Consider the following 56,058-nt stretch of genomic DNA (forward strand, 5'->3'; position numbering starts at 1 on the left):
GATTGACCGGGTTGTCTTCAACCAGCAACACAGTGCGTCCAGCGCCCTGGCCGTCACCGTTCAATGCGCGCGGTGCGACCTGCTTTGGCAATGCCTGCTTATAAAGAGCCAACGGGATTTCCAGGGTGAACACCGACCCAAGACCTTCCTCACTCTGCGCTCTTAATGTGCCGCCCATGCGTTCGGCGAGTGTGCGGGCGATCGGCAGGCCCAGGCCGGTGCCGCCGTAGCGTCGCGAAATCGAGCTGTCGGCCTGCTGGAACGCGTTGAACATCAGCTCCAGGCTCTCGGAGGAAATGCCGATGCCACTGTCGCGCACCGAGCAGGTGAACCACAGCAACTCGTGATCCAGCGACTGCCACTGCGCCTCGATACTGACCCGGCCCTGTTCAGTGAACTTCAAGGCATTGCCGACCAGGTTGACCAGAATCTGCCGGATCCGCGTCGGATCGCCCTGCACCTGCAAGCCGCGCATGTCTTCGGGAATCCTCAGGTTGAGCGCCAGACCACGTTGCACTGCGCTGTGCTGGAACGACTGGGCGCACGCGCCGATCAGTTCGGAGAGGTTGGACGGGATGTGTTCCAGTTCAAGCTCCGAACGCTCGATGCGCGAAAAGTCGAGGATGTCGTTGATGACCTTGAGCAAGTGTTCAGTGGACTCCGAGGCGAGCGCGGCGTACTCGATCTGCTCCTCGGTCATGTCGGTGGTTTCGAGCAATTGCAGCATGCCGAGCACGCCATTCATGGGCGTGCGCAGTTCATGGCTCATCATCGCCAGGAAGTCGGATTTGGCGTTGTTGGCCTTTTCCGCTTCCTCGCGTGTCTGGATCAACTGTGCCATCGCCTGATGCTGTTCACGACTCGCTTGCTCCAGCGCCTGAGCGAGATTGTTGATGTGCTGCGACAGCGCGCCCAGTTCGGTGTCATCGACGATCGGCAGCGGGGTTTTAAAATCGCCATCCTGGATCGCCTTCACCGCGTTGCCGATATCGCGAATCGGCTGCGACAGGCTGCCGGCCAGACGCCGTGCCAGGACAAACGTAAAGAGCAGGGCGAACAGCGCCAGAATCCCGGCCTTGAGCAGAATTTCCTGTTGGCGCTGACTGAAGGCATCGTTGGACAGACCGACGATCACCCGCCCCAGATAATCCTCGCTGGCCGCGCCGCTGCTGACTTTGGCGTCCTGGAAAAAATCATTGTTCAGGGCGATCCGTTGCAGGCGTACCGGCGCCTGGAACACTTCGACCTGATGCGGACGACTGTGGGAATCCGCCGGTTGTTCGACATACACCAGAATCCGGTTGGCGCTGTCCTGTACTTCAAGGAAGCGCACGTTGGGCGTTGCCAGCGTCGCCTTGAGCAGACTTTCCAACACGTCGTTGTTGCCGGAAATCACCCCGTATTCGGTGGCGGGCGCCAGTTGGTTGGCGATCAGTTGACCGGTGTGGTTCAGCTCCTGGCGCAAATCCTGAATGCGCACGAACGTGAAGAAACTGATCAACAACAACGTCAGCAACAGCGCCGGGCCGAGGCTGATCAATTGGGTACGGGTGTTGATGTCCCAACGACGAAAATTCATGGGCGGCTTTCTCCTTCAGCCAACGCGCTGGCGACAGACGCTTCATTCAGCGGTTCGATACCCAAGGAACGAGCGACCTGGGCATTACTTGAGACCTTGAAGCGTTCGGGATAGAGCGATCGCGGCCAATGGAGCGGCGGCTGGTCGAGCAACCGGTCGAGAACGCTCAGCCAATCGCTCTGGTCGCTGTAAGTGCTGGCCAGGCTGCCGGCGCGCACGAACGCGGCATTTGGCCCGACCAGCGCCATTTGTCGGGAGTAGCTGCTGAGCAGCAGATTTTTCGCGGTCTTCGGGTTGTACAGATCCGGATCATCCAGGCCCAGCAGCACGTCACTGTTTTTCAGCACGGCTTGCAGGGGGCGGCTGTCGTGAGTGTTGTCCCAGCGCTGGCTGACCACTTGCAGATTCAGCGGCTCGGCAGCCAGAAGCAGCTCTTTGAGGAGGAACTCGCTGTGTTCATCGAACAACACGCCAATCCTGCTCGCCTGAGGCAGGATGCGTCGGATCAATTGCAGCTGTCGGCTTAGTGGCGGATCACTCCAGAGCAAACTCAGGTGCGCCGGTTGCGCCGCGCCGAGGCGTTGTCGGGCTTGCAGACGACTGATGCGCAGCACCAGCGTCGCCGGGCCTTGAGGTTCTTGCAGGCGCCAGTCGAGGCTTGGCAGGTCGAGCAGAATCAGGCGCAGGCTGGACGGCAATTTGCCTGGCGCGGGCAGACTGGCCAAGGGCTGGAAACGCACGTTGTCGGTGGGACGCAATTCGCTCAGCGCCTGCACGAACGCCTGCACGCCGGGGCTTTCTTCGGCGCCGGTCAACAGAATGTCGGCGGCCTGCACCGCCATGCCGTGCAGCCACACGGTCAGAAACAGGCCAAGTCCGGCCAGCCAATGGCCGAGGGTCGGCGTCTTCCTTGACAGACCGTGGCGCATCCTAGAACTCCAGCTCGGCGCTGACATACATCACGCGGCGTTCGTCGTAATTGTTGTCGACGAACGTGGTCGGCTCGTGATCGAGGCGCTGCTGCAGCACGCCAGCCAGTTCCAGTTGGGCCTTGCCCAGCTTGATGCGTTTGGCGATTCGGGTGTCGACGCGCTCGAAGCGATAGCCGTTGAGCGCGTTGTCGCCGTAATAGAAGAGGGCGCTGTTCCAGCCGTGACCCCAATCGCGCAGCCATCCGGCAGAACCGCTGTGACTGGCGGTAAATTGCTGATCCAGCGGATTACTCGCTTCGGCTTCGACGTAGGCGTAAGTGAAGCGCAAGCGGTCGACCGTGTTCACGCGCCAGTCGAGTTGGGTTTCGGTGCCGCGAAAACGTGAGCTGTTGGCGTTGCTGGCGATGTACTGATTGTTGCGCAGAGGTTCGCTGATCATCCCGGTGATCTCGTCGTAGAACAGTTTGACGTCGACCGCCAGACCCCACTCGGCGAAGTAGCCGTTGTAGCCCAGCTCTCGCGAGCGCATGTGTTCCTGATCGAGATCGCCGGGGCCGCGCGTCTTGACGAAATAGCGCGCCGAAGACTTGCCGTACGCCGAAGGTCGCAATTTGCTGACCTGATAGCTCCAGTTGACGTTGTTCTCGAACATGTCCGGCGAGCGGATCGCCTCCGAGTACACCGCGCGCAGGCCGTGACGCGGGTTGATCAGGTAATTGATCGCGAAGCGTGGGGTCAGCGAACTGCCGATCAGTTGCGTGTCTTCGAACATCGCACCGCCCTGCAACAGCCAGTGTTCAGTGGCGCGCCACTCCAATTGGCCGAACGCACGCCACGTGGTGTCGTCCAGCGTGCCGTTGAAGTAGGTCTCGGAACTGGCGCGGTCATAACGATAGTTCATGCCGCTGACCAGGCGCAGGCTGTCGGACAGGCTGAGGGTGTCTTGCAGTTCGAGGTCGTAGCGTGACTCGCGAGCGCTTTGGTCGATGTCGCCGCACAGGGTCTGACTGGCGCCGTTGCGCCACTGATCGAGCACTTGGTTGGCCAGCGCCATTTCCTGCGGCGTGCCGGGCGCAGCGCCTGGGCCGGTGAAGCGTGTGATGTTGCGCGCTAAACGTTCGGTGTAATTCGGGTTGAGCTGCCACAGCTGTGTCAGCTCTGGGCTAAAGGACACCTCGGCATCACAGGCGCGCCACACCTGCTGACGATCCCAGTGCTGCGCCGAACCTTGTACGTAGAGACTGTGCTCGGGATTGATGTCGAGATTCCAGCGCACCGAGCCGGCATAGTCCTTGGCTACGACGTCGGAATTGTTGCCGCTGTCAGTAATCCCCGAGAACACCGGGCGGTAGGTATAAGGGCGTTGATTGCTGCCGTCCTTCGCGTTGACCTGCCAGTCGAGGCTCTGGTTGTCATTCAGCGTGTGGCTGACCGCGAGGCTGAAGCGGTTCAAACGGCGGCTGTCACGGTAATCGGCGCCCGTGCGATCGCTGTCGAAACCGTCATCCTCCTGGCCGGACAGCGACAGACGCAGATCACCGCCATTCCATCCGGTGCCCTGGCTGGCATAGAAGTCATTGATGCCGCGCTGGCCCCGGGTGATTTTCAGCCGCGTGCCGTGGCTTTCCGCCGGGTGGCGCGTGATGATATTGACCACCGCCATCAGCGCGTTGGCGCCGTAGCTGACGGTGTTCGGGCCGCGAAAGACTTCGATGCGGTCGATGTCCTCCATGGCCACCGGCATATCGCTCCAGTCCACCGTGGCCAGACCAGCGCGGTACACCGAGCGGCCGTCGATCAATACCTGCATGCGCCGCGCTTCGGTGGCATTGGTGCCGTGGTAATTGACCGCCGCCTGATTGCCGCTGATGTTGCCGACCATCATGCCCGGCACCAGCCGCAGCAGTTCGCTGATGTCGCGGGCGCCGCTGGCGCTGATCAATTCGCTGTCGAGTACGGTCATGCTCCCCGGCACTTCCGCCGGCGTCTGTTTTAGCCGGGTGGCCGTCAGTACCTGCGGCAGCGCCTGGCCGTCCATGAACAGGTCGTCCGCCAGCAGCACCGGGCTGAACAACAGCGCCAGCAGCAGGGAAGAACGCGGTGGGGGAGGAGCGAAAAACACGACGCGGCCTATCGAACGAAGAATTGGCGCGCATGTTAACCGAGGACAGCGACTTTTCCAGTTACGTTGCGGGCATTTTCCCAGGTTTTATTGGTCTTCTTCCTATAACTGCCGGTTATTGACGCAGGGGCTGGCCGCGACCGGGTCGCCCCGTATAATGCCGGCATCGCCACTGGTATGGATTAACGGATTGCATATGACTGAGCAGCGCCCGATTGCGGTCCTGGGAGGCGGAAGTTTTGGTACCGCCGTGGCCAATTTATTGGCCGAGAACGGCCATCAAGTCCTGCAGTGGATGCGTGACCCCGAGCAGGCCGAGGCCATCCGGGTCAATCGCGAAAATCCGCGTTACCTCAAAGGCATCAAGATTCTGCCGGGAGTGACGGCGGTCACCGACTTGCAGCAGACCCTCGACGCCTGCGATCTGTGCTTTGTCGCGCTGCCGTCCAGCGCACTGCGCACAGTGCTCGCCGCGCACGCCGAGCGTTTGAGCGGCAAGATGCTGGTCAGCCTGACCAAAGGCATCGAAGCCCAGACCTTCAAGCTGATGAGCCAGATCCTCGAAGAGATCGCCCCGCAGGCGCGCATCGGCGTGTTGTCCGGGCCGAATCTGGCGCGGGAAATCGCCGAGCACGCGCTGACGGCCACGGTGGTCGCCAGTGAAGACGAAGAACTGTGCAAACAGGTGCAAGCCGCGCTGCATGGCCGCACCTTTCGTGTTTATGCCAGCGCCGACCGTTTTGGTGTCGAACTGGGCGGGGCGTTGAAAAACGTTTACGCGATCATTGCCGGCATGGCGGTGGCGCTGGAAATGGGCGAGAACACCAAGAGCATGCTGATCACCCGCGCCTTGGCCGAGATGACCCGGTTTGCGGTGAATCAGGGCGCCAACCCGATGACCTTCCTCGGTCTGGCGGGTGTTGGCGATCTGATCGTCACGTGCTCGTCGCCGAAAAGCCGCAACTATCAGGTCGGATTCGCCCTCGGCCAGGGCCTGAGCCTCGAAGAAGCGGTATCGCGCCTCGGCGAAGTCGCCGAAGGGGTCAATACCCTGAAAGTGCTGAAAGCCAAGTCCCAGGAAGTCGGCGTCTACATGCCGCTGGTCGCAGGCTTGCACGCGATCCTGTTCGAGGGGCGCACGCTGGAACAGGTCATCGAACTGTTGATGCGGGCCGAGCCGAAAACCGATGTCGACTTTATTTCCACCAGTGGTTTCAACTGACTGCTGTTATTCACGGGTAGGGGAGCTGAACATGAACGAATCAAAATCTGAAGCCAGGTATGAATCCATCCTCCTGCGGGTGTTGTGGATGATCGTCTACCTGCTGGTCTGGCAAGTGGCGCAGTTTATTCTCGGCGCAGTGGTGCTGGTGCAACTGATCTATCGTTTGATCTATGGCGCACCGAGCGCCAGCCTGATGAACTTCGGTGACAGCCTGAGCCAGTTTCTGGCGCAGATCGGCCGCTTCGGCAGTTTTCACAGCGACCAGAAGCCTTGGCCGTTTGCCGACTGGCCAGCGCCGCGTACGCCCGAAGGTGAGGCGCCACATGCCGTGCCGCCAGCACCGCATCCGGTTCGCGATGAGGAACCCAAGCTATGAAACTCTGGGTATTGCGTCACGGTGAGGCCGTGCCTTATGGCTCTTGCCCCGACTCCGAACGGGAGCTGACCGAGCATGGCCGTGAAGAAGCATTGCGCAGCGCTGCGCAGTTGATCGGGCAACCGATCACCGCGATCTACGCCAGCCCGTACCTGCGCGCGCAACAGACCGCGCAGATTGTCCGCGAGGCGCTGGGCTTCGAGCCCGAGATCCGCACGGTCGAGTGGCTGACGCCGGAGGTCGATCCGGACAAAGTCGCCGATCAGCTGGTTTCGGTGAGCAATGCGCTGCTGGTCAGTCACAACCCGCTGGTGGGCAATTTGCTCAGCTATTTGCAGCACGGCGCTGGGTATCCGCCGGAGAAGGTCGGCACGGCGGGGTTGGCTGAACTTGAGAGTGCTGAACTGCTGATTGGCTCGATGACTCTCAACAGCCTCAAGCACCCTTAAAGCAAAAGATCGCAGCCTTCGGCAGCTCCTACATGGGATCGCATTCTCATGTAGGAGCTGCCGAAGGCTGCGATCTTTTGATCTTGTTTCTTTTAGTGAAAATTCCAACCAAGCACTTGCTTGGTTGACTACGCTTGCTCCAGACCTAAAAAAACAGGAGCGAGTCGCATGTCTGCCGCATTCCGTTTGCCGCTGGACGTGTTTTACGAACGTGAAGCCCGGCATCCACGCCAGCGCTTTCTCGTGCAGCCCATCGGGGGGGGCGAGGTCGAGACGCTGACCTGGGCCGACGTTGGCCATCAGGCTCGCTGCGCTGCACACTGGCTGCGTGCACGGGAGTTGCCGCAAGGCAGCCATATCGCCCTGATCTCGAAAAACTGCGCGCACTGGATCATTGCCGATCTGGCCATCTGGATGGCGGGGCACGTTTCCGTGCCGCTGTATCCCAACCTGACGGCCGACTCCGTCGCTCAAGTGCTCAATCACTCGGAGAGCGTGCTCGCATTTATCGGCAAACTTGACGATTGGCCGAGCATGTCGACCGGCGTGCCGGCGGGCTTGCCGACCATCAGCCTGCCGCTGCATCCGCCCGGCGATTTCGATTTCAGCTGGGCTGAGTTGCAACGCAGTTCGCCGATCCAGGACGACCCACGTCCCGCCGCCGAGCAACTGGCGACCATCATTTACACCTCCGGCACCACTGGCCTGCCCAAAGGCGTGATGCACAGTTTCGCCAATCTGGGGTTCGCCACCAGCCGTGGCACGCAGCTGTTCGGGCTCAACGAGAACGATCGGCTGCTGTCGTACCTGCCGTTGTGCCACGTCGCGGAACGCATGTTCGTTGAAATGGCTTCGATTTATACCGGGCAGACAGTGTTCTTTGCTGAAAGCCTCGACACCTTCATCACCGATCTGAAGCGGGCGCGGCCGACGGCAATGTTCGGGGTGCCGCGGATCTGGACCAAATTCCAGATGGGCGTTTACAGCAAGATCCCGGCGAAACGTCTGGACTTGCTGCTCGGTCTGCCCTTCATCGGTAAGCGGGTCGGGCACAAAGTGTTGGCGGGCCTGGGGCTGGACGCCTTGCGCGTGGCCCTTTCCGGTGCAGCACCTGTGCCGCAGACATTGCTCGCCTGGTATCAGAAACTCGGCCTCGATGTGCTGGAGGTCTACGGCATGACCGAGGGTTGCGGTTACTCGCACATCTGTTTGCCCGGCGAATACAAACAGGGCTGGATCGGCAAACCGTGCCCGGATGTCGAGGTGCGCATCGATGCATCCGGCGAGGTCCAGGTGCGCAGTCAGGCGAACATGCTTGGCTATTTCAAGGAGCCGCAGAAAACTGCCGAGACCCTCACCGCAGAAGGCTTTCTGCGCACCGGCGACAAGGGCGAACAGGATGCCGAAGGGCGCTTGCGCCTGACCGGGCGACTGAAGGAAATCTTCAAGACCAGCAAAGGCAAATACGTCGCTCCGGCGCCGATCGAAAACCGTTTGGCCGTGCACTCGCGCATCGAGCAGGTGTGTGTGGTCGGTGATGGTTTGAGTGCGCCGCTGGGCCTGTGCGTGCTCTCGAGCGTCAATCAGGAAGAGCCACGAGCGAGCCTGCATTCGAGCCTGGAAAAGCTGCTGGAGGAGGTCAACGCCGTGCTCGACAAGCACGAGCAACTGCGCCGGCTGGTGGTGGTCAAGGACAGCTGGGCGGTGGAAAACGGTTTTCTCACGCCGACCCTGAAGATCAAACGCAACGTCATCGAAGACACCTACGGCGCCCGATTCGAAGAATGGAGCGCGCGCAGCGAGGCGGTGCTGTGGCAGGATTGAGCGACGACTAAAACAACAAAGGAAGTCTGCGATGAGCTTGTGGCGCACCACTCCCAACATCGAGCAGTTGAACGCGATTCAGAAAAACACCATCGGCGAAGTGCTCGACATCCGTTTCGAAGCGTTCGACGAAGAATCGCTGACCGCGAGCATGGTCATCGATCACCGCACGCATCAGCCTTATGGCTTGCTGCACGGCGGCGCGTCGGTGGTGCTGGCGGAAACCGTCGGTTCAATGGCCAGCTATTTGTGCATCGATGCCAGCAAGTTTTATTGCGTGGGGCTTGAGATCAACGCCAACCATTTGCGCGGCCTGCGCAGTGGCCGGGTGACAGCGGTGGCCAAGCCGATTCACATCGGTCGCACCACGCATGTCTGGGATATCCGCCTGACCAGCGATGAGGGCAAGGCCAGTTGTGTGTCGCGGTTGACCATGGCGGTAGTGCCGCTGGGTGAGCAGCCGCCAGCACGGTGACATCGAAAAAGCCCCTCACCCCAGACCTCTGGCTCTCCCGACAAGTCGGACCGTCCAGAGGTCTGGGGTGAGGGGGAGGGATTTCCTTGGCACACCATAACCCTGACCAGACTGTCACCATTCCTGGCAGTTACAGTCATTGCCGCCGGGCGCGGTCTTACGGACAATCAACGCCACGTTTCCCGCTCATGGATTTGCCCGCATGTCGCAACCTATCTTTTTCGCCCACGCCAACGGGTTTCCCTCGGGCACCTACGGCAAGTTGTTCGCGGCGCTGGCGCCCGAGTATCGGGTCGCGCATCTGGAGCAGCACGCTCATGACCCGCGTTTTCCGGCGGATGACAACTGGTACAACCTTGTCGACGAATTGATCCACCATTTGCAGCAGCAAGATCAGCCCGTGTGGGGCGTCGGTCACTCCTTTGGCGGTGTGCTGCACCTGCATGCGGCGTTGCGTTGCCCTGAGTTGTATCGCGGTGTAGTGATGCTCGATTCGCCGGTGCTGACTCGCACCGACCAATGGGTGATCCGCGCGGCCAAGCGCTTCGGTTTCATTGACAGGCTGACCCCGGCCGGCCGCACCCTTGGCCGACGTGAAGAATTTACCGACCTCGCCAGTGCGCGCAGCTATTTCGCCGGCAAGAGCCTGTTTCGTGGTTTTGACCCGGAATGTTTCGATGCTTACCTGCAACATGGCCTGCACAAGGTGGGCGACAAACTGCGCCTGCGCTTCGACCCAGCCACCGAAATCAGCATTTATCGCGGCGTGCCGCACACCAGCCCCGGCCGCACCCGCCAGTTGCAGGTGCCGCTGGCGGTTGTGCGTGGGCACACGAGCCGGGTGGTCATGCGCCATCACACGCGCTTCGTTTCGCGGCTTGCCCAAGGTGAAGCACTGAGCATGCCCGGTGGGCACATGTTTCCCCTTGAACGTCCACAGGACACGGCACGCTTGCTGAAAAACCTGTTTAGCCGCTGGGAAAATCGCCAGGAAAAGGATTGCGCATGAGCCCGACCTTCGAAGAAGTGCGCCTGAGCCTGCCGCATATCGAACTGGCCGCGCATTTGTTCGGACCCGAGGATGGTGTGCCGGTCATTGCCTTGCATGGCTGGCTCGACAACGCCAACAGCTTTGCCCGTCTCGCGCCGAAGCTCAAAGGTCTGCGCATTATCGCGCTGGATATGGCTGGGCACGGGCATTCCGGGCATCGGCCGCACGGCGCCGGATATGCGCTGTGGGACTACGCCCATGACGTACTGCAAGTTGCCGAGCAATTGGGCTGGAAGCGTTTCGGCCTGCTCGGGCATTCCATGGGCGCGATTGTTTCCATGGTGCTGGCGGGATCGTTGCCGGATCGGATCACTCATCTGGCGTTGATCGATGGGGTGATTCCTCCTACAGACAAGGGCGAAAACGCTGCCGAGCGCATGGGCATGGCCCTGCAAGCGCAACTGGATCTGCGCGAGAAGCGCAAACCGGTCTACACCACCCTCGACCGTGCCATCGAGGCGCGGATGAAAGGCCTGGTCGCGGTCAGTCGGGAGGCTGCAGAGTTGCTGGCCCAGCGCGGCTTGATGCCGGTGCCCGGCGGTTACACCTGGCGCACCGACAATCGCCTGACCCTGCCATCGCCGCTGCGCCTGACGCAGGAGCAGGCGATGGCCTTCGTCCAGCGCATCGGTTGCCCAGCACAATTGGTGGTCGCGGCGGACGGCATGCTGGCCAAACATCCTGAGCTGCTGGAGCGTCTACCCTTTTGCCGGGAACAGCTGCCCGGTGGGCACCATTTGCACCTGAACGACGAGCCCGGTGCGGATCTTGTCGCAGACTGTTTCAATCGGTTCTTCGCCATTCCTTGACTTGCACCGGGCAACTGTCGAGGCTGGGCGGGTTGAAATGGGAGACAACCACGATGGATTTCTATACCGCTACGACCCCGATCCGCCAAGCCATGCCGATCCGATGAGCCTGACTATGCGATCACTCAGTCTGTTGGCGCTGTGCTGCTTCAGTTCCATTTCGTTCGCCGCCGATGTGCCGGGCAGTCAGGACATGCAGATCGTGCCGCGACTGGCCGACGCGCAAATCGTCGACTATCGCCCTCCGGCAGAGCAGGAGCGGATTTACCCATTGGGCTCGATCCGCAAGATCAGCGGCCAGTTGCGCTTTGACGGCCAGGTCACGGCCCGTGGCCAGACCACCTCGGTCACTTATGAGTTGCCACCCGAACACGCCGCCACCGAAGCCTTCACCGCCGCCCGCGAGGCCCTGCAAAAGCAGGACGCCGAGTTGCTGTTCTGGTGCCAGGCCCGCGACTGCGGCGAAAGCAGCCTGTGGGCCAACGAGGTGTTCGGCAATGCCAAACTGTACGGTTCCGACGAGCAACAGGCGTACTTGTTGCTGAGGCTGGCCGCGCCGCGGGACAACACGCTGGTGGCGCTCTACAGCATCACGCGCGGCAATCGCAAAGCCTATCTGCATGTCGAACAGTTCGAAGCGGCTGCGCCGCTGGGTGAACTGCTGCCGACCTCGGCGACCCTGTTGCGCCAGCTCAAGAGCACCGGCGAGCTGGATTTCCCCAAACTCGTCAATGACCCGGATGACACGTGGTTACGCCTGATTTCCCGTGGACTGAATCTCGATACCACGCAGCGAGTGACAGTGTCCGGACCGAAAGCCGAGGCCTGGCGCCAGGCATTGATCAATCAGGGCGTGCGTGCGGCACGGATGGAAACCGGCAAAGTCGATGGCGTAGGTTTGCGCATTGATTTGTTGCGATAAGCTGCATCGGGCGAGCGCGCGCCGCGTGTTCGCCTACTCTTTGCCTGACTGACTTTTTCGAGACCTTACATGCTCAATAACGATCGACTGCTGGTGCAGATCCTGCTGCTGGTGTTGTTTGGCGCCAGCCTGTGGGTGATGGCGCCGTTCTGGTCGGCGCTGTTCTGGGGCGCAGTACTGGCGTTTGCCAGTTGGCCGCTGATGCGTCTTTTGACCCGGCTGCTCAATGGCCGTGAATCGCTGGCGGCGGCGGTTCTGACCCTGGGCTGGATGTTGTTGGTGGCGGTACCGTTGGTCTGGCTGGGCTTCAACCTGGCCGATCACGTGCGTGACGCGACGGCGTTCATCAAGGACGTGCAGGTCGATGGTTTGCCGGAGGCGCCGACCTGGCTCGGCAGTGTCCCGCTTGTGGGCGAACGGCTGGTCGGCATTTGGGACAGCATCGATCAGCAGGGCGCCGCGTTGATGGTGTCGATCAAGCCTTATCTGGGGCAGGTCGGTAACTGGTTGCTGGCGCGCAGTGCGCAGATCGGCGGCGGGATTCTCGAGCTGTCACTGAGCATTGTCTTTGTGTTCTTTTTCTATCGCGACGGGCCGCGTCTGGCGGCGTTCGTGCACGGTTTGCTGGAACGTTTGATTGGCGATCGCGCCGGGTACTACATCGAACTGGTTGCCGGGACGGTGCAGCGAGTGGTCAACGGGGTGATCGGCACGGCAGCGGCGCAGGCGGTTCTGGCGTTGATCGGGTTCCTGATTGCCGGGGTGCCCGGGGCGTTGGTGCTGGGTATCGTCACGTTTCTGCTGAGTCTGATTCCGATGGGGCCACCGTTGGTGTGGGTGCCGGCCACCGCCTGGCTGGCCTGGAAGGGCGAGTATGGGATGGCGGTATTTTTGGGTATCTGGGGGACGTTTATCATCAGTGGCGTGGATAACGTGCTCAAGCCGTATCTGATCAGCCGAGGCGGGAATTTGCCGTTGGTGATTGTGTTGCTTGGGGTGTTTGGCGGGTTGATTGCGTTCGGGTTTATCGGGTTGTTTATCGGGCCTACGCTTTTGGCGGTGGCTTATAGTTTGTTGACGGATTGGAGTAAGAGTCAGGCTCGGGTTTAAGGACGCTTCAAGGTTTTTGGCTTGGGGTATATCCGTCGATCTTGATGTCGACTGACACGCCCCCATCCCGGCAGGCTCACGCCTACCGGGATGGGGCTTTTCAGGTGCGCGGCAGGCGAATGATGGCGGTGAGACCACCGCCCGGTGTTTCCTCCAGATTCAATTGCCCGCCCAGTCGCTGCGCGGCTTCCCGGGCGATGGTCATGCCCAGCCCGACGCCACCGGAATTGCGGTTGCGCGATCCTTCCAGACGAAAGAATGGCTCGAACACCGCTTCACGTTTGTCCTCGGCAATCCCCGGCCCATGGTCGATCACGCAGATCAGCAGTTGCTCGCGCTGATCGTGCAATTCGATGCGCGCCTGCCCGGCGTAACGCAGGGCGTTATCCATCAGGTTGTTGAGGCAGGAACGCAGTGCCATCGGTTGCACCGGCAGCGGTGCGCAATGTCCGCTGACGTATACGTCCGCACCTTGATCCTGAGCGTTTTCGCACAATGATTCGACCAGCGCCTGCACGTCCATCAGCTGCAGGGCTTCGCTGGTGCGTTGCTCATGCAGGTAGGTGAGGGTGGCGTCGAGCATGGCGATCATGTCGTTCAAATCCTGCCGCATCTGGCTTTGCAGTTTGTCGTCGCTGATGTTCTCCAGGCGCAATTTCAGTCGTGACAAGGGGGTGCGCAGGTCATGGGACACTGCGCCGAGCATGCGCGCACGTTGCTGGACTTGTTCTCGAATGCGCCGCTGCATCAGGTTGAAGGTATGCGCCGCTTGCCGCGCCTCGCGTGGGCCTGACTCGTCCAGCGGGGGGCTGTCGAGGTCTTCGCTGAGACGTTCGGCGGCGTCGCTCAGGCGTTGGATCGGCCGACTGAGCAACTTGGCGCCGTACCAGGCGGCGACCATCAAGGTGATGAACTGAAAAGTCAGCGGCACGATCGGGCCACCGAACCAGGGGCGCGGTGGGCGTGGCGGGTAGCGAGAATCGTGCGACGACGGTTGGCCTTCGATGGTTTGGGAGAATTCCGGTGGCGGCGGAGGCGGGGGCGGGCCGTAGAGGCGGAACCAGGTAAAAGCGAGCAAGTGCGCCAGGACGATCGCCACGAACAGCACGCCAAACAGCCGGCCGAACAGCGTGTCGAAGCGCGCCCGCATCAGCCGATGTCTCGGGCGTCGAACAGGTAACCTTCACCGCGTACGGTTTTGATCAACTGCGGGGCTTTCGGATCATCGCCGAGTTTCTGTCGCAGGCGCGAGACCAGCAAATCGATGCTGCGGTCGAACGCTTCGATTGAGCGACCGCGCGCAGCGTCGAGCAATTGTTCGCGGCTGAGCACCCGACGCGGACGTTCGATAAACACCCAGAGCAGGCGAAATTCGGCGTTGGACAGCGGCACCACCAGGCCGTCGTCGGCGACCAGTTGGCGCAGGACGCTGTTCAGGCGCCAGTTGTCGAAGCGGATGTTCGCCCGCTGCTCGGTGCGATCATCGCGCACGCGGCGCAGGATGGTCTGGATCCGCGCGACGAGTTCGCGCGGTTCGAACGGTTTGGCCATGTAGTCGTCGGCGCCGAGTTCCAGGCCGATGATGCGGTCGGTGGGTTCGCAGCGTGCGGTGAGCATCAGGATCGGGATGTCCGATTCGGCGCGCAGCCAGCGGCACAGCGACAAACCGTCTTCGCCGGGCAGCATCAGGTCCAGCACCACCACATCGAAATGCTCGGCTTGCATGGCCTGGCGCATCGCTGTGCCATCGGTGACGCCGCTCGCATGGATGTTGAAACGCGCGAGGTAGTCGATCATCAACTCGCGGATCGGCACGTCGTCGTCGACGATCAGTGCACGAATGCTCCAGCGCTTGTCGTCTTTTTGCTCATCCGTCACGGTGGTTTGGGTGTTGTGCATGGGGCTGTTCATCTGCCAGTAGGCCGCCAACCACAAAGATGGGCTGCGAGGTGGTGGTTTCAGCATAGGCGTCCGGCGGTGAGGCGGGAAGTGCTGATGTAAGGACGTATTGCGGCTGGCGAGGCTAGCGCGGGCGCGTGTTGGCGACATGTCGGTTGTGTATCGGAGTCGACACAATAGCAGCGAGCGCTATGCTGATCTCGGCTGGTGCGACGATTTTACCGATCATCGGGTGCCGCGCCGCCGCCGGTTCCGCTACAATGCGCGCCGATTTCGACCTGCCTGAGAGCCCTCCCAATGTCCGTCTGCCAGACTCCTATCATCGTCGCCCTGGATTTCCCCACCCGTGACGCCGCACTGAAGCTGGCCGACCAGTTGGACCCGAAACTGTGCCGGGTCAAAGTGGGCAAGGAGCTGTTCACCAGTTGCGCCGCTGAAATCGTCGGCACCCTGCGTGACAAGGGTTTTGAAGTATTCCTTGATCTGAAATTCCACGATATTCCCAACACCACTGCGATGGCCGTAAAAGCGGCTGCCGAGATGGGCGTGTGGATGGTCAACGTTCACTGCTCCGGCGGTATGCGCATGATGGCGGCCTGCCGTGAAGTATTGGACAAGCGTAGCGGCCCACAGCCGCTGCTGATCGGCGTCACTGTGCTGACCAGCATGGAGCGCGAAGACCTGGCAGGTATTGGTCTGGATATTGAGCCGCAAGAGCAGGTCCTGCGTCTGGCAGCACTGGCCGAGAAAGCCGGGATGGATGGTCTGGTGTGCTCGGCACTGGAAGCCCAGGCGCTGAAAACTGCGCATCCGTCGCTGCAACTGGTGACCCCGGGGATTCGCCCGGCGGGCAGCGCGCAGGACGATCAACGACGCATTCTGACCCCGCGTCAGGCGCTGGATGCAGGCTCCGATTACCTGGTGATCGGCCGTCCGATCAGCCAGGCGGCTGATCCGGCGCAGGCGTTGGCCTCCGTCGTCGCCGAAATCGCCTGATCAGACCCTGCACAAAACCCTGTAGGAGCTGGCGCAGCCTGCGATCTTTTGATCTTTCCCTCAGCTGATATAAATGGCTGCAAGCGGTAAAAAGATCGCAGCCTTCGGCAGCTCCTGCATGGGCTGCCTACAGGCTGAGATCCTTTTGACTTTGCTTTAGATCTTCAACACCAACTTGCCGAAATTCTCGCCGCTGAACAATTTCATCAGCGTCTCCGGGAACGTCTCCAGCCCCTCGACAATATCTTCCTTGCTCTTGAGTTCGCCCTTGGCCATCCAGCCGGCCATTTCCTGTCCGGCGGCAGCGAATTGTGCGGCATGGTCCATCACCACAAAACCTTCCATCCGCGCACGGTTGACCAGCAGCGACAGGTAGTTGGCCGGGCCTTTGACCGCCTCCTTGTTGTTGTACTGGCTGATCGCACCGCAGATCACCACTCGCGCCTTCATGTTCAAACGGCTCAGCACCGCGTCGAGAATATCGCCGCCGACGTTATCGAAATAGACGTCGACGCCTTTCGGACATTCACGTTTAAGCCCCGCAACCACGTCTTCGCTCTTGTAGTCGATGGCGCCGTCGAAGCCCAATTCATCAATAAGGAATTTGCACTTGTCGGCACCGCCGGCAATGCCGACCACGCGGCAACCTTTGATCTTGGCGATCTGGCCGGCAATGCTGCCCACCGCACCGGCCGCGCCGGAAAGCACCACGGTGTCGCCGGCCTTTGGTGCGCCGACATCGAGCAGGGCGAAGTAGGCGGTCATGCCGGTCATGCCGAGCGCAGAGAGATAAACCGGCAACGGCGCCAGTTTCGGATCGACTTTGTAGAAACCTCTGGGCTCGCCGAGGAAGTAATCCTGCACGCCAAGGGCGCCGTTGACGTAGTCCCCGACTGCAAAGCCCGGATTGTTCGATGCGACGACTTTACCTACGCCCAAGGCGCGCATGACTTCGCCGATACCGACCGGCGGAATGTAGGACTTGCCTTCATTCATCCAGCCGCGCATGGCCGGGTCGAGGGACAGGTATTCGTTCTTGACCAGAATCTGTCCTGCCGCAGGTTCTCCGACCGGCACTTCCTGATAGGTGAAGGTCTCGCGGGTGGCGGCACCCACCGGGCGTTTGGCGAGCAGGAACTGGCGATTGGTCTGGGAAGTCATGACAGGCACTCAAGTTGAATGAAGCCTTGTTGATAGACCTTCATGGGCGATGCCGCAAGGTTGGCTGATGCGGCGAATGCACGTCGATCCAATGCAGTGATAGTCATAGGCATGGATTTATCACTGCGACGCATGGGGGCATAAACAGCCCTCTGATAGTGCTGATGTCCGGCAAACCCTTGTCGCTATGCTGCAATTGCGCTGCATGTCTACACAGCCCCTGCATCTATCCGTTCGAGGACATAACAATGAGCATGACGTTTTCCGGTCAGGTCGCCGTAGTCACGGGAGCCGCCAATGGCATCGGCCGCGCCACGGCCCAGGCATTCGCCGCCGAAGGTCTGAAAGTGGTGGTGGCCGATCTGGATACTGCCGGAGGGGAGGGCACTGTCGCGCTTATTCGTACAGCCGGCGGAGAAGCTACCTTCGTGCGCTGTAACGTTACCGTCGAAAGTGAAGTAAAAAATCTGATGGACGAGGTGATCAATACCTACGGCCGTCTCGACTATGCCTTCAACAATGCCGGGATCGAAATCGAGAAGGGCAAACTGGCCGACGGTTCCATGGACGAGTTCGACGCGATCATGGGCGTCAATGTCAAAGGCGTCTGGCTGTGCATGAAATATCAGTTGCCGCTGTTGCTGGCTCAGGGGGGCGGAGCGATCGTCAACACCGCCTCGGTGGCAGGCCTGGGGGCGGCGCCGAAGATGAGCATTTATGCCGCGTCGAAACACGCGGTGATCGGTCTGACCAAGTCGGCGGCTATCGAGTACGCGAAGAAGAAAATCCGCGTCAACGCGGTGTGTCCGGCAGTCATCGACACCGACATGTTCCGTCGTGCCTATGAGGCCGATCCGAAGAAAGGCGAGTTCGCTAATGCCATGCATCCGGTGGGGCGCATCGGCAAGGTCGAGGAAATCGCCAGCGCGGTGTTGTACCTGTGCAGCGACGGTGCAGCGTTCACCACGGGCCATTCGTTGGCGGTGGATGGTGGCGTTACCGCGTTCTGAATCACATGGCTGAAAAAACCCGCATTCGTGCGGGTTTTTTTATGGGCTGCGTTGAGTTCACTTAAACCACTAAACAATGTGTATCAAATGATTAGAACAGTCGCTTTTGACGGCGTTGTCGCACAGCCTGTGCCGCGTGGCTGTGATTAACTGCCGCCAGCAAAACGGACAGGAGTTTGCTTGCTCATGGAATTGAGAATTGACCGACAGGCAATGGTGCCCGTCGTACAGCAGATTGTTGACGGGCTGACTGAGTGGATCCTGCAAAGCGGGGTACCGCCGGCCACCCGTTTGCCCTCGGTTCGGCAAATCGCCCGGGGTAATCTGCTCAGCCAGTCGTGTGTCGTCGAGGCGTGCGAGCGGTTGGTTTCGCAGGGCGTCCTGACCACCCGTCAGGGCGCGGGGTTTATCGTGGCAGCGTCGCCGTCGACGGCGAGCGCAGAGGATGAGTCGGTGCCCTTCGAGGACCGGCTTGCCTGGTGTGATGCGGTGTGTGGGGCCGCGAGTGGTTTGAAACTTGGCGGCGGCGGTTTGCCGCAGAGCTGGCGCGAGCCTGACGATCTCAGCTATGCGCTGCGAGAGGTGGCGCGCACCGACATGGCCAGCCTGTTCAACTACAGCACGCCGCTGGGCCTTGCGGCATTGCGCGAGCAGATCGTCAAACGCCTGCGACTGTTCGGTATCGAGGCTCGCAGCACGCAGTTGCTGAGCACGAGCGGCGCCAGTCACGCGCTGGACCTGATCGTTCGAACCTTGTTCAAGGCCGGTGACTGCGTGGTAGTCGAAACCCCCGGTTACGCGCCGCTGTTCGACCTGTTGCGGCTGCACGGGGTGCAGATGCTTGAAGTGCAGCGCACCCCGAGCGGGCCGGATACCGTCGCGCTCGAGGCGTTGCTGCGCCAGTTTCAGCCCAGGGCGTTGTTCATTAACAGCCATCACCAGAACCCGACTGGCAGTTGCCTGACGCCGGCGGTGGCGCAGCGCATCGTGCAATTGAGCAAGACCTACGATTTGCGCGTGATCGAAGACGATGTCTACGCCGACCTGCACACGGGCAACGGTACTCGACTGGCGGCACTCGACGATGAAGGGCGGGTGATTTATGTCGGCAGTTTTTCCAAGACACTCAGCAGTTCGTTGCGGGTCGGATTTGTTCTTGCCGACAGCGAGATTGTTGCGCGGCTTGCCCAGGTCAAGATGATCAGTGGTCTGGGGGCCTCAAGGTTTTCCGAGGCGGCGCTGGCCAACCTGATGGCGACCGGTGCTTATCGCAAACTGGTGCAGCGCCAGCGGCAGCGTTTGAATGCCGATCGCGCCGCGGCGTTGCAGGCACTGGAAGACGCCGACTGGGAAGTGTTCGGCAAGCCGACTGGCGGCTTGTTCATCTGGGCACGTGCGCGGGTGGCGGATCAGGCGCGAGTGCGCGCACAGGCTCAGCGTTGCGGTGTTTTGCTGTCCGCCCCGGACGCCTTCAGCCCCAGTGGCGAGGCGGGCGACTGGCATCGCATCAACGTTGCTTACGCCTGTGATCCGCGGGCTCGACAGTTTTTTCGGCATACCGGTTCGGATCGACCTCAAATGTTCTGAAAACGACGCAGGCGTAGCTTTTTGCCATTATTCCGACGCCAGAGACTTGTGCTTGTTCATGGCCATTGCGACTCTTCGTCAACTGACTTTGGCAGGGGACTACGCGCAATGATTTCGGCCGTGCAAGGACGTTTTGCCAACCTCGATATGGCGAAAAAACTGGGTATCGGGTTTGTGCTGGTTTTGCTGCTGACCGCACTGGTGGCGGCGATTGGCGTCTGGTCCCTGCAAACCATCAGCCACCGGTTCGACGGACTGAAACAGATGTCCTCGCTCAATAGCGGCCTGCTCAAGGTGCGTTTGCTCGAGCAGGAGTATGCCTTGCGCGGTAATCCGAAAACGGCCGACGCCTTGCGTGAGGGTGTGGATGGCTTGATTGCCCTGGCCAACGAGCTCAAGGCGCAATCGCCGGCCAACGTCCCGGTCATGCTGGATGTCGAGCAGTCGCTGGGCGCCTATCGCAAGGCGTTCGACGAGTTTGTCTCGTTGACCCAGACCAAGGATCTGGCGCTGGAAATGGCCAGTTGGTCGGTCTCAAGCGTGGCCAACAACCTCGACGTGTTGCAGGCCGGGCTGGCGGACGACGGTGCCTATACCTTGAAGGACACCGAAGGCAAGGACGGTGCGCAGTTCATCGAACAGGCCAATCAGATCAGCCAGGTGTCGAGGCTGATGCTGCAAGCGATGAATGAGGCGCGGGTCCGTCTGGATCAAAGTCGCAAGGGCGATGACAGCGCTGGCAAGGGCAATATCGAACAGGCCGCGCAAGCGCAGAGCCAGGCCGAAGCGCTGAAGTCCACGGTCAAGGACGATGGGTATCTGACGGTGCTTAATGAAGTCTCGGGGCACATTGCCGGTTTCAACGACAAGCTGGCCGAGTACACCGGATTGCTCGAACAGGAAAAAACTGTCTACGAGCAATTGCATCAGCGCGCGGCACAAGTGATGGCGCGAGTGGATCAGGCTTACGTTGCCGAAGACGCCGCCATGCAGGCCGAGCTGAAAAAGAACTCACTGTTGATTGTGGGTTCTTCGGCATTGGCGCTGTTGGTCGGTTTGATTGCGGCGTGGCTGATTACTCGGCTGATCGTCGCGCCGTTGCGCAGTGTGATCAATGTCGCGCAGCGCATTGCGGCCGGTGATTTGAGTGCGACCGTGGAAGTCACCCGCCGTGACGAGATTGGCCAACTGATGTTGGCGATGCAGCAGATGGGCGCGGGGTTGAGCACAATTGTCAGTGGGTTGCAGGCCGGTATCGAACAATTGGCCAGCTCCGCGCAGTCGCTGTCTGCAGTCACCGAGCAGACCAATCTTGAGGTCAGCAGTCAGAAGGAAGAAACCGAACAGGTGGCCACGGCCATGAACCAGATGACCGCCACCGTCCACGATGTCGCGCGCAACGCTGAAGAGGCGGCGTTTGCGGCGCAGACGGCGGATGGCAAGGTCGAGAGTGGTCAGCAGGTGGTGCGCCAGAGCATGGCGCGGATCGAGCAACTGGCGGAATCGGCGAATTCGGCCAGCTTAAGCATCGAGAGTCTCAGTGCCGAAATCCAGAATATCGGTACGGTGCTGAGTGTGATCAAAAGCGTTGCCGAGCAGACCAATCTGTTGGCACTGAATGCGGCGATCGAGGCGGCGCGGGCCGGGGAGCAGGGCCGGGGCTTTGCGGTGGTGGCCGATGAGGTACGAGCATTGGCTCGACGCACGCAGCAATCGACCGAAGAGATCGAACGGCTGGTCAGTGCATTGCGCTCGGCGGCGCATTCGTCGGTGCAGCAAATTCAAAGCAGCGGTGAGTTGGTGAAGCTCGCGGTAAGCGATGCTTTGCAGACTGAGAGTGCGTTGGGGAGTATTGCGACGGCGGTTTCGTTGATTCAGCAGATGAATCAGCAGATTGCGGCGGCGGCGGAGGAGCAGAGTTCGGTGGCGGAGGAGATCAATCGCAGTGTGACGAGTATTCGCGCGAGTGCGGATCAGTCGTCGATTGCGATGCGTGGGAACGCGGCTTCGAGTATTGAGCTGGCGCAGTTGGGGAGTGAGTTGCGGGGGATGGTTGGGCATTTTCGGCTTTGACGCTTTTGACTTGGCGGCCTTTGGGCCGACCATGTTGTGGGGGTTGGGGGGAATATCCGTTTTTTTTGGTGTTGCGGCTGGCGGTTTCGCTTTTACAGCGAGTCCCTTTGGCAAACGCCCCAAAGGAACCAAAGGTCTGGGCCCCAACGTTCGGCCCGCTCGCTGGGGCTCGGGGTTCCTTCGTTCCGGGATCCATCCTCTCAGCCTGCCGACGGGGCCTTGTAGATCAAGAGCTGCAGTCGAGCTTGCGCTCATTCTGTTGAGTGGGGCGGCTGCGCCGCGGTGGTGCTGCTTGCTGTTTTGCTTGTATTTTGGAGCGGGTCTGCCAGCCAACCAATCTCTCGGTGGGGACTCCCTGTAGGAGCTGCCGAAGGCTGCGATCTTTTGATTTTGCTGTTGCTCTTTGTGTGAGCTGACCAATCCCTAGTTGAATGCATCCATTCCAAACTGTAGGAGTGAGCCTGCTCGCGATGGCGATCTGTCATTCGCCTTGCTTGTGCAAATGAAACACCAACATCAGCCCACAAAAAAGCCACCTCTCGGTGGCTTCTCTTTCAGCATCTGCGATCAGTCGTAGATGACTTTTTTCTTCCAGTCCGCATCGGCTTCAACGTCTTTGAGCCCTGCAGTCAGTTGGTTCTCTTCACCTTCCACTGGAGCGATTTTGTCCATGACCTGGGCGTTGGCGCGAGCCAGCAGTTTCTCCAGGTACTCCAGTTGTTCGGCATACATTTTCGGGTCTTGTTGTTTGCGCAGGTATTGCACGCCGCGTTCGAAGGCGAGGCGGGCCTGGCCGGGTTGGTTTTGTTGCAGGGACTGTTGGCCGAGGTTGTTGAAGAACTCGATGTGCAGCAGTACCAGAATGTGCCGGACTTCGCGGATCCATTGTTTGGCTTCGTTCGGTGGCAGGAAGCCGTCATGGGCGGCGCGGGTGATCTGGCCGTGCAGGGCTTCGAGGAGGAAGCGTACGTCTTTGGCTTTGGCTTCGGTCAGGATCGGCGCCGGTGGATTGTTGACCGGGATCGATTCGCCTTGGGCTACCAGTGCATTCAGTTCGGTGATGCGGGCTTTGGTGGCTGCGCTGGTTTTCTCAAGGTTCAGCAGGCGCTGACAGACGTTGAGTTCCAGACGAGTCAGTAACAGCTTGAGGGCCGGTGTCATGAACTGGCCGGGGAAGGTCTCGGTCAGTTCACCGCAACGGCGCAGTCGGTCGTTGAGTTCGACTTTGGTGCGGGCCTTTTCCAGTTTGTTGTTTTCCACCACATGGTTCATGTAGCCAATGGCGATCAGAATTGCGATCCCGGCTACTACTAGCAGGGTGATCATGAGTGGTGTCACCGGTAAGACCTCTTTATAGGGTTCGCATGCGAGTGTAGTGGTTGGAGATTTACGCGCCTAGCGCCGTTCGACGAGCTGGCGCGGCGGGTTCTATCTGTATCGGCCATACACCGCTTATATGAATGCTGGCGCATGATGTGCAGATTGCCATCACTGTGTGGTGGACTATAACGTCTTGGCGACTGCCGGAATATAGGCGTCAATCGTCGGGCGACGGAAAAGTCGGATCGGTGCCTTAAAGCAGGTCGAAGTCATTGATTTAAATAAATTTATATCAGGGGGTTGACGACCTCCCAATCCATCCATAGAATGCGCGCCACTTACAGCGTAAAGCACACAGCGAAACGCGGTAGGGAGTGAATGTTGTAGTGTGTCCCCTTCGTCTAGTGGCCTAGGACACCGCCCTTTCACGGCGGTAACAGGGGTTCGAGTCCCCTAGGGGACGCCAATGCGGGAATAGCTCAGTTGGTAGAGCACGACCTTGCCAAGGTCGGGGTCGCGAGTTCGAGTCTCGTTTCCCGCTCCATTTTTAAACAGCACTGCTTTCGGGCGGGGCTGAGTGAAACCAGAACCAAGTCTTCGGGCTCGGATCTGGACACCGAAACACACACCATGTGTTCCGGGTAGCGTGTCCCCTTCGTCTAGTGGCCTAGGACACCGCCCTTTCACGGCGGTAACAGGGGTTCGAGTCCCCTAGGGGACGCCATTTGCGGGAATAGCTCAGTTGGTAGAGCACGACCTTGCCAAGGTCGGGGTCGCGAGTTCGAGTCTCGTTTCCCGCTCCAAATTCACAAAAACGCCGCTCAGTGATGAGCGGCGTTTTTGTATGCGCGTTATTTGGATTCTTCTCCCAGGTATCTCCAGGCAAAAAAAGGCCCACCGATGAAAATCGGTGGGCCTTTTTGCGTTGCGGGATAGATTACCAGGACAGCATCAGTCGACCGGCAAACAGAATCAGCACAACGCCCATGGTGCGTTCGAACCAGTGCCCCATGCGCATGAACAACAACCGTACCTTGCTGCTCGAAAAAAACAGCGCGACCACCACAAACCACAGCGCATTCACAAAACACATCCACACACCGTAAAGCGCTTGAATCTTCAGCGGTGTGCTGGCGCTGATGATGGTGGTGAATATCGCGAGGAAGAACAGCGTGGCTTTGGGGTTGGTGGCATTAGTCAGAAAACCGGTACTGAAGGCTTTGAACAACGTTTGTTCGGCGACGGGTTCATCGGCAGTTTTGTCACCTTCGAGTGTCGATTTCGGCTTGCTGCGCAGCAGGCTGATACCCAGATACAAAATGTAGGCACCGCCAATCACCTTGGCGACCGTCAACAGCCACGGGGTGGTGTGCATCAATGCGCCGACGCCCAGCAAGGTGTACAGCACATGTACGGAAATGCCGGCGCCGATACCCAATGCCGTGCAAATCCCGACCAAGCGTCCAAAACGCACACTCTGGCGAATGGTGACAGCGAAATCCGGTCCGGGAGCGACCACGGCCAGAAAGTGAATGGTGGCCAGCGCCAAAAACTCGCCCAGGTAGTTCGATAACATCTCAGCTCCAGAAGGTCAGGGGTGAAGCGTTGCCGCGGTAGCCGACAAAGAAGGAAAGGCTCAAGCGCGGATCGGCCACGCCCGGCGTGACCGAGTGCATGCAGCGCGAATTGAACATGATGAAATCGCCGGGCTCAGGCTGTACTTCCAGGGTTGGCGGGCCGAGCAGTGCCGGATCGATGCCGTAGCTGTCGCCGCGCATTTCGTCGAATTGATCCGGCGTAATGTCGTCATCCCACATTTGCAACGCGCCGCCCTCGGTCGGCATGTTCAGGTATACGTTGCAGGCAAATTGCGCCTCGAGGCTGCGGGCCTGAAAACTCTCTGGCGCGTCCTTGGCGAAAATGTCGTGGTGGGCCAGGAAGCACACGCCGGGTTTCACCACGCGCGAAAGACCGACATACATTTTGCGTCCGTAGAGGTTTTCCAGATGTGCGCCGGCTGGCCAGGATTCGTCGAGCATGCAACGCAGCGTGTCGACAGGCGAAGAGTAGGGCGCACAGCGCTGACGCAGTTCGGCGATGTTGCTGGTGGCCCGTTCGAAATAATCCTCGATCAGTAGCGGCTGGTTTTCCGCTTCATAAAACGCCATGCCGATGCGGCCGATACTCGGTGCATTGATGTAGCCCTCAAAGCCTGGAGCAAGAATCCTGTCGCCAATCTGGATCGCCAGCGGCTCGGGCAAAAAGCCTTTGACGCGGATGGCGAGGACTTCTTCGTTGGCCAGTTTTTTTATGCACGTCTCATCGAGACGCTCGACATCTAGCATCATTTTCTTTTAGGTCCATCTATCGATAGTCAACGGAATCCGCGCGTGCGGTTCCCCCGCGCTGGCCACTGCGCGGGGCAGTGGCCGAAATGCTCAATCCACGCTGTAGTGGACGGACAGCGTGCCTTTCTTCTGCGAAAGGGACGCGATCGTGACTGTGCCCAAATCCTTCAGGCTACGTACGTGGGTGCCGCCGCAGCCATAGGCCGGCAGCTCGCCAAAACCGATTTCCCGCGCGCCTTCGCGCAGTGACGTCAGGCGTGGCAGATCGTGTTCGACCCATTGATCGATACCGAGTTGAACGGATTGCGCGTCGATCTCCTGCGCGTCATCGCCCGGCTTGAATTGCACGCGTCCTTCGTCTGGCCAGTGGTGCGCCTTGATCGGCGTCCAGCCCAGCGTCTGAATGAAATGCCCGATCAAATGACCGGCCGAGTGCATGCGGGTATTAAAACAGCGGCGCTGTTCGTCGACGCGGATGCAGGTCATACCGAGCGGTACCGGTCGGTCAACGAAGTGGATGATTCGATCCGGTTCCTGCACCACGCGCAGCACCAGACTCTCGCCAATCCAGCCGGTATCACACGGCTGGCCGCCACCTTGCGGATGGAACAAAGTGGCGCGCAGCACTACTGCGAATTCGTTCTCTTGGGGCGTGCAGTCGAGGACTTCCACATTGGCCTTGAGGTCATCACTATGGAAAAAGAGGCGAAGCGTCATATTCCATGCCCTGATTAAAGTTTCTATTTTTATTATATGAATCGTGCAATAACGTGATAATCCGTTCAAACATCAAAGGACTTGTGCGCTGTGAGCATCAATCTACCGCTACCACTGCTTGGCGAAATGGCGATTTTCGTCAAGGTGGTGGAGACCGGCAGCTTTTCTGAGGCGGCGCGCCAGCTCGGCTCTTCTCCATCGGCGGTCAGTCGCAGCATTTCTCGGCTGGAAAAGGCCTTGGCTACGCGGCTGTTACAGCGCACCACGCGCAAGCTGCGGCTGAGTGACGGCGGGGAAGAGGTGTTCAAGCGTTGTCAGGAGATGGTCAGCGCCGCCAAGTCGGTGATGGAGATCAGCGGCCAGTTCACCCATGAAGCCGAGGGCCTGATACGCGTCAGTGTGCCGAAGGCGGTGGGGCGTTTCGTGATTCATCCGCACATGCCCGAGTTTCTGCGGCGTTACCCCAAAGTCGATGTCGAGTTGTTGCTGGAAGACCGGCAGGTCGACCTGATTGACGATCATGTCGATCTGGCGATCCGCATCACGGATCGGCCACCGGCCGGGCTGGTTGGGCGGCAACTGCTGACCATCGATCATTTGCTGTGCGCTTCCCCGCAATATCTGGCCGAGCACGGTACGCCGACGCATCCCCACGATTTGCTCAATCACAGCTGCATTTATCTGGGCGAAACCCCAAGCGATGCGCGCTGGAAATTCAAGAAGGGCACCAAAGCAGTAACGGTGGGGGTGCGCGGGCGCTATGCCGCCAATCACACCGGCGTGCGCTTGGGGGCGGTGTTGCAGCACATCGGTATAGGCAGCCTGCCGTATTTCACCGCGCGCTATGCGCTGGAGCAGAAGTTGGTGGTGCAGGTGCTGCCAGACTGGACGTTCCTGGCTTCGTACCACGGGGGGCTGTGGTTACTGCATTCGCCAACGCGCTACCTGCCGCCAAAGTTGCGGGTGTTTATCGACTATCTGGTGGCGTGTCTGGAGAAAGAGCCGACGTTGAGTAAGCCGGGGAAATCGGGTGACGTTATCAACGCAGCGATGGCGTATGAGCTACCGGAAAGCGAGGGGTTGTTGTAGCGAAAAAGCTAAAGATCGCAGCCTTCGGCAGCTCCTACATGGGAACGTACTCTCCTGTAGGAGCTGCCGAAGGCTGCGATCTTTTGATCTTCAGCAGATAAAAATCAGTGCTTGCTGTCCTGAGCGGACATCGCCAACAGCTGTTTTTCCTGATTCCAGTCGAACGGCTCATCGTTCTGTTCAGCCTCAAAGCGACGCTCTTCCAGAGCCTGATACATGTCGATCTCTTCATCAGACAGGTAGTGCAGGCAATCGCCGGCAAAGAACCACAGCAGATCCCGTGGAATCAGGTGGGCAATCTGCGGATAGCGGCTGATCACTTGAGTCAGGATGTCCTGGCCCAGGTATTGGCTTTCGATCGGTTCGATTGGCAGTGAAGCGAGCAATTCGTCAAAGCGCTCCAGGAACAAGGCATGGCTTTCTTCGGGAACCTGTTCGGCCTCACCTACGGCGACCAGAATACTGCGCAGATGGTCGAGTAACACAAGATGATCGGCAACGACGTTGGACACGAGATAAGTCCTCAAGAGCAAAACGGGCGCAGGAGTATAAAGCTCCTGCGCCCTTTTTTCACGGCTAACGGTTAGGCGGTAGCGGCGATCAGCGCACTTTGCCCTCTGCCAGCAGCAGTTCTTCTTTGTCGAAGTCATCGACATCGATCACCTTGCGCCGTGCTGCTTCGGCATCGCGCAGGCTCTGCGCTTCAATCGGTTGCAACACACCTGCTTCCAGGGCCGCATCAATGGCGTGTTCGCCCGCCACCGGTTTGACCTGGCCGCTTTTCAACGAAGTGTGCAGTTTTTTGTGCAACGGCTGCGCGGCATTCAGCAGATCGCTGGCGTGTTGCAGCGCACCGACAGCATCGTCCGCCGATTGCGGGCGATAGCAGCCGGCAAGCAGTTCTTCCAGCGCCGGGTCACCTTTGGCTCGACCAATTACCCCTGCCACTTCGGCACCGAGTTTGTCCGACGGGCCTTTGTGACGACGACCGAACGGGAACACGATCACGCGCAACAGGCATCCGAAGACCTTGTTCGGGAAGTTGCTGAGCAGTTCATCCAGCGCCCGTTCCGACTGACCAAGGCTTTCTTCCATGGCCCACCTGAACAACGGCTCCATGTAGGCCGGCGAATCCAGATCGTGATAACGCTTGAGCGAGGCCGATGCCAGATACAGATTGCTCAATACATCACCCAGGCGTGCCGACAGGCGTTCGCGACGTTTCAGTTCGCCGCCCAGCAGCATCATGCTGAAGTCGGCGAGCATGGCGAACGCCGCCGCCTGACGATTGAGTGCGCGGAAGTAACCCTGACTGATCTTGTCGCCCGGTGCTTTTTCGAAATGACCGAAGCCGAGGTTCAGCACCAGCGTACTGGCGGCGTTGCCCACGGCGAAGCCGATGTGTTTGAGCAGCAGGCCATCGAACTCTTTCAGTGCCTGATCCTTGTCCTCGCGACCGGCCAGGGCCATTTCCTTGAGCACGAACGGGTGGCAGCGAATGGCACCCTGGCCGAAGATCATCAGGTTGCGCGAGAGAATGTTCGCGCCTTCCACGGTGATGAAGATCGGTGCACCGTTCCAGCTGCGTCCCAGGTAATTGTTCGGGCCCATGATGATCGCCTTGCCGCCGTGTACATCCATGGCGTGGCTGATGCATTCGCGACCGCGTTCGGTGAGGTGATACTTGAGGATCGCTGACAGCACCGAAGGTTTTTCGCCCAGATCCACAGCGTTGGCGGTGAGCATCCGCGCGGCGTCCATCATCCACGCGTTACCGCCGATGCGTGCCAGCGCTTCCTGAATACCTTCGAATGCCGACAGCGGCACGTTGAATTGCTCGCGAATCTGCGCGTACTGGCCGGTCACCAGGCTGGTGAACTTGGCCGCGCCGGTGCCCACTGCCGGCAACGAAATCGAGCGCCCGACCGATAGGCAGTTCATCAGCATCATCCAGCCTTTGCCAAGCATTTCCTGACCGCCGATCAGGAAGTCCAGCGGGATGAACACGTCTTTGCCCGAGTTCGGCCCGTTCATGAACGCGGCCCCCAGTGGCAAGTGCCGACGGCCGATTTCCACGCCGGCTGTATCGGTCGGAATCAGCGCCAGGCTGATACCGAGGTCGGTTTTGTCGCCCAGCAGGTGATCCGGGTCATAGGCCTTGAACGCGAGGCCGAGCAGGGTGGCCACCGGGCCGAGGGTGATGTAGCGCTTCTCCCAGTTCAGGCGCAGGCCAAGAACTTCCTCGCCTTCCCATTGGCCTTTGCAGATGATCCCGGTGTCGGGCATCGCGCCGGCGTCGGAACCGGCCAGTGGTCCGGTGAGGGCGAAGCACGGGATATCGTCGCCTCGGGCCAGCCGTGGCAGATAGTGATTACGTTGTTCGTCGGTGCCGTAATGCAGCAGTAGTTCGGCCGGGCCGAGGGAGTTGGGCACCATCACGGTGGAAGCGAGGTCGCCGCTACGCGTGGCGAGCTTCATTGCCACTTGCGAGTGGGCATAGGCCGAAAAGCCTTTGCCGCCGAATTCCTTGGGAATGATCAGGGCGAAGAAGCCGTGCTCCTTGATGTGCGTCCAGGCTTCTGGCGGCAGGTCCATCGACTGACCGATCTGCCAGTCCGTGACCATTGCGCAGAGTTCTTCGGTCGGGCCATCAATGAACGCCTGTTCTTCTTCGCTCAATTGAACCTTGGGATAAGCCAGCAGTTTGTCCCAGTCCGGACGACCACTGAACAGCTCGCCATCCCACCACACGGTGCCGGCATCGATCGCGTCGCGTTCGGTCTGGGACATTGGCGGCAGGGTCTTCTGGAACCAGTTGAACAGCGGCGCACTGAAATGTTTACGGCGCAGGTCGGGCAGCAGCAAGGGGGCCGCGACTACCGCCAGGACGACCCAGAGCACCAGCAGCAGCAAGCCTGGCGCGTGGCTGAAAATCCCCATGGCTACCAGATAAACAGCAACGATGCCCAGCGCGGGCAGCGGGGCGACGCGCCGGTGGGCGAGGTACGCCACACCAATGATCAAAACCAGTATCCACAACAACAGCATATTCAGTCCTCCGTGAACCAAGGCAAATCGACCCTCCACAGCTTAGACGGCATCTGCGAAACCGGGTGGTCAGAGCATGGTGATTGAAATCGTGGGAAACCCCGGATGGTTTTCGTAGGTTCGGTGGGCAACACGTGTGGGAAATCGTTCGCTTATCCCGCGCCTTTGCGTCCAAGTTTGGCCGAAACGTCGTTATCTCTGTGCTTTGGCTATCGCTAGACTCGGCTCTCACCCAGGAGATCTGTCGTCATGCGCGAGTATCTGAGTCCCGGCCGCTTCATCGATAGTGACCACCCAGCGGTGGTGGAGTTCGCCGAATTGCATCGTGGTACCAGCCGCGATCCGCTGGCGCAGGCGATCAGCCTTTATTACGCCGTGCGCGAGGCAGTGCGTTACAACCCGTACACCTTCAGCCGTGACCCGCAAACCTTGTGCGGCAGCTATGCGCTGGCGACGGGGGAGAGTTACTGCGTGCCCAAAGCCACGCTGCTTGCCGCCTGCGCGCGCCATTGCGGTATTCCTGCGCGCATCGGCCTGGCGGATGTCAGAAATCACCTGTCGACCCCGCGATTGCTTGAACTGCTGAAAAGCGATGTGTTCGCCATGCACGGCTACACGGAGCTGTTACTTGATGGTCGCTGGGTCAAGGCGACCCCGGCGTTCAACCAGCAGCTCTGCGAGATGTTCAACGTCGCACCGCTGGAATTCGATGGCATCAATGACAGTGTTTTTCACCCGTTCAACCGTGACGGCGCGCAACTGATGGAGTATCTGGTCGATCACGGCCAGTTCACCGATGTGCCGGAAACCTTCTTCTTCGAACACCTGGAAAAATGCTATCCGCACCTGTTCGGTGATCACTTGCCGCCACTGTTGGGCGACATGCAGAGTGATGTCAGGAGAGTCTGATCCGGCGTATGCTGCCTGCCCACTCAAGTGCAAAGAGGCGGTCATGCTGAAGATCTGGGGACGGAAAAACTCATCGAATGTCAGAAAGCCGCTTTGGGCCGCCGAGGAATTGGGCCTGGATTACGAGGCGCTTGATGCCGGTGGCGCATTCGGCGTGGTCGACACGCCTGAGTACCGGGCGATGAACCCGAACGGTCGGGTGCCGGTGATCGAAGATGACGGTTTCGTGCTGTGGGAATCGAACGTCATCGTCCGCTATCTGTTGGCCAAGCATGCGCCGGGCAGCAACTGGTACCCGGCAGATCCGCAAGCGCGCGCGATTGCCGACAAGTGGATGGACTGGGCCACCGCGAGTTTTGCCGGCCCTTTCCGCACCGTGTTCTGGGGCGTGTTGCGTACTCCGGCGGACCAGCAGGACTGGCCTGCGATTGAGGCCGCGATCAAGGAATGCACCGAGTTGCTGGCCATGGCCGATCAGGCCCTCGCCGACAAACCCTACTTGTCCGGTGACGAAATCGGCATGGGCGATATCCCGCTCGGCAGTTTCATTTATGCCTGGTTCGAGATGCCCATCGAGCGCGCGCCGCAACCGCATCTGCAAGCCTGGTACGAGCGCCTGAAGCAGCGTCCGGCGTACCGCAAAGCAGTTATGACCGCGTTGACTTAATACCTACTATCGACACGCTTGACTGTACTTGTGCGGCGGCGGCACGCACCATTGCGCTCTTGCGCCGCGGTTGAATTCGCCGTCGCGCGCCCTTATTCAGTTCTTTCTTCCCTTCACCATGGTGCGTAAATCAGATATGAGTTCCGCTCTGTCCATCCGGCAGCTAACCAAAACCTACGGCAACGGGTTCCAGGCCTTGAGTGGTATCGATCTGGACGTCGCCGAAGGTGACTTTTTCGCCTTGCTCGGCCCCAACGGCGCCGGCAAATCCACGACCATCGGCATTCTCTCGACTCTGGTGAACAAGACCAGCGGCACGGTGAATATCTTCGGTCATGACCTGGACAAGAACCCCGCGCAGCTCAAGCGCTCGATTGGCGTGGTGCCCCAGGAATTCAACTTCAACCAGTTCGAAAAGACTTTCGACATCGTCGTGACCCAGGCCGGTTACTACGGCATTCCAGCGAAGATCGCCAAGGAACGCGCCGAGCAGTACCTGACCCAGCTCGGTCTGTGGGACAAACGCGATGTGCCGTCGCGTTCGCTGTCCGGCGGCATGAAGCGGCGGCTGATGATTGCCCGCGCGCTGGTGCATGAGCCGCGTCTGCTGATCCTCGACGAACCGACTGCCGGCGTCGACATCGAGCTGCGCCGTTCGATGTGGACGTTCCTTACCGAGCTTAATCAGAAAGGCATCACCATCATCCTCACCACGCACTATCTGGAAGAGGCTGAGCAACTGTGCCGCAACATCGGCATCATCGACCACGGCACCATTGTCGAGAACACCAGCATGCGTCAGCTGCTCGGTCAGTTGCATGTGGAAACCTTTCTGCTCGACCTGAAAGGTGATCTGGCTGCCGCACCGCAACTGGTCGGCTATCCGGCGCGTCTGGTGGATGCGCGCACGCTGGAAGTCCAGGTCGACAAATCGATGGGCATTACCGCGCTGTTCGGCCAATTGGCGTTGCAGAACATCGAAGTCCTGAGCCTGCGTAACAAAACCAATCGCCTTGAGGAGCTATTCGTGTCCCTGGTGGAGAAAAATCTGTCGAAGGTGGCGGTATGAGTTCCGAGTTCCGTCCCAACCTCGTCGCCCTCCAGACCATCGTTTACCGCGAGGTCAAACGCTTCACGCGGATCTGGCCGCAGACGCTGCTGCCGCCGGCGATCACCATGGTTTTGTACTTCGTGATCTTCGGCAACCTGATCGGTCGGCAGATCGGCGAGATGGGCGGCTTCACTTACATGGAGTACATCGTGCCGGGGCTGATCATGATGTCGGTGATCACCAACTCCTATGGCAACGTGGTCTCGAGCTTCTTCGGCAGCAAATTCCAGCGCTCGATTGAAGAACTGATGGTCTCGCCGGTATCACCGCACACGATTCTGATCGGCTACACCTGCGGTGGCGTGTTGCGTGGGTTGATGGTCGGGGTGATCGTGACCATCCTGTCGCTGTTCTTTACTGATTTGCAGGTGCATCACCTGGGCGTGACCATTCTGGTGGTGGTGCTGACGGCGACGATTTTCTCGCTGCTGGGCTTCATCAACGCGGTGTTTGCACGCAACTTCGATGATATTTCGATTATCCCGACCTTCGTGCTGACACCCCTGACGTATCTGGGTGGCGTGTTTTACTCGATCACTCTGCTGCCGCCGTTCTGGCAGACCGTGTCGATGGCTAACCCGGTGTTGCACATGGTCAATGCGTTCCGTTACGGCATTCTCGGGGTGTCGGATATCCGCATCGGCATCGCGATCACGTTCATGCTGGTGGCGACGGTGGTGTTGTATATCGGCTGTGCGCGGTTGCTGGTGAGTGGGCGCGGGATGCGTACGTAATGCCCGTGTAGGAGCTGTCGAAGGCTGCGATCTTTTGATCTGGTTTTTAAAGGCAAGATCAAAAGATCGCAGCCTTCGGCAGCTCCTACAGTGGGATTGTTGTCAGTTCAGGCAACACAAAAAACGGCCTCCATTGCGGAGGCCGTTTTGCATTCACGACATGCGTTTTTTCTTGCGCCGCGCCCATTGCCGGGACACCCACCAGCGCCAGTACATCATCACGCCGAAATAGGCGATGACGCCAAGCACCAGCCCGACCACTATCGAGCCCAGCAAAAACGGTTGCCACAGCGTCGACAGTTCACCGCTGATCCATTCCCAGGTCAGCTCATCCGGCAAGTGCCGCGCCGGCACGTCCATCAACCAGGCGCCGGCCTGATAGGTGCAGAAAAACACCGCCGGCATGGTGATCGGATTGGTCAGCCACACCAGGCTGACGGCAATCGGCATGTTGCCTCGCACCACGACTGCCAGTGCCGCGGCGACCAGCATCTGAGCGGGAATCGGCAGGAAAGCGGCGAACAGCCCAACCGCCATCCCTCGGGCCACCGAGTGGCGATTGAGGTGCCAGAGGTTTGGGTCATGCAGCAACTTGCCGAGAAAGCGTAAGGATTTGTGTTCCCTGATGCTCGTCGGGTCGGGCATGTAACGTTTGAATAAGCGCCGGGGCATAAGGCTTCTCGGTCGGTTAAGGCGGCAAGTATGTCTGGATTCCATGAACGGCCCATTCAGACTTTGTGACAATTGTTGACGGCGGTCGTGCCAAATACCCGCTATGCCTAAGTTCGGGACTCTCAAGTACGGGCTTATGCGCACAGGGATGATGGCGCTGGCAGTCGGTTTGCTTGCTCCGATATTTATGCCGGCCTTACCGCCGGTCTGGTTGATGGTGTTGCTGGCGGTCGTGGCTTTGATGTTGCTGCCGTTTCGCAGCTATCCATTGGCTTTTCTGCTTTTTGGTTTCACCTGGGCTTGCGTCAGCGCGCATTGGGCGTTGCAGGATCGCTTGCCGGTGGCGCTGGATGGCGAGACCCGTTGGCTCGAAGGGCGCGTGGTCGGGTTGCCGCAAAACAGCGACGGCGTGGTTCGTTTCGAGTTGGCGGATGCCCATTCGCGCCACGGCAAACTGCCGTCACTGATGCGCCTGGCCTGGTACGCCGGGCCGCCGGTCAACAGCGGCGAGCGCTGGCGCCTGGCGGTCAAGCTCAAGCGCCCGGGCGGGTTGCTCAATCCGGACGCCTTTGATTACGAAGCCTGGCTACTCGCCCAACGCATTGGCGCAACGGGCACGGTCAAGGAGGGTCAGCGCCTTGGCGAGGCGCGATGGGCGTGGCGCGACAGCATTCGTCAGCGCTTGCTGGCGGTCGACGCGCAGGGCCGGGGAGGGGCGCTGGCGGCGCTGGTGCTCGGCGATGGCTCGGGCCTGAGTCGCGAGGATTGGCAGACTCTGCAAGACACCGGCACCGTGCATTTGCTGGTGATTTCCGGCCAGCACATCGGCATGCTGGCGGCGGTGATGTACTTGCTGGTCGCCGGGCTGGCCCGATATGGTCTGTGGCCGCTGCGTTGGCCGTGGCTGCCTTGGGCCTGTGGCCTGGCCTTTGCCGCGGCACTCGGTTACGGCTTGCTCGCCGGATTTGATGTGCCGGTGCAAAGGGCCTGCGTGATGGTCGGGCTGGTGCTGTTGTGGCGCCTGCGCTTTCGTCATCTCGGCGCCTGGTGGCCACTGTTGCTGGCGTTTAATGGCGTGCTGTTGCTGGATCCGCTGGCTAGTCTGCGCCCCGGCCTCTGGTTGTCATTTGCGGCGGTGGCGGTGCTGATCTTCACCTTTGGCGGGCGCCTTGGGGCATGGCGCTGGTGGCAGACCTGGACGCGAGCGCAGTGGTTGATCGCGATCGGCCTCTGCCCGGTGTTGTTGGCGCTGAATCTGCCGATCAGCCTCAGTGGGCCGTTGGCAAATTTCCTGGCGGTTCCTTGGGTCAGTCTGGTGGTGCTGCCCCCGGCATTGCTCGGGACTCTGTTGTTGCCAGTGCCGTATGTCGGCGAAGGGCTGTTGTGGCTGGCGGGTGGTTTGATCGACTGGCTGTTCCGCGGCCTGGCGCTGATCGCCGGGCAGTGGCCGGCGTGGATTGCGCCGTCGCTTCCCGGTTGGGCGTTGGCTATCGGCAGTCTCGGTGCGGCGCTGTTGCTGTTGCCGCGAGGGGTACCGCTGCGTCCCTTGGGCTGGCCATTGTTGTTGATTCTGGTCATGCCACCCCGGGAGCGGCTGGACGCCGGACTGGCCGATGTCTGGCAACTCGATGTCGGCCAGGGCCTGGCGATTCTGATCCGTACTCGTCATCACGCGCTGCTCTACGATGCCGGGCCGCGGTTCCGCGATTTCGATCTTGGCGAACGTGTTGTCTTGCCGGCCCTGCGCAAATTGAATGTCGAGACACTGGACCTGATGCTGCTCAGCCATGCCGACGCCGATCATGCCGGTGGTGCTTTGGCCGTTGCGCGCCGTTTGCAGGTGAAGCAAGTCATCAGCGGCGATCCGCCGGGGCTGCCAGCCGAACTGAACGCGCAGGCGTGTGAAAGTGGCCGGCAATGGCAGTGGGACGGTGTCAGTTTTCAACTCTGGCAATGGGCGGACGCTCAGGACAGCAATCAGCGCTCCTGCGTGTTGCAGATCGAGGCCAATGGTGAGCGCCTGCTGCTGACCGGCGATATTGATAAACAGGCCGAGCGAGTCTTGCTGCAAGGCCCTCTGAACGTGCCTACTCAATGGTTGCAAGCCCCGCACCACGGCAGCCGCAGTTCATCATCGATGGCATTGCTCAAAGCGTTGAAACCCGATGCCGTTTTGATATCCCGTGGTCAGGGCAACTCGTTCGGTCATCCGCATCCGACCGTCATTGCGCGTTATCGCCAGCAAGGGTTGCGTATTTACGACAGTGCCGAGCACGGTGCCATTCATCTGCAACTTGGGGCGTTCAAACCACCGTGGACAATGCGCCAGTACCCGCGTTTCTGGCGTGAACCGCCGCTGTCCTCCCATTGAGCGAGGCAAGCGTGGAGGCGACATCACGGTCGTCGGAGCGGCGGGTCTTAATCTTTACCCTATATGGTAAAGTGGCGCACTTTTTCGAGGGGACTGTCACTGTGTGGGAATTGGTCAAATCCGGCGGCTGGATGATGCTGCCGATCATTCTGAGTTCCATCGCTGCCATGGCGATTGTCGCCGAGCGCCTGTGGACCCTGCGCGCCAGTCGCGTCACCCCCGAGCACTTGTTGGGCCAGGTCTGGGTCTGGATCAAGGACAAGCAGCTCAATAAAGAAAAACTCAAGGAGTTGCGCGCCAATTCGCCGCTGGGGGAAATCCTCGCCGCAGGCCTGGCCAACTCCAAGCATGGTCGCGAGATCATGAAAGAGTGCATCGAAGAGGCCGCTGCCCGGGTCATTCACGAGCTCGAGCGCTACATCAATGCACTCGGCACCATCGCCGCCATGGCGCCGTTGCTGGGTTTGCTCGGCACCGTGCTCGGCATGATCGACATTTTCAGCGCGTTCACCGGCTCCGGCATGACCACCAACGCCTCGGTTCTGGCCGGTGGTATCTCCAAAGCGCTGATCACCACGGCTGCGGGCCTGATGGTCGGTATTCCGGCGGTGTTCTTCCACCGTTTCCTGCAACGCCGCATCGATGAACTGGTGGTGGGCATGGAGCAGGAAGCGATCAAACTGGTTGAAGTGGTGCAGGGCGACCGTGACGTCGACCTGGCTGAGGGCCGCGCGTGAAATTCCGTCGCAAGCCCCGGGAAACCGTAGACATCAACCTTGCGTCGCTGATCGACGTGGTGTTCATCCTCCTGCTGTTTTTCGTTGTGACCACCACATTTACTCGCGAAACCCAATTGCGCGTGGATCTGCCGGAAGCGGTCAGCGGCTCGCCGGCCGAAGATCAGCAACTCAAGCAACTGGATGTCGCCATTAGCGCCGAGGGCGTGTTTTCGGTGAATAACAAGATTTTGCCGAAAAACGATCTGGCCACGCTGATGGAAGCCATGCAGAAAGAATCCAACGGCGATACCAGCATGCCGTTGTCGATCAGTGCCGATGGCAAGGCTCAGCATCAATCAGTGATCACCGCCATGGACGCGGCCGGCAAGCTCGGTTTCAGCCATCTGCGCATGACCACGGTCGAGGCGGCGCCTAAATCCTGATGAGCCTGTCCGATCGTTTGCTCGCCGCGTGGTATCAGGGGCACCCGGCCCTGACGCTGTTGCGGCCGCTGGAAATGCTCTATCGGCGCGTCGTCATCGGCAAGCGCCAGCGTTTTCTCGACGGTGAAGGCGAAATCTATCAGCCGCCAGTGCCATTGATCGTGGTTGGCAACATCACGGTCGGCGGCACCGGCAAGACGCCGATGATTCTCTGGTTGATCGAGCATTGCCGGCGCAGGGGGTTGCGCGTCGGCGTGGTCAGTCGTGGTTACGGCGCCAAACCACCGCAGTTGCCCTGGCGAGTCGAGGCCGATCAAAGCGCCGACATTGCTGGCGACGAACCATTGCTGATCGTGCAACGCACGGGCGTACCGCTGATGATCGACCCCAATCGCAGCGCCGCCGTCAAAGCCTTGTGCGCCAGTGAACCGCTGGATCTGATCCTCTCCGACGATGGCATGCAGCACTACCGACTGGCGCGGGATCTGGAGCTGGTGCTGATCGACGCCGCCCGTGGCCTGGGCAATAAGCGCTGCTTGCCGGCAGGTCCTTTGCGCGAGCCGATCGAACGTCTGCAAAGCGTTGACGGCGTGCTGTTCAACGGTGCCACCGAGGACCGCGACGACGGTTTCGCTTTCCGCCTGCAACCCACCGCGCTGATCAATCTGCGCAGTGGCGAACGCAAGCCGCTTGATCATTTTTCGGCCGGGCAGGCGCTGCATGCGGTGGCCGGGATCGGTAATCCGCAACGTTTCTTCAATACCCTCGAAGCGCTAGACTGGCGGCCAGTCCCCCATGCGTTTGCCGATCACGCCGAGTACAGCGTGCAGGCCTTGAATTTCACACCGTCATTGCCGTTGGTGATGACTGAAAAGGACGCGGTGAAGTGCCGTGCCTTCGCGGCTGCCGACTGGTGGTATCTGGCGGTCGATGCCGTGCCGTCGCCGGCCTTCGTGGCCTGGTTCGACACACAGCTGATACGCCTGTTGCCGGATCGTCTTTTGCCTTAACTCTTTTATCCAGGGAATGTTCATGGACACCAAATTGCTCGACATCCTCGCGTGCCCTATCTGCAAAGGCCCGCTCAAGCTCAGCGCCGACAAGACCGAACTGATCAGCAAGGGCGCCGGCCTGGCGTACCCGATCCGTGACGGCATCCCGGTCATGCTCGAAAGCGAAGCCCGCACCCTGACCACCGATGAGCGTCTGGATAAATGACCACTGCCTTCACCGTTGTCATCCCGTCGCGTTACGCTTCGACCCGGCTGCCGGGTAAACCGCTGCTGGACATTGCAGGCAAGCCGATGATCCAGCACGTCTGGGAACAGGCGAGCAAAAGCAGCGCCACTCGTGTGGTAGTGGCAACCGACGATGCGCGCATCGTCGAGGCTTGCAAAAGCTTCGGCGCCGAAGTGGTACTGACCCGTGAAGATCACAACTCCGGCACCGATCGTCTGGCCGAAGTCGCGGCGAAACTGGGCCTTGAGCCTGACGCAATCGTGGTCAATGTGCAGGGCGACGAGCCGCTGATTCCGCCAAGCGTGATCGATCAGGTCGCCGCCAACCTCGCGGCCCACACCGAAGCGCGCATGGCCACGCTGGCCGAGCCGATCGAAGATGTGGAAACCCTGTTCAACCCGAACGTGGTCAAGGTCGTCAGCGACCTCAATGGTCTGGCGCTGACCTTCAGCCGTGCAACCTTGCCGTGGGCGCGCGATGCGTTTGCCAAGAGCCGCGAGCAATTGCCTGATGGCGTACCGTATCGTCGCCACATCGGCATTTATGCCTACCGCGCCGGATTCCTTCAGGACTTCGTCAGTTGGGGCCCGTGCTGGCTTGAAAACACTGAATCGCTGGAGCAACTGCGTGCCCTGTGGCACGGCGTGCGGATTCATGTCGCCGACGCGCTGATCGCGCCGCCGACCGGTGTCGACACCGTCGAAGACCTTGAGCGCGTTCGTCGCCTGCTGGAGGCTTGATGCGGGTTTTGTTTGTGTGCCTGGGCAACATTTGCCGTTCGCCCACGGCCGAAGGGGTGTTGCGCCACAAACTGCGTCAAGCGGGGCTGGCCGATCAGGTCGAAGTGGCCTCCGCCGGCACCGGTGACTGGCACGTTGGCAACGCGCCTGACAAGCGTAGCCAGGCGGCGGCCAAGGTGCGCGGTTATGATTTGTCGGCGCAACGCGCGCAGCAAGTCAGCCGTGCCGATTTCGCCACTTACGATTTGATCCTGGCCATGGACAACAGCAACCTGCGAAACCTCAAGGCGCTGCAACCGTCCACTGGCAAGGCCGAGCTGGATCTGTTCCTGCGTCGTTATGCCGGTGTCGTCGATGAAGTGCCTGATCCGTATTACGACGGCGACCAGGGTTTCGAGCAGGTGCTGGATCTGATCGAAGCGGCCTGTGACCAACTGCTGATCGAAGTAAAGGGCCGGTTATGAGTCTGCTGGTGCAACCCCGGGTTTCCCTGAAACCGTTCAACAGTTTTGGCGTGGACGTTCACGCGCAGCTGTTCGCCGAAGCCCACTGCGACGCCGATGTCCGCGAAGCGCTGGCGTATGCCGAGTCTCACGATGTGCCTCTGCTGGTAATCGGTGGCGGCAGCAACTTGCTGCTGACCGCTGACATTGCGGCGCTGGTGCTGCGCATGGCCACGCGCGGTATCCGCGTGATCAGCGATGACGGCAGTCGCGTGGTGATCGAAGCCGAAGCGGGCGAGCCGTGGCATCCCTTTGTGCAGCACACTTTGGCGCAGGGTTTATCCGGGCTGGAAAATCTCAGTCTGATCCCCGGCACCGTTGGCGCTGCGCCGATGCAAAACATCGGTGCCTACGGCGTCGAGATCAAGGATGTGTTCGCCGGGCTCACCGCGCTGGATCGCCATACTGGCGAACTGCGCGATTTCAGCCTCGAAGAATGCAACTTTTCCTACCGTGACAGCGTGTTCAAGCAGCAGCCGGGGCGTTGGCTGATTCTGCGGGTGCGTTTTACGCTCAACCGCGTCGCGCATCTGCATCTGGAGTACGGTCCGGTGCGTCAGCGCCTGACCGAGCAGGGTATCGAGCAACCGACGCCCACTGACGTCAGCCGCGCAATCTGCAGCATCCGCAGCGAAAAACTGCCGGACCCGGCAGTGCTCGGCAATGCCGGCAGCTTTTTCAAGAATCCGTTGGTGCCGGCAGCGCTGGTGGCGCAGATCAAGAAGCTGCATCCGGATCTGGTGGCCTACGCCCAACCGGACGGGCAGATGAAACTCGCCGCCGGTTGGCTGATCGAACGTGCCGGCTGGAAAGGTTTCCGTGAGGCCGATGCCGGCGTGCATAAGTTGCAGGCGCTGGTGCTGGTCAACTACGGCGCGGCGACCGGCCTGCAGTTGCTCGACTTGGCGCAGCGTATCCAGAAAGACATTAGCGAACGTTTCAATGTCGAACTGGAAATGGAGCCCAATCGGTATTGAGGCAGCTACAAGCTATAAGCTTCAAGCGGCAAGCTACACTGCGTCATGAGTGCCAAACCGCTTTTTCTTGCAGCTTGTAGCTTATAGCTCGCAACTTTGCAGCATGTAGCTAAAAGCTCGTAACTGAAAGCCCTGTCTCAGCAGGGCTTTTTTGTTAATCCTGGGTTAACTTAGCGAGCTAACGATACCGTTCATTTGCTCCACCAAAGGCCCGGTGCAGACCTTTCCGTCAGCACAAGAGAGCCCATTAGCCTGAGTCGATCTGCGCGAACCCACCGCTGACTTTCCGGCGGCAGATTGCTCGACCCCATAACCTCCAAAAATATGCGGGCGTGCCCATGATTACCCTGAAACTCAATGGCCAAGACCATTCACTCGATGTCACCGAAGACATGCCGCTGTTGTGGGCGATTCGTGATGTCGCCGGTTACAACGGCACCAAATTCGGTTGCGGCATGGGCCTTTGCGGCGCTTGCACCATTCATATCGATGGTTTGCCGGCGCGCAGTTGCATCACGCCGATCGGCTCGGTAGTCGGCCAGAACGTCACTACTATCGACAACCTGCACGCCGACCCTGTCGGGCAAGTCGTCCAGCAAGCCTGGCTCGACAGCGCCGTGGCCCAGTGCGGTTTTTGTCAGGGCGGGCAGATCATGTCGGCCACCGCTTTGCTCAAGACCAATCCCGACCCGAGCGACGAGCAGATCGAAGAAGCCATGGTCGGCAACATTTGCCGCTGCGGCACCTATAACCGGATCAAAACCGCGATCCGCCAGGCTTCCACCCACCTGAAGGAGGCCAAGGCATGAGTCGCCTGCCGAATGATTTCGCCCTGAGCAATCTCAGTCGCCGTGGCTTCCTTAAAGGCGCAACCGCCACCGGTGCATTGGTGCTGGCGGCGAGCTGGGGTTGGCAGGATGCGTTCGCCGAAGACAAGCCGAAACAGTTCGGTGCCGATGGCATGCCCAACGGCTGGATCGACGATCCGAAGGTCTACGTCAGCATCGCCACCGACGGCACGGTGACTGTTGTGTGTAACCGGTCCGAGATGGGCCAGGGCGTGCGCACCAGTCTGACCATGGTTGTCGCCGACGAACTGGAAGCTGATTGGGCGCACGTCAAAGTGCAGCAGGCGCCTGGCGATGAAGTGCGTTTCGGCAATCAGGACACCGACGGTTCGCGCAGCATGCGTCACTGGTACGAGCCGATGCGCCGTTGCGGCGCGGCAGCCCGTACGATGCTTGAGCAAGCGGCGGCAGCGCAATGGAAGGTGCCGGTGGGCGAATGCCATGCGCAATTGCACAAAGTCATTCACAAGCCGTCCGGGCGTGAGCTGGGTTATGGCGAGCTCGCCGCTGCAGCCAGTGCGTTGGCGGTACCGGCGCGCGACAGTCTGCGCCTCAAGCAGCCGTCGGAATTTCGCTACATCGGCAAGGAAGGCACCAAAGCCATCGACGGTGACGACATCGTCAAAGGCCGTGCGGTGTACGGCGCCGACGTGCATTTCGACGGCATGCTGTACGCGACCATCGCCCGTCCGGCGGTGTACGGCGGCAAGGTCAAATCCGTGGATGACAGCGCGGCGCTGAAAGTGCCCGGCGTGATAAAAGTCATTCAAATCGAAGGCCGCCCATTGCCTTCGGAGTTTCAACCGTTGGGCGGGGTGGCCGTGGTTGCCAGCAACACCTGGGCGGCAATCAAGGGTCGCGAGGCGCTGAAGATCGAATGGGACGATGGCCCGAACGCCAGTTACGACTCGATCGCTTATCGCAAGGAACTGGAAGCCGCGTCGCTGAAGCCCGGCAAAGTGGTGCGCAACACCGGCGATATCGACAAGGCGCTGAGCAGTGCTGCCAGCAGCCTGGAAGCTTCTTATTATTTGCCGCATCTGGCGCAGGCACCGATGGAGCCGATGGTGGCCATCGCCCGTTTCAACAACGGCGTTTGCGAGGCATGGGCGCCGAGCCAGGCACCGCAGGTGACGCGTGAACGCATCGCTGAGCGCCTGGGGCTGCCATTCGATAACGTCACAGTCAATGTGACGCTGCTGGGTGGCGGTTTCGGGCGCAAGTCGAAACCGGACTTCGTCATTGAAGCGGCGATCCTCGCCAAGGAGTTTCCTGGCAAGGCCGTGCGGGTGCAGTGGACGCGCGAGGACGACGTGCACAACTCGTATTTCCATACCGTGTCCGCCGAATACCTGAAGGCGGGCGTGGGCAAGGACGGCATGCCGTCCGGCTGGTTGCATCGCACCGTGGCGCCGAGCATCACCGCGCTGTTTGCGCCGGGCATGAACCACGAAGCCGCGTTCGAACTGGGCATGGGCTTCACCAACATGGCCTACGCCATTCCCAATGTGCGTCTGGAAAACCCGGAAGCGAGGGTGCACACACGGGTCGGCTGGTATCGCTCGGTGTCGAACATTCCTCATGGTTTCGCGATCCAGAGTTTCGTCGATGAACTGGCACACAGGGCCGGTGTGGATCCGCTCAAATATCAGATCAAGCTGCTTGGCCCGGACCGTCAAATCGATCCGCGCACCTTGAGTGAAGAGTGGAACTACGGCGAATCCCCTGAGCGTTATCCGATCGACACCGGTCGTATGCGCGCCGTGCTCGAAACCGCGGCCAAGGCAGCCGGTTGGGGTCGTCAACTGCCAAAGGGTCGTGGCCTGGGGCTGGCGGTGCATTACAGCTTCGTCACTTACGTGGCGGCGGTGATTGAAGTCGAGGTCAAGGACGATGGCACGCTGATCGTGCACAAGGCCGACATCGCCGTGGATTGCGGGCCGCAGATCAATCCTGAACGTATTCGCTCGCAGTTCGAGGGCGCTTGCGTGATGGGCCTGGGTAACGCCGTGCTGGGTGAAATCAGCTTCAAGGACGGCAAGGTTCAGCAGGACAATTTCCATATGTACGAAGTGGCGCGCATGTCGCTGGCGCCGAAGGAAGTTGCCGTGCATCTGGTCACGCCACCGGGCGATGTGCCGTTGGGCGGCGTCGGTGAGCCGGGCGTACCGCCGATTGCGCCGGCACTGTGCAATGCGATCTTCGCCGCTACCGGCAAACGCATCCGCAACCTGCCTGTGCGTTATCAGTTGCAGGGCTGGCAGAAGGCAGAGGCCTGATGGACAGCGTTGATCTGAATGTCCTGCGCAGCGTGCTTGAATGGCGCCGCGCCGGTCAGCGGGTGGTGCTGTTCAGCGTGGTGCAGACCTGGGGCACGGCGCCGCGGTCGCCCGGCGCCATGCTCGCCTTGCGCGAGGACGGCGTGGTAATTGGCTCGGTGTCCGGCGGCTGTGTCGAGGATGACTTGATCGCCCGGCTGCACGACGGGCGCATTGCCACCGACGGGCCGCCGGTGCAACTGATCACCTATGGCGTCACGCGTGAAGAGGCGGCGCGGTTCGGTTTGCCGTGTGGCGGCACGTTGCGCCTGACAGAAGAGCGGGTCGGCGACCCGGCGTGGGTCGCCGAACTGCTTGCGCGATGTGAGGCCCACGAGATCGTTGCCCGTGAGTTGAACATTGAAACGGGTGAAGTGGTATTGACGCCCGCGAGCAAATCCGACGCGCTGGAGTTCGATGGCAAAACCCTGCGCGCGATTTACGGTCCGCGCTGGCGTCTGCTGTTGATCGGCGCCGGCCAGTTGTCGCGGTATGTGGCGGACATGGCGCGACTGCTGGATTTCGAGGTGCTGATCTGCGATCCGCGCACCGAGTTCGTCTACGGCTGGGAAGAACAGCATGGTCGTTTCGTTCCGGGTATGCCGGATGATGCGGTGCTGAACATCCAGACCGACGAGCGCACGGCGATTGTCGCGCTGACCCACGATCCGCGGCTGGACGACATGGCGTTGCTCACTGCGCTCGATTCGCCGGCCTTTTATGTCGGCGCACTGGGTTCGCGGGTCAACAGTCAGAAACGCCGGGAGAATCTCGCTCAGCTAGGCTTGTCAGTCGACGCGATCAAGCGTTTGCATGGGCCGATCGGTCTGCACATCGGCAGTCACTCGCCGGCGGAAATTGCCTTGTCCTTGCTCGCGGAGATCGTGGCGATCAAGAACGGGGTCGAGTTGAAACAGAAGAAGCCAGTGGAGGGCGCATGAGTCGCTCCATCGCAGTGATCGTGTTGGCAGCAGGCGAGGGCAGCCGCTTTCGCCAGGTGGCGGGCGCGGACAAGGACAAGTTGCTGGCCGACTGCGCTGGTCGTGATGGCGCCGTGCGTTCGGTGATCGAGCACGTGCTGGTGAACCTGCCGGCCAGTCTCGACAAGCGCGTGCTGGTGACGACTGAAGCGCGACCGCAGGCGATGCGCATGGCGCAGGCTTATGGCTGTGAAGTGGTCTCGATCGAGTCGACCGGCATGGGCGACAGCATTGCCGCAGGCGTGGCGGCGTGTCCGGATGTTGATGGCTGGCTGATCGTGCTGGGAGATATGCCGTTTATCTTGCCGTCGAGTATCGAGCGGGTGATGGCGGCGATGGTGGACGATGCGGTGAGTGTGCCGGTGCAGGATGGCGAGTTTGGGCATCCTGTAGGGTTTGGGCGTTCGTTTGGCTCGGGGTTGCTGGCGTTGAGCGGTGATCGCGGAGCCAGGCCTTTGTTCAAGCAGGGAAGGGTGGTGGAAGTGTTGGTAGATGATCCAGGGGTGTTGTGGGATATCGACGTTCCTGAAGCTTTGGTATTTAAGTAACAGCAAAGTCAAAAGACCGCATAAAAAAGCCCCGCCTGATTGCTCAGGCGGGGCTTTTTAGTGGCTTACGGAATCAGACGAGTGGTTTAGGCTCGTGTTCTTTTTCCTGGGCCTCTTCGTGTTGCTGTGCCGCGTCCTGAACGGAGCGTGGCGCTTCAGCGATTACCGATTCAACGGTAGCTTCTTCGGCAGTCGGGGCAGGAGCTGCCTCAATCACTTCAGCAACCACTGGCTCGGCAACAACCGGAGCAGAAGCTGCTGCCAGCTCGGCTTCCTTCGCCAGACGCTCTTCTTCACGCTTGCGACGACGCACTTCACGCGGGTCGTTCGGCGCGCGGCCGCTTGGTGTCAGCGCGCTGACCGGTGCAGTTTCAACCACTGGGGCTGGTGCTTCGGCAGCCACTGGAGCCTCGACGACTGGCGCTTCAACGATTGGCGCTGGAGCCGGTTCGGCAACCTTGGCTTCTTCAACCACTGGTGCTTCGTATGCAGGCGCTGGTGTTTCAGCGGCGGCAGGCTCAGCTACCCAGTTGAATGCAGTCTGCTCTTCGCGAACTTCACGCACGGTTTCGGTCACGGTTTCAGCGACGGTTTCGACAACCGGCTCTGCAGCGACGACTGGCGCCTCGACGACTGGTGCAGGTTCGGCGGCAGGTTCAGCAAAAGCTTCAAACTGAGCCTGGGTTTCGCGAACCGGTGCTACTTCAACTTCCGGAGCTGCTGTCACTTCCACTGGAGTGGTGGCTTCAACAACCGGTGCTTCTACTGGAGCAGTTTCCAGAGTAGCGGCGGTGGCACGTTCGGCTTGCTCGTGAGCTTGTGCTTCAGCCGGAGCGCTGATCACGCTGCTGGCAACGGCGGTAGTCACGGCCAGGCCAGCGGCCAGATCGGCAGTGCTTGGGCCTTCAGCGTTTTCGTCGGACTCGGACTCTTCCGAACCTTCGATCACGTTGCCATTGGCATCACGCTGACGCTCACGACGGTTGCTGCGACGACGCTGACCGCGGGAGCGACGACGTGGGCGATCGCCTTCGGCGCTCTCCGAACCGTCTTCCGGCAGTTGCTCTTCGTTGCTGATGACTTCTTCTTCATCGGCAACGGCAGCAGCGGCCTGCTCGGCGCGCGGTTGACGTTCTTCACGCGGTGGACGCGGTGCGCGCTCTTCACGTGGCTGGCGGGCCGGACGCTCTTCAGCGGTCACGGCAGCGGCTGCGGCTACAGCTGGAGCGGCATCCAGTGGCTCGCGCAGTTCACGAACACGTTCCTCACGCTCGCCACGTGGCTTGCGATCTTCACGTGGAGCGCGTGGTGCACGCTCTTCACGCGGGGCGCGTGGTGCGCGTTCTTCGCGGGCGGCTGGCGCTTCGGTGCGGGCTTCGCGAGGCTCGCGAACTTCACGGGCTTCACGAGGCTGACGCTCTTCACGCGGCTCACGTGGGGCGCGCTCTTCACGCGGTGCACGCTCTTCGCGCGGCTTGCGTTCTTCATCGCGGCGACCGTTACGGTTGCGGCTCTGCTGACGACCGTTGCGACGCTCTTCGTTACGGGCCGGGCGTTCGGTGGCCGGTTTTTCAACCACCACCGGAGCGGCTGGCTCTTCCTTGGTAGCGAACAGGCTGACCAGCGACTTCACCAGACCTTTGAACAGGCTTGGTTCTGGTATGGCAGCTGGAGCAGGCGCTGGTGCGGCAGGTGCTGCAACTTCGGTCGGAACCGGAGCGTTGGCGCGAGCCGGAGCAGTCTTGACCGCGGCTTCCTGGCGAACCAGGGTGCGGGTCGCAGCGGCTGGCTGGACTTCTTCGACTTCGGCAGCGGCCGCAGCGATTTCGTAGCTGGACTGGTTGGTCGCGGCTTCCGGGCTGTCATCACGCAGACGCTGAACTTCGAAGTGCGGCGTTTCGAGGTGATCGTTCGGCAGAATGATGATGCGGGCACGGGTGCGCAGTTCGATCTTGGTGATCGAGTTGCGTTTTTCGTTGAGCAGGAACGCAGCAACCGGGATCGGCACCTGGGCGCGGACTTCGGCGGTGCGGTCTTTCAGTGCTTCTTCTTCGATCAGGCGCAGGATCGCCAGCGACAGCGATTCAACGTCGCGGATGATGCCGGTGCCGTTGCAACGCGGGCAAACGATGCCGCTGCTTTCGCCCAGCGATGGACGCAGGCGCTGACGGGACATTTCCAGCAGGCCGAAGCGCGAGATACGGCCGATCTGCACGCGAGCGCGGTCGGCTTCCAGGCATTCGCGGACTTTCTCTTCCACGGCGCGCTGGTTCTTGGCAGGGGTCATGTCGATGAAGTCGATGACGATCAGGCCGCCGATGTCGCGCAGGCGCAACTGACGGGCGATTTCTTCAGCCGCTTCAAGGTTGGTCTGCAGGGCGGTTTCTTCGATGTCGCTGCCTTTGGTGGCGCGGGCCGAGTTGATGTCGATAGACACCAGGGCTTCGGTCGGATCGATAACGATGGAGCCGCCGGAAGGCAGTTCGACGACGCGTTGGAAAGCGGTCTCGATCTGGCTTTCGATCTGGAAACGGTTGAACAGCGGGACGCTGTCTTCGTACAGCTTGATCTTGCTGGCGTACTGCGGCATCACCTGGCGGATGAAGGTCAGGGCTTCGTCCTGGGCTTCAACGCTGTCAATCAGCACTTCGCCGATGTCCTGGCGCAAGTAATCGCGGATAGCGCGGATGATCACGTTGCTTTCCTGGTAGATCAGGAATGGCGCGGCGCGATCCAGCGAGGCTTCTTTGATGGCGGTCCAGAGTTGCAGCAGGTAATCGAGGTCCCACTGCATTTCTTCGCTGCTGCGGCCAAGGCCGGCAGTGCGCACGATCAGACCCATGTCGGCTGGAGCAACCAGACCGTTCAGCGCTTCACGCAGTTCGTTGCGCTCTTCGCCTTCGATGCGACGGGAGATACCGCCGGCACGCGGGTTGTTCGGCATCAGTACGAGGTAACGACCGGCCAGGCTGATGAAGGTGGTCAGGGCTGCGCCCTTGTTGCCACGTTCTTCTTTCTCGACCTGAACGATGACTTCCTGGCCTTCGCTCAGGACGTCCTTGATGTTGACGCGGCCTTCAGGGGCTTTCTTGAAGTATTCGCGGGAGATTTCTTTGAGGGGCAGGAAGCCGTGGCGCTCAGAGCCGAAGTCGACAAAGGCAGCCTCAAGGCTTGGTTCGATGCGAGTGATCTTGCCTTTATAGATATTGGCTTTTTTCTGCTCGCGTGCACCGGATTCGATGTCCAGGTCGTAGAGGCGTTGACCATCTACCAGTGCAACACGCAACTCTTCGGGTTGAGTTGCGTTAATCAGCATTCTTTTCATGTAGTACCGTCGGTTTCCGGGCTGCCGGAAACGGCGTTCGGCACACACGACTTCTCATGGTCGGTGTCAGGTGCGTCGGGAGTGGTTGGCCATTCCCGTGTCTAGCGATTGCGACCAATTGGGCCGAGACCGCGACGTACGCGTCCTGCTTGCTGTGGCTACTTAAGCACTCAGTCAGGAGGAGGAATCAACCAGCGGCTGTGGACGAGATGAAGCGTCTTGATAAAGCCTAATGCTACACAGTCCAGCGGTTGTGCATCTCCACCCTACACGTATCCCTGATAATTCGGGTGCTGCCGCGCGCAGAATCCGCAACGGGTTGGCATTTACCGTGAGCTCCGAAAGGGGAGGTCACGCATCATGGCTAATTTAGGCGTTGTTTCCGAAGCCTTCGCTCGGGGTCATTCACAGCTGACTGCACTTTGTGAACTGGCCTTGAATGTTTGCCTGCCAGGCGAGTAAAAACTCTGCTCGGCGGTGTGATTCAGGCCTTATGTCACCTGCGCTTGTTACAACTGCAAACTCCACCGTTACGTAGCGAAAGCCCCGTAGGACGGCCTCGCGTCCTGGTGAATTGCGTTGGTCAGGGCCGGTTTTTGACCGTGGTGCCGCTGTCCAGGCCGCTTTTGGCGGCGTTCGCGACTATAGCAGCAATGATTAAGTGCTTCAAATCCATAAAAATTGTTATCATCCGCGCCATGACAACTACTGCCCCTTCGACTCCAGGCGTTCAACTGCTTGAAGTCTCGCCGGAGTATGCCGGCCAACGAATCGACAATTTTCTCCTCGCCCGGCTCAAAGGTGTGCCCAAGACTTTGATTTACCGCATTTTGCGCAAAGGCGAAGTGCGTGTGAACAAAGGTCGGATCAAGCCCGAATACAAGCTGCAGGCCGGTGATATCGTGCGCGTGCCGCCCGTTCGCGTGCCTGAGCGTGACGAGCCGGTGCCTCTGGCGCAGGGCCTGTTGCAGCGCCTGGAAGCCTCGATTGTCTTCGAAGACAAAGCCCTGATCGTGATTAACAAGCCTGCGGGCATTGCGGTTCACGGTGGCAGCGGCTTGAACTTCGGTGTGATCGAAGCCTTTCGTCAGTTGCGTCCGGATACCAAAGAGCTGGAGCTGGTTCACCGTCTCGACCGCGACACTTCCGGCCTGCTGATGATTGCCAAGAAGCGCAGCATGCTCCGTCACTTGCACGAGCAGTTACGCGGTGATGGCATCGACAAGCGCTACATGGCGCTGGTGCGCGGCAACTGGGCGACCTCGATCAAGAAAGTCAGCGCACCATTGCTCAAGAGCAACTTGCGTTCCGGCGAGCGCATGGTTGAAGTCAATGAAGAAGGCAAAGAAGCCCTGACCCTGTTCAAGGTGCTGCGCCGCTTTGGCGACTTCGCGACCATGGTCGAAGCCAAGCCTGTGACCGGTCGCACCCACCAGATTCGCGTTCACACCCTGCATGCCGGGCATTGCATTGCTGGCGACAGTAAGTATGGCGACGAGGGTTTCACCAAGGAAATCCGCGATCTGGGCGGCAAGCGCCTGTTCCTGCATGCTTACATGCTGACCGTGCCGCTGCCGGATGGCGACAAGCTGACCCTGCAGGCGCCGGTCGATGAAATGTGGGCCAAGACCGTGGAGCGATTGAGTGCGCCCATCTGATTACAAACTGCTGATTTTCGATTGGGACGGCACGCTGGCCGATTCCATTCATCGGATCGTCGAGGCCATGCATTCGGCGTCCGGGCGCTCCGGTTTCGAATTGCGTGATGATTTTGCCGTCAAAGGCATCATCGGTCTTGGCTTGCCCGAGGCGATCCGCACCTTGTATCCCGAAATCAGCGACGCCGAAATGACCTTGTTTCGTGAGTATTACGCTGATCACTACATTGCGGCAGAGGCTGTGCCTTCGCCGCTGTTTGAGGGGGTCGTCGAATCAATGGCGTCCTTTCGTGAGCAGGGTTATCACCTCGCTGTCGCGACCGGCAAGAATCGGCGCGGACTGGATCGGGTGCTCAAGGCCAATGGCTGGGAAGAGTATTTCGACATTACCCGCGCGGCCGATGAAACTGCGAGCAAGCCGCACCCTCTGATGCTGGAGCAGATACTTGCTCATTGCGGTGTGCGTGCCGAACAGGCGCTGATGGTCGGGGATTCGTCCTTCGATCTGCTGATGGCGCGTAACGCGGGGATGGATTCGGTGGCTGTCAGTTATGGCGCGCAATCGATCGAATCGTTGCAACAGTTCGAACCGCGTCTGTCGATCGACCGTTTTTCCGAATTGCATGCCTGGCTGGCGCAGCAGGCTTAATACGTTTTTGCTGGGGTGGATGGCATGACCGACGAATGGAAAGCACCGGCCAAGGCAAGTGCCGACGACGGTGACGAGAAGAGCTGGAAGCTGCTGGAAAAGACCCTTCTGGCGGGTGTGCAGGAACAACGTCGTTCGCGGCGTTGGGGGATTTTCTTCAAGCTGCTGACATTTGTTTACCTGTTTGTCGCGCTGATTCTGTTCACGCCGCTGATGGACATGGAAAAAAGCGCCACTCGCAGCACCAACTACACCGCGCTGATCGACGTCACTGGCGTGATCGCCGACAAAGAGCCGGCCAGTGCCGACAACATTGTCGGCAGCCTGCGCGCAGCGTTCGAGGACAAGAAGGTCAAGGGTGTCATCCTGCGGATCAACAGTCCGGGCGGTAGTCCTGTGCAGTCCGGTTATGTGTATGACGAGATCAAGCGTCTGCGTGGCTTGCACCCCGAGATCAAGCTGTATGCGGTGATTTCCGATCTCGGTGCGTCTGGTGCGTATTACATCGCCAGCGCCGCGGATCAGATCTACGCCGACAAGGCGAGTCTGGTGGGCTCCATTGGTGTAACGGCGGCCGGTTACGGCTTTGTCGGCACCATGGAGAAGCTGGGAGTCGAGCGTCGCACGTACACGTCTGGCGAGCACAAATCGTTCCTTGATCCGTTCCAGCCGCAGAAGCCTGAAGAAACGGCGTTCTGGCAAAGTGTGCTGGACACCACGCACAAGCAGTTCATCAACAGCGTCAAGCAGGGCCGTGGCGATCGCCTGAAGGACAAAGAGCATCCGGAACTGTTCTCCGGGCTGGTCTGGTCTGGCGAGCAGGCGCTGCCGCTGGGCTTGATCGATGGTCTGGGCAGTGCCAGTTCGGTGGCGCGTGATGTGGTCGGCGAGAAAGAGTTGGTGGACTTCACCGTCCAGGAATCGCCGTTTGACCGCTTCTCGAAGAAACTTGGCGCCAGTGTGGCCGAGCAGTTGGCGATGTGGATGGGCTTCCACGGGCCATCGTTGCGTTAATTGGTTGTAGCGATCAAAAGATCGCAGTCTGCGGCAGCGCCTGCAGGTTCGATGTTCATTCGCATTATTTGCGATGACGCGAACCCTGTAAGAGCTGCCGCTGGCTGCGATTTTTTGCTTTAAGGAATCTGTACGCCTTCAAGTAGCAGCATGTCGATCAGGCGAATCAGCGGCAGACCGATCAGGCTGGTAGCGTCAGGGCCTTCGGTGGACTGGAACAGGCTCACGCCCAGACCTTCAGCCTTGAAGCTGCCCGCGCAGTCGTAAGGCTGCTCGATGTGCAGGTAACGCTCGACCCGTGCCTGATCGAGTTGGCGCATGTGCACGGTGAACGGTACGCAGTCGACCTGGCATTGCCCTGTCTGGCTATTGAGCAGCGCTAGGCCGGTGAGAAAAGTCACGCTGGCGCCGCTGGCGGCCATCAGTTGCTCGCGGGCCTTGTCGAAGGTGTGCGGCTTGCCGATGATCCGGGCGCCGAGTACGGCCACCTGGTCGGAGCCAATAATCAGATGAGCGGGGTGGCTGTCGGCCAATGCTCGGGCCTTCTGTTCGGCAAGACGTTTGACCAGCTCGATCGCTGGTTCGCCGGGACGGTGGCTTTCATCGATATCTGGGGAGCTGCAGACGAATGGCAGGTGCAGGCGGGAGAGCAATTCCCGGCGATAAGTCGAGCTTGAAGCAAGTAATAAAGGCAGCATTTGCGTCTCCTGAGGCAGATGTGAATTCTAGCGGAGGCACGCAAGTGACGGACAGGGCACAATTTCCTTTGACATGGGTGGGGGCATCCCTATAATGCTGCGCCTATGTTGAATGACCCGATTCCACCTCACGTTGACCCGCGCAAATTGGCTGATCGTGGCACCACCATCCAAGGTGAGCTGCTACTGGCCGATTTGAAGAGACTCTGCGACCCGCTTTCCGACACTGTCGGTACGGTGCAGGCGAAATTCGTTTTTGAACGAGATGAACGTAAATCTGTGGTAATCCACAGCTTTATCGACACCGAGGTCAAAATGGTTTGCCAGCGTTGTCTTGAGCTGGTCACCCTGCCGATCCACAGCGAATGCAGTTACGCTGTGGTTAAGGAGGGTGCGAATACCCAGTCGTTACCGAAAGGTTATGACGTGCTGGAACTGGGCGAAGATCCATTGGATCTGCAGTCACTGGTCGAGGAGGAGCTTTTGCTTGCCTTGCCTATCGTGCCTGCTCATCATCCGGAAGAATGCCAGCAGCCGGCGGGGTCAGATGAGCCCGAACCGAGCGAGGACGAGGTAACGCGGTCCAACCCGTTCAGTGTATTGGCGCAGTTAAAGCGTGACCCAAACGTTTAGGAGTTAATCAATTATGGCTGTTCAGCAGAACAAAAAATCCCGCTCTGCCCGTGACATGCGTCGTTCGCACGACGCCCTGACGGCGAGCACTCTGTCTGTAGAAAAAACCACTGGTGAAATTCACCTGCGTCACCACGTATCGCCAGAAGGCGTATACCGTGGCCGTAAAGTGATCGACAAGGGCGCTGACGAGTAATCACTTGTCTGCTCAAGTCATCGCGATTGACGCAATGGGCGGGGACTTCGGTCCCCGCAGCATTGTTCAGGCCAGCCTTGCTTGCCTGTCTGCTACACCCTCGCTGCATCTGACCCTCGTCGGTCAACCCTCCCTTCTTGAAGAATTGATCAATGGCCAATCGGCTGCCGATCGCGCGCGCCTGACGATTGTTGCGGCCAGCGAAGTCATCACCATGGACGAAAAACCGACTCAAGCCCTGCGTGGCAAGCCGGACTCGTCGATGCGTGTTGCCCTTGAATTGGTGCGTGATGGCAAGGCTCAAGCCTGTGTCAGTGCCGGCAATACCGGCGCGTTGATGGCGCTGTCGCGCTATGTGCTGAAGACCTTGCCGGGTATCGACCGTCCCGCGATGGTTGCCGCCATTCCGACGCAGAAAGGTTATTGCCAGTTGCTTGATCTTGGCGCCAATGTCGATTGCAGTGCGGAGCATCTGTTGCAGTTTGCGGTGATGGGTTCGGTGGCGGCGCAGACGCTGGGTATTGCTCGCCCTCGGGTGGCGTTGCTGAACATCGGCACCGAAGACATCAAGGGCAATCAACAGGTCAAGTTGGCGGCAACGCTGTTGCAGGCGGCCAGAGGTATCAACTACATCGGTTTCGTCGAAGGTGACGGCCTGTATCGCGGTGAGGCGGATGTGGTGGTGTGCGACGGGTTTGTCGGCAACATTCTGCTCAAGTCCAGCGAAGGCCTCGCCACGATGATTGCTGCGCGCATTGAGGCGCTGTTCAAAAAGAACATGGCTTCGCGCGCAATCGGTGCCTTGGCGCTGCCATTGATGAAGCGCTTGCAGGCAGATCTGGCACCGGCGCGACACAATGGCGCAAGCTTCCTTGGCTTGCAGGGCATTGTGGTGAAAAGCCACGGTTCGGCGGGAGTTCAGGGCTTTCAGAGTGCGATTCAGCGTGCGCTGATCGAGATTCAGGAGAACCTGCCCGAGCGCCTTCACGGGCGTCTGGAGGATTTGTTGTCTTAGGCGTTTTCGTCGGACAATGCTTAAATGTGACCGCCCGGTTCAAAGGGCCATCCAACTGTCAGTTTCTTGCGTCCCCCAGTGGGGCGTCATTTTCCGACGACAAGATCATTAGGGGCTTGTTACATGTCTGCTTCCCTCGCATTCGTCTTTCCAGGACAAGGTTCGCAGTCCCTCGGCATGCTGGCCGAGCTGGGCGCGCAACATCCATTGATCCTCGAAACTTTCCAAGAAGCCTCCGCTGCTCTGGGCTATGACCTGTGGGCACTGACCCAGCAGGGGCCGGAAGAGCTGCTTAATCAAACCGACAAAACCCAACCGGCCATTCTGACCGCATCGATCGCCTTGTGGCGTCTGTGGCTGGCTGAAGGTGGTGTGCGTCCGGCATTTGTTGCCGGTCACAGCCTGGGTGAATACAGCGCGCTGGTGGCTGCCGGCAGCCTGAGTCTGGCTGATGCGGTAAAGCTCGTTGAGCGCCGTGGCCAGCTGATGCAGGAAGCGGTTCCGGCCGGGCAGGGCGGCATGGCTGCCATTCTGGGTCTGGAAGATGCTGACGTGCTGGCGGCCTGTGCTGAGGCGGCACAGGGCGAAGTGGTCAGCGCCGTCAACTTCAACTCCCCGGGCCAGGTTGTAGTGGCCGGTGCCAAGGCTGCCGTCGAGCGCGCCATTGAGGGCTGCAAGGCGCGTGGCGCCAAGCGTGCCTTGCCGCTGCCGGTGAGCGTGCCGTCGCACTGCGAGCTGATGCGTCCGGCTGCCGAGCGCTTTGCCGAGTCCATAGCCGCCATTAACTGGCAGGCGCCGCAGATCCCGGTGGTACAGAACGTCAGCGCACAAGTGCCGGCCGATCTGGAAACCCTCAAGCGTGATCTGCTCGAACAACTCTACAAGCCAGTACGCTGGGTCGAGTCCGTACAGACTCTGGCCGCGAAGGGCGCGACCAATCTGGTCGAATGTGGCCCGGGCAAAGTACTG

The 56,058-nt window shown here is 60.1% G+C and carries 52 protein-coding genes, 4 tRNA genes and 1 pseudogene (2 of these 57 running past the window's edge); 42 read left to right on the forward strand and 15 right to left on the reverse strand.

Going from position 1 to position 56,058, the window contains the following annotated elements:
* The 3 genes in view from AB4P92_RS23820 to AB4P92_RS23830 are tightly spaced (at most 1 nt apart) and all read right to left on the reverse strand, a layout consistent with a single transcriptional unit that may run on beyond the window.
* A protein-coding gene (locus AB4P92_RS23820; protein WP_395598247.1) for a response regulator crosses the window boundary here: on the reverse strand, positions 1-1,579 show its 5' portion. The gene continues 323 nt to the left of window position 1, outside the view; the window shows 1,579 of its 1,902 coding nt (coding positions 1-1,579); it begins with the start codon at positions 1,577-1,579; its stop codon lies beyond the left edge, outside the window.
* Positions 1,576-2,508: an ABC transporter substrate-binding protein gene (locus tag AB4P92_RS23825; RefSeq protein WP_395598248.1), complete on the reverse strand. Its 933-nt coding sequence runs from the start codon at positions 2,506-2,508 to the stop codon at positions 1,576-1,578. Before AB4P92_RS23825 ends, AB4P92_RS23820 begins: the two co-directional genes overlap by 4 nt.
* A 1-nt stretch (position 2,509) precedes the next feature.
* Complete coding sequence (locus AB4P92_RS23830; protein WP_395598249.1) at positions 2,510-4,633, reverse strand: TonB-dependent receptor plug domain-containing protein; 2,124 nt, start codon at positions 4,631-4,633, stop codon at positions 2,510-2,512.
* A 196-nt stretch (positions 4,634-4,829) separates the two neighbouring features.
* On the opposite strand from AB4P92_RS23830, the gene AB4P92_RS23835 reads away from it, so the two are divergent.
* The 9 genes from AB4P92_RS23835 to AB4P92_RS23875 all read left to right on the forward strand — a co-directional run bounded on the left by AB4P92_RS23835 (position 4,830) and on the right by AB4P92_RS23875 (position 12,874).
* A complete protein-coding gene (locus tag AB4P92_RS23835) occupies positions 4,830-5,855 on the forward strand; it encodes an NAD(P)H-dependent glycerol-3-phosphate dehydrogenase (protein ID WP_042560480.1) in 1,026 nt (341 codons plus the stop codon).
* 31 nt (positions 5,856-5,886) lie between these two features.
* Positions 5,887-6,234 (forward strand): DUF4389 domain-containing protein, encoded by a 348-nt coding sequence (locus AB4P92_RS23840; RefSeq protein WP_042560479.1) that lies wholly within the window; start codon positions 5,887-5,889, stop codon positions 6,232-6,234.
* Positions 6,231-6,683, forward strand: a complete 453-nt coding sequence (sixA, locus tag AB4P92_RS23845) for a phosphohistidine phosphatase SixA (protein ID WP_042560478.1) — start codon at positions 6,231-6,233, stop codon at positions 6,681-6,683. Before AB4P92_RS23840 ends, sixA begins: the two co-directional genes overlap by 4 nt.
* Positions 6,684-6,851: 168 nt before the next feature.
* Positions 6,852-8,507 carry an AMP-binding protein gene (locus AB4P92_RS23850; RefSeq protein ID WP_395598250.1) on the forward strand — a complete coding sequence of 552 codons (1,656 nt, stop codon included), beginning with the start codon at positions 6,852-6,854 and terminating at the stop codon, positions 8,505-8,507.
* Positions 8,508-8,538: 31 nt separating this feature from the next.
* Positions 8,539-8,982 carry a hotdog fold thioesterase gene (locus tag AB4P92_RS23855; RefSeq protein ID WP_042560476.1) on the forward strand — a complete coding sequence of 148 codons (444 nt, stop codon included), beginning with the start codon at positions 8,539-8,541 and terminating at the stop codon, positions 8,980-8,982.
* A 202-nt stretch (positions 8,983-9,184) separates the two neighbouring features.
* Positions 9,185-9,991, forward strand: coding sequence for an alpha/beta fold hydrolase (locus tag AB4P92_RS23860; protein ID WP_261736516.1), 807 nt, complete (start codon positions 9,185-9,187; stop codon positions 9,989-9,991).
* On the forward strand, positions 9,988-10,842 hold the full coding sequence (locus tag AB4P92_RS23865) for an alpha/beta hydrolase (RefSeq protein ID WP_395598251.1): 855 nt from the start codon (positions 9,988-9,990) through the stop codon (positions 10,840-10,842). Before AB4P92_RS23860 ends, AB4P92_RS23865 begins: the two co-directional genes overlap by 4 nt.
* A 115-nt stretch (positions 10,843-10,957) precedes the next feature.
* A complete protein-coding gene (locus tag AB4P92_RS23870) occupies positions 10,958-11,764 on the forward strand; it encodes a DUF4892 domain-containing protein (protein ID WP_395599696.1) in 807 nt (268 codons plus the stop codon).
* A 69-nt stretch (positions 11,765-11,833) separates the two neighbouring features.
* Positions 11,834-12,874, forward strand: a complete 1,041-nt coding sequence (locus tag AB4P92_RS23875) for an AI-2E family transporter (RefSeq protein ID WP_042560472.1) — start codon at positions 11,834-11,836, stop codon at positions 12,872-12,874.
* Between the two features lie 100 nt (positions 12,875-12,974).
* Here AB4P92_RS23875 and AB4P92_RS23880 read toward each other — a convergent pair whose 3' ends face one another.
* Entirely contained in the window at positions 12,975-14,024 is a 1,050-nt protein-coding gene (locus AB4P92_RS23880; protein ID WP_395598252.1) for an ATP-binding protein, read from the reverse strand.
* Complete coding sequence (locus tag AB4P92_RS23885; protein WP_390896389.1) at positions 14,024-14,785, reverse strand: response regulator; 762 nt, start codon at positions 14,783-14,785, stop codon at positions 14,024-14,026. The genes AB4P92_RS23880 and AB4P92_RS23885 overlap by 1 nt, the downstream gene beginning before the upstream one ends.
* Before the next feature lie 285 nt (positions 14,786-15,070).
* Between AB4P92_RS23885 and pyrF the strand changes: the two genes are divergently transcribed.
* Positions 15,071-15,769 carry an orotidine-5'-phosphate decarboxylase gene (gene pyrF / locus AB4P92_RS23890; protein ID WP_042560469.1) on the forward strand — a complete coding sequence of 233 codons (699 nt, stop codon included), beginning with the start codon at positions 15,071-15,073 and terminating at the stop codon, positions 15,767-15,769.
* Between the two features lie 156 nt (positions 15,770-15,925).
* Here pyrF and AB4P92_RS23895 read toward each other — a convergent pair whose 3' ends face one another.
* Entirely contained in the window at positions 15,926-16,930 is a 1,005-nt protein-coding gene (locus tag AB4P92_RS23895; protein ID WP_395598253.1) for an NADP-dependent oxidoreductase, read from the reverse strand.
* Positions 16,931-17,178: 248 nt separating this feature from the next.
* Between AB4P92_RS23895 and AB4P92_RS23900 the strand changes: the two genes are divergently transcribed.
* From AB4P92_RS23900 to AB4P92_RS23915, 4 genes and pseudogenes are all read left to right on the forward strand, one after another.
* On the forward strand, positions 17,179-17,940 hold the full coding sequence (locus tag AB4P92_RS23900; protein ID WP_150593011.1) for an SDR family oxidoreductase: 762 nt from the start codon (positions 17,179-17,181) through the stop codon (positions 17,938-17,940).
* A 186-nt stretch (positions 17,941-18,126) separates the two neighbouring features.
* Positions 18,127-19,527, forward strand: coding sequence for a PLP-dependent aminotransferase family protein (locus AB4P92_RS23905; protein ID WP_395598254.1), 1,401 nt, complete (start codon positions 18,127-18,129; stop codon positions 19,525-19,527).
* 987 nt (positions 19,528-20,514) lie between these two features.
* A pseudogene (locus AB4P92_RS23910) lies at positions 20,515-20,739 on the forward strand (HAMP domain-containing protein); the annotation flags it as partial.
* On the forward strand, positions 20,737-21,600 hold the full coding sequence (locus AB4P92_RS23915; RefSeq protein WP_395599697.1) for a methyl-accepting chemotaxis protein: 864 nt from the start codon (positions 20,737-20,739) through the stop codon (positions 21,598-21,600). The pseudogene AB4P92_RS23910 and the gene AB4P92_RS23915, both read left to right, overlap by 3 nt.
* A gap of 567 nt (positions 21,601-22,167) precedes the next feature.
* Here the strand turns inward: AB4P92_RS23915 and AB4P92_RS23920 are convergent.
* A complete protein-coding gene (locus AB4P92_RS23920; protein WP_047302627.1) occupies positions 22,168-22,926 on the reverse strand; it encodes a hypothetical protein in 759 nt (252 codons plus the stop codon).
* A gap of 384 nt (positions 22,927-23,310) precedes the next feature.
* Here AB4P92_RS23920 and AB4P92_RS23925 point away from each other — a divergent pair.
* The 4 genes from AB4P92_RS23925 (at position 23,311) to AB4P92_RS23940 (ending at position 23,723) form a co-directional block, all read left to right on the forward strand.
* A tRNA-Glu gene (locus AB4P92_RS23925) sits at positions 23,311-23,386 on the forward strand.
* A gap of 2 nt (positions 23,387-23,388) precedes the next feature.
* Positions 23,389-23,464 (forward strand) — tRNA-Gly (locus AB4P92_RS23930).
* A 104-nt stretch (positions 23,465-23,568) separates the two neighbouring features.
* Positions 23,569-23,644, forward strand: a tRNA-Glu gene (locus AB4P92_RS23935).
* A gap of 3 nt (positions 23,645-23,647) precedes the next feature.
* A tRNA-Gly gene (locus tag AB4P92_RS23940) sits at positions 23,648-23,723 on the forward strand.
* Positions 23,724-23,857: 134 nt separating this feature from the next.
* Here the strand turns inward: AB4P92_RS23940 and AB4P92_RS23945 are convergent.
* The 3 genes from AB4P92_RS23945 to AB4P92_RS23955 all read right to left on the reverse strand — a co-directional run bounded on the left by AB4P92_RS23945 (position 23,858) and on the right by AB4P92_RS23955 (position 25,985).
* Positions 23,858-24,496: a LysE family translocator gene (locus AB4P92_RS23945; RefSeq protein WP_042560463.1), complete on the reverse strand. Its 639-nt coding sequence runs from the start codon at positions 24,494-24,496 to the stop codon at positions 23,858-23,860.
* A gap of 1 nt (position 24,497) precedes the next feature.
* Positions 24,498-25,268, reverse strand: a complete 771-nt coding sequence (locus tag AB4P92_RS23950; protein ID WP_042560462.1) for a 2OG-Fe(II) oxygenase — start codon at positions 25,266-25,268, stop codon at positions 24,498-24,500.
* A 90-nt stretch (positions 25,269-25,358) separates the two neighbouring features.
* Positions 25,359-25,985, reverse strand: coding sequence for an alanyl-tRNA editing protein (locus AB4P92_RS23955; RefSeq protein ID WP_115146216.1), 627 nt, complete (start codon positions 25,983-25,985; stop codon positions 25,359-25,361).
* 90 nt (positions 25,986-26,075) lie between these two features.
* Here AB4P92_RS23955 and AB4P92_RS23960 point away from each other — a divergent pair, with 90 nt between their 5' ends.
* Complete coding sequence (locus AB4P92_RS23960) at positions 26,076-27,074, forward strand: LysR family transcriptional regulator (protein ID WP_115146217.1); 999 nt, start codon at positions 26,076-26,078, stop codon at positions 27,072-27,074.
* 104 nt (positions 27,075-27,178) lie between these two features.
* Here AB4P92_RS23960 and AB4P92_RS23965 read toward each other — a convergent pair whose 3' ends face one another.
* Positions 27,179-27,586, reverse strand: a complete 408-nt coding sequence (locus AB4P92_RS23965; RefSeq protein WP_042560459.1) for a PA2817 family protein — start codon at positions 27,584-27,586, stop codon at positions 27,179-27,181.
* An 88-nt stretch (positions 27,587-27,674) separates the two neighbouring features.
* On the reverse strand, positions 27,675-30,122 hold the full coding sequence (locus tag AB4P92_RS23970) for an acyl-CoA dehydrogenase (protein WP_395598255.1): 2,448 nt from the start codon (positions 30,120-30,122) through the stop codon (positions 27,675-27,677).
* 249 nt (positions 30,123-30,371) lie between these two features.
* On the opposite strand from AB4P92_RS23970, the gene AB4P92_RS23975 reads away from it, so the two are divergent.
* From AB4P92_RS23975 to AB4P92_RS23990, 4 genes are all read left to right on the forward strand, one after another.
* A complete protein-coding gene (locus AB4P92_RS23975) occupies positions 30,372-31,031 on the forward strand; it encodes a transglutaminase family protein (RefSeq protein ID WP_395598256.1) in 660 nt (219 codons plus the stop codon).
* 43 nt (positions 31,032-31,074) lie between these two features.
* Positions 31,075-31,698: a glutathione S-transferase family protein gene (locus AB4P92_RS23980; protein ID WP_395598257.1), complete on the forward strand. Its 624-nt coding sequence runs from the start codon at positions 31,075-31,077 to the stop codon at positions 31,696-31,698.
* Positions 31,699-31,834: 136 nt separating this feature from the next.
* Entirely contained in the window at positions 31,835-32,767 is a 933-nt protein-coding gene (locus tag AB4P92_RS23985) for an ABC transporter ATP-binding protein (protein WP_042560455.1), read from the forward strand.
* Positions 32,764-33,543, forward strand: a complete 780-nt coding sequence (locus AB4P92_RS23990; protein ID WP_042560454.1) for an ABC transporter permease — start codon at positions 32,764-32,766, stop codon at positions 33,541-33,543. The genes AB4P92_RS23985 and AB4P92_RS23990 overlap by 4 nt, the downstream gene beginning before the upstream one ends.
* 153 nt (positions 33,544-33,696) lie before the next feature.
* Here the strand turns inward: AB4P92_RS23990 and AB4P92_RS23995 are convergent, their stop codons facing one another.
* Entirely contained in the window at positions 33,697-34,215 is a 519-nt protein-coding gene (locus AB4P92_RS23995; protein WP_210622796.1) for a DUF2062 domain-containing protein, read from the reverse strand.
* A gap of 136 nt (positions 34,216-34,351) precedes the next feature.
* On the opposite strand from AB4P92_RS23995, the gene AB4P92_RS24000 reads away from it, so the two are divergent.
* The 12 genes from AB4P92_RS24000 to AB4P92_RS24055 all read left to right on the forward strand — a co-directional run bounded on the left by AB4P92_RS24000 (position 34,352) and on the right by AB4P92_RS24055 (position 45,901).
* Positions 34,352-36,586 (forward strand): DNA internalization-related competence protein ComEC/Rec2, encoded by a 2,235-nt coding sequence (locus tag AB4P92_RS24000; protein ID WP_395598258.1) that lies wholly within the window; start codon positions 34,352-34,354, stop codon positions 36,584-36,586.
* A gap of 101 nt (positions 36,587-36,687) precedes the next feature.
* Complete coding sequence (locus AB4P92_RS24005; RefSeq protein ID WP_042560451.1) at positions 36,688-37,323, forward strand: MotA/TolQ/ExbB proton channel family protein; 636 nt, start codon at positions 36,688-36,690, stop codon at positions 37,321-37,323.
* Positions 37,320-37,748, forward strand: a complete 429-nt coding sequence (locus AB4P92_RS24010) for a biopolymer transporter ExbD (RefSeq protein ID WP_042560450.1) — start codon at positions 37,320-37,322, stop codon at positions 37,746-37,748. The genes AB4P92_RS24005 and AB4P92_RS24010 overlap by 4 nt, the downstream gene beginning before the upstream one ends.
* Positions 37,748-38,758 carry a tetraacyldisaccharide 4'-kinase gene (gene lpxK / locus AB4P92_RS24015; protein ID WP_200616880.1) on the forward strand — a complete coding sequence of 337 codons (1,011 nt, stop codon included), beginning with the start codon at positions 37,748-37,750 and terminating at the stop codon, positions 38,756-38,758. Before AB4P92_RS24010 ends, lpxK begins: the two co-directional genes overlap by 1 nt.
* A 22-nt stretch (positions 38,759-38,780) precedes the next feature.
* Positions 38,781-38,966, forward strand: coding sequence for a Trm112 family protein (locus AB4P92_RS24020; RefSeq protein WP_003174668.1), 186 nt, complete (start codon positions 38,781-38,783; stop codon positions 38,964-38,966).
* A complete protein-coding gene (gene kdsB, locus AB4P92_RS24025) occupies positions 38,963-39,727 on the forward strand; it encodes a 3-deoxy-manno-octulosonate cytidylyltransferase (RefSeq protein WP_042560448.1) in 765 nt (254 codons plus the stop codon). Before AB4P92_RS24020 ends, kdsB begins: the two co-directional genes overlap by 4 nt.
* On the forward strand, positions 39,727-40,191 hold the full coding sequence (locus AB4P92_RS24030; protein ID WP_047302609.1) for a low molecular weight protein-tyrosine-phosphatase: 465 nt from the start codon (positions 39,727-39,729) through the stop codon (positions 40,189-40,191). Before kdsB ends, AB4P92_RS24030 begins: the two co-directional genes overlap by 1 nt.
* Positions 40,188-41,207, forward strand: coding sequence for a UDP-N-acetylmuramate dehydrogenase (gene murB / locus AB4P92_RS24035; RefSeq protein WP_395598259.1), 1,020 nt, complete (start codon positions 40,188-40,190; stop codon positions 41,205-41,207). Before AB4P92_RS24030 ends, murB begins: the two co-directional genes overlap by 4 nt.
* Before the next feature lie 338 nt (positions 41,208-41,545).
* Positions 41,546-42,016 carry a (2Fe-2S)-binding protein gene (locus AB4P92_RS24040; RefSeq protein ID WP_096794874.1) on the forward strand — a complete coding sequence of 157 codons (471 nt, stop codon included), beginning with the start codon at positions 41,546-41,548 and terminating at the stop codon, positions 42,014-42,016.
* Positions 42,013-44,334, forward strand: a complete 2,322-nt coding sequence (locus tag AB4P92_RS24045; RefSeq protein WP_395598260.1) for a molybdopterin cofactor-binding domain-containing protein — start codon at positions 42,013-42,015, stop codon at positions 44,332-44,334. Before AB4P92_RS24040 ends, AB4P92_RS24045 begins: the two co-directional genes overlap by 4 nt.
* A complete protein-coding gene (locus tag AB4P92_RS24050; RefSeq protein ID WP_395598261.1) occupies positions 44,334-45,314 on the forward strand; it encodes an XdhC family protein in 981 nt (326 codons plus the stop codon). Before AB4P92_RS24045 ends, AB4P92_RS24050 begins: the two co-directional genes overlap by 1 nt.
* Entirely contained in the window at positions 45,311-45,901 is a 591-nt protein-coding gene (locus AB4P92_RS24055) for a nucleotidyltransferase family protein (protein WP_395598262.1), read from the forward strand. The genes AB4P92_RS24050 and AB4P92_RS24055 overlap by 4 nt, the downstream gene beginning before the upstream one ends.
* Before the next feature lie 73 nt (positions 45,902-45,974).
* On the opposite strand, the gene rne is transcribed toward AB4P92_RS24055, so the two are convergent.
* Complete coding sequence (gene rne, locus AB4P92_RS24060) at positions 45,975-49,226, reverse strand: ribonuclease E (protein ID WP_261736500.1); 3,252 nt, start codon at positions 49,224-49,226, stop codon at positions 45,975-45,977.
* Between the two features lie 698 nt (positions 49,227-49,924).
* On the opposite strand from rne, the gene rluC reads away from it, so the two are divergent.
* The 3 genes from rluC to sppA are packed head-to-tail and all read left to right on the forward strand — an operon-like array spanning position 49,925 to position 52,547.
* Positions 49,925-50,884 carry a 23S rRNA pseudouridine(955/2504/2580) synthase RluC gene (gene rluC, locus AB4P92_RS24065; protein WP_047302596.1) on the forward strand — a complete coding sequence of 320 codons (960 nt, stop codon included), beginning with the start codon at positions 49,925-49,927 and terminating at the stop codon, positions 50,882-50,884.
* Positions 50,871-51,533, forward strand: a complete 663-nt coding sequence (locus AB4P92_RS24070; RefSeq protein ID WP_201231019.1) for an HAD-IA family hydrolase — start codon at positions 50,871-50,873, stop codon at positions 51,531-51,533. Before rluC ends, AB4P92_RS24070 begins: the two co-directional genes overlap by 14 nt.
* A 24-nt stretch (positions 51,534-51,557) precedes the next feature.
* On the forward strand, positions 51,558-52,547 hold the full coding sequence (gene sppA, locus AB4P92_RS24075) for a signal peptide peptidase SppA (RefSeq protein WP_210622805.1): 990 nt from the start codon (positions 51,558-51,560) through the stop codon (positions 52,545-52,547).
* 119 nt (positions 52,548-52,666) lie between these two features.
* Here the strand turns inward: sppA and AB4P92_RS24080 are convergent, their stop codons facing one another.
* Positions 52,667-53,245, reverse strand: a complete 579-nt coding sequence (locus AB4P92_RS24080; protein ID WP_395598263.1) for a Maf family protein — start codon at positions 53,243-53,245, stop codon at positions 52,667-52,669.
* A 105-nt stretch (positions 53,246-53,350) separates the two neighbouring features.
* On the opposite strand from AB4P92_RS24080, the gene AB4P92_RS24085 reads away from it, so the two are divergent.
* From AB4P92_RS24085 to fabD, 4 genes are all read left to right on the forward strand, one after another.
* Positions 53,351-53,878: a YceD family protein gene (locus AB4P92_RS24085; protein WP_042560436.1), complete on the forward strand. Its 528-nt coding sequence runs from the start codon at positions 53,351-53,353 to the stop codon at positions 53,876-53,878.
* A 13-nt stretch (positions 53,879-53,891) separates the two neighbouring features.
* Positions 53,892-54,074 (forward strand): 50S ribosomal protein L32, encoded by a 183-nt coding sequence (gene rpmF / locus AB4P92_RS24090; protein WP_008152339.1) that lies wholly within the window; start codon positions 53,892-53,894, stop codon positions 54,072-54,074.
* A 4-nt stretch (positions 54,075-54,078) separates the two neighbouring features.
* Positions 54,079-55,089 carry a phosphate acyltransferase PlsX gene (plsX, locus tag AB4P92_RS24095; RefSeq protein ID WP_080896053.1) on the forward strand — a complete coding sequence of 337 codons (1,011 nt, stop codon included), beginning with the start codon at positions 54,079-54,081 and terminating at the stop codon, positions 55,087-55,089.
* Between the two features lie 123 nt (positions 55,090-55,212).
* On the forward strand, positions 55,213-56,058 hold the 5' portion of the coding sequence (gene fabD / locus AB4P92_RS24100; RefSeq protein ID WP_395598264.1) for an ACP S-malonyltransferase. It continues 93 nt past the right edge of the window; 846 of the gene's 939 nt are visible here — the first part of the coding sequence; it begins with the start codon at positions 55,213-55,215; its stop codon lies beyond the right edge, outside the window.

Source organism: Pseudomonas sp. A0308 (assembly GCF_044218815.1).
GTDB classification, from domain to species: Bacteria; Pseudomonadota; Gammaproteobacteria; order Pseudomonadales; family Pseudomonadaceae; genus Aquipseudomonas; species Aquipseudomonas iridis.

Excerpts from the sequence above, each read along its gene's own strand:
- AB4P92_RS23825 (WP_395598248.1), bottom strand. The coding sequence starts at position 2,508 with ATGCGCCACGGTCTGTCAAGGAAGACGCCGACCCTCGGCCATTGGCTG.
- AB4P92_RS23835 (WP_042560480.1), top strand. The coding sequence starts at position 4,830 with ATGACTGAGCAGCGCCCGATTGCGGTCCTGGGAGGCGGAAGTTTTGGT.
- AB4P92_RS23840 (WP_042560479.1), top strand. The coding sequence starts at position 5,887 with ATGAACGAATCAAAATCTGAAGCCAGGTATGAATCCATCCTCCTGCGG.
- sixA (WP_042560478.1), top strand. The coding sequence starts at position 6,231 with ATGAAACTCTGGGTATTGCGTCACGGTGAGGCCGTGCCTTATGGCTCT.
- AB4P92_RS23850 (WP_395598250.1), top strand. The coding sequence starts at position 6,852 with ATGTCTGCCGCATTCCGTTTGCCGCTGGACGTGTTTTACGAACGTGAA.
- AB4P92_RS23855 (WP_042560476.1), top strand. The coding sequence starts at position 8,539 with ATGAGCTTGTGGCGCACCACTCCCAACATCGAGCAGTTGAACGCGATT.
- AB4P92_RS23860 (WP_261736516.1), top strand. The coding sequence starts at position 9,185 with ATGTCGCAACCTATCTTTTTCGCCCACGCCAACGGGTTTCCCTCGGGC.
- AB4P92_RS23865 (WP_395598251.1), top strand. The coding sequence starts at position 9,988 with ATGAGCCCGACCTTCGAAGAAGTGCGCCTGAGCCTGCCGCATATCGAA.
- AB4P92_RS23870 (WP_395599696.1), top strand. The coding sequence starts at position 10,958 with ATGCGATCACTCAGTCTGTTGGCGCTGTGCTGCTTCAGTTCCATTTCG.
- AB4P92_RS23875 (WP_042560472.1), top strand. The coding sequence starts at position 11,834 with ATGCTCAATAACGATCGACTGCTGGTGCAGATCCTGCTGCTGGTGTTG.
- AB4P92_RS23880 (WP_395598252.1), bottom strand. The coding sequence starts at position 14,024 with ATGCGGGCGCGCTTCGACACGCTGTTCGGCCGGCTGTTTGGCGTGCTG.
- AB4P92_RS23885 (WP_390896389.1), bottom strand. The coding sequence starts at position 14,785 with ATGAACAGCCCCATGCACAACACCCAAACCACCGTGACGGATGAGCAA.
- pyrF (WP_042560469.1), top strand. The coding sequence starts at position 15,071 with ATGTCCGTCTGCCAGACTCCTATCATCGTCGCCCTGGATTTCCCCACC.
- AB4P92_RS23895 (WP_395598253.1), bottom strand. The coding sequence starts at position 16,930 with ATGACTTCCCAGACCAATCGCCAGTTCCTGCTCGCCAAACGCCCGGTG.
- AB4P92_RS23900 (WP_150593011.1), top strand. The coding sequence starts at position 17,179 with ATGAGCATGACGTTTTCCGGTCAGGTCGCCGTAGTCACGGGAGCCGCC.
- AB4P92_RS23905 (WP_395598254.1), top strand. The coding sequence starts at position 18,127 with ATGGAATTGAGAATTGACCGACAGGCAATGGTGCCCGTCGTACAGCAG.
- AB4P92_RS23915 (WP_395599697.1), top strand. The coding sequence starts at position 20,737 with ATGGGCGCGGGGTTGAGCACAATTGTCAGTGGGTTGCAGGCCGGTATC.
- AB4P92_RS23920 (WP_047302627.1), bottom strand. The coding sequence starts at position 22,926 with ATGATCACCCTGCTAGTAGTAGCCGGGATCGCAATTCTGATCGCCATT.
- AB4P92_RS23945 (WP_042560463.1), bottom strand. The coding sequence starts at position 24,496 with ATGTTATCGAACTACCTGGGCGAGTTTTTGGCGCTGGCCACCATTCAC.
- AB4P92_RS23950 (WP_042560462.1), bottom strand. The coding sequence starts at position 25,268 with ATGATGCTAGATGTCGAGCGTCTCGATGAGACGTGCATAAAAAAACTG.
- AB4P92_RS23955 (WP_115146216.1), bottom strand. The coding sequence starts at position 25,985 with ATGACGCTTCGCCTCTTTTTCCATAGTGATGACCTCAAGGCCAATGTG.
- AB4P92_RS23970 (WP_395598255.1), bottom strand. The coding sequence starts at position 30,122 with ATGCTGTTGTTGTGGATACTGGTTTTGATCATTGGTGTGGCGTACCTC.
- AB4P92_RS23975 (WP_395598256.1), top strand. The coding sequence starts at position 30,372 with ATGCGCGAGTATCTGAGTCCCGGCCGCTTCATCGATAGTGACCACCCA.
- AB4P92_RS23980 (WP_395598257.1), top strand. The coding sequence starts at position 31,075 with ATGCTGAAGATCTGGGGACGGAAAAACTCATCGAATGTCAGAAAGCCG.
- AB4P92_RS23985 (WP_042560455.1), top strand. The coding sequence starts at position 31,835 with ATGAGTTCCGCTCTGTCCATCCGGCAGCTAACCAAAACCTACGGCAAC.
- AB4P92_RS23990 (WP_042560454.1), top strand. The coding sequence starts at position 32,764 with ATGAGTTCCGAGTTCCGTCCCAACCTCGTCGCCCTCCAGACCATCGTT.
- AB4P92_RS23995 (WP_210622796.1), bottom strand. The coding sequence starts at position 34,215 with ATGCCCCGGCGCTTATTCAAACGTTACATGCCCGACCCGACGAGCATC.
- AB4P92_RS24000 (WP_395598258.1), top strand. The coding sequence starts at position 34,352 with ATGCGCACAGGGATGATGGCGCTGGCAGTCGGTTTGCTTGCTCCGATA.
- lpxK (WP_200616880.1), top strand. The coding sequence starts at position 37,748 with ATGAGCCTGTCCGATCGTTTGCTCGCCGCGTGGTATCAGGGGCACCCG.
- AB4P92_RS24020 (WP_003174668.1), top strand. The coding sequence starts at position 38,781 with ATGGACACCAAATTGCTCGACATCCTCGCGTGCCCTATCTGCAAAGGC.
- kdsB (WP_042560448.1), top strand. The coding sequence starts at position 38,963 with ATGACCACTGCCTTCACCGTTGTCATCCCGTCGCGTTACGCTTCGACC.
- AB4P92_RS24030 (WP_047302609.1), top strand. The coding sequence starts at position 39,727 with ATGCGGGTTTTGTTTGTGTGCCTGGGCAACATTTGCCGTTCGCCCACG.
- murB (WP_395598259.1), top strand. The coding sequence starts at position 40,188 with ATGAGTCTGCTGGTGCAACCCCGGGTTTCCCTGAAACCGTTCAACAGT.
- AB4P92_RS24040 (WP_096794874.1), top strand. The coding sequence starts at position 41,546 with ATGATTACCCTGAAACTCAATGGCCAAGACCATTCACTCGATGTCACC.
- AB4P92_RS24045 (WP_395598260.1), top strand. The coding sequence starts at position 42,013 with ATGAGTCGCCTGCCGAATGATTTCGCCCTGAGCAATCTCAGTCGCCGT.
- AB4P92_RS24050 (WP_395598261.1), top strand. The coding sequence starts at position 44,334 with ATGGACAGCGTTGATCTGAATGTCCTGCGCAGCGTGCTTGAATGGCGC.
- AB4P92_RS24055 (WP_395598262.1), top strand. The coding sequence starts at position 45,311 with ATGAGTCGCTCCATCGCAGTGATCGTGTTGGCAGCAGGCGAGGGCAGC.
- rne (WP_261736500.1), bottom strand. The coding sequence starts at position 49,226 with ATGAAAAGAATGCTGATTAACGCAACTCAACCCGAAGAGTTGCGTGTT.
- rluC (WP_047302596.1), top strand. The coding sequence starts at position 49,925 with ATGACAACTACTGCCCCTTCGACTCCAGGCGTTCAACTGCTTGAAGTC.
- sppA (WP_210622805.1), top strand. The coding sequence starts at position 51,558 with ATGACCGACGAATGGAAAGCACCGGCCAAGGCAAGTGCCGACGACGGT.
- AB4P92_RS24080 (WP_395598263.1), bottom strand. The coding sequence starts at position 53,245 with ATGCTGCCTTTATTACTTGCTTCAAGCTCGACTTATCGCCGGGAATTG.
- AB4P92_RS24085 (WP_042560436.1), top strand. The coding sequence starts at position 53,351 with ATGTTGAATGACCCGATTCCACCTCACGTTGACCCGCGCAAATTGGCT.
- rpmF (WP_008152339.1), top strand. The coding sequence starts at position 53,892 with ATGGCTGTTCAGCAGAACAAAAAATCCCGCTCTGCCCGTGACATGCGT.